The organism is Moraxella sp. CTOTU47618 (genome assembly GCF_032017425.1).
GTDB lineage: Bacteria > Pseudomonadota > Gammaproteobacteria > Pseudomonadales > Moraxellaceae > Faucicola > Faucicola tetraodonis.
This window is the reverse complement of the sequence record NZ_DALZPW010000007.1, coordinates 1-47317: the sequence shown is the minus strand read 5'-3', so window position 1 is coordinate 47317 and position 47317 is coordinate 1. Positions and strand designations below refer to the sequence as shown.

Annotated in this window: 46 protein-coding genes; 23 read left to right on the top strand and 23 right to left on the bottom strand. The window is 43.1% G+C overall.

Features of this window, described 5'->3' with window-relative positions; all coding sequences use genetic code 11:
* Positions 1 to 135: 135 nt before the first annotated feature.
* The 12 genes from RTS09_RS06985 to ychF all read right to left on the bottom strand — a co-directional run bounded on the left by RTS09_RS06985 (position 136) and on the right by ychF (position 11962).
* Positions 136 to 2376, bottom strand: a complete 2241-nt coding sequence (locus tag RTS09_RS06985; protein WP_312535520.1) for a primosomal protein N' — start codon at positions 2374 to 2376, stop codon at positions 136 to 138.
* A 168-nt stretch (positions 2377 to 2544) separates the two neighbouring features.
* Positions 2545 to 2925 carry a Rid family detoxifying hydrolase gene (locus RTS09_RS06980; protein ID WP_312535518.1) on the bottom strand — a complete coding sequence of 127 codons (381 nt, stop codon included), beginning with the start codon at positions 2923 to 2925 and terminating at the stop codon, positions 2545 to 2547.
* Positions 2926 to 2952: 27 nt separating this feature from the next.
* Positions 2953 to 5118, bottom strand: a complete 2166-nt coding sequence (locus tag RTS09_RS06975; RefSeq protein WP_312535690.1) for an HD domain-containing protein — start codon at positions 5116 to 5118, stop codon at positions 2953 to 2955.
* Positions 5119 to 5485: 367 nt separating this feature from the next.
* On the bottom strand, positions 5486 to 5752 hold the full coding sequence (gene rpoZ, locus RTS09_RS06970; RefSeq protein WP_036601878.1) for a DNA-directed RNA polymerase subunit omega: 267 nt from the start codon (positions 5750 to 5752) through the stop codon (positions 5486 to 5488).
* An 81-nt stretch (positions 5753 to 5833) separates the two neighbouring features.
* Entirely contained in the window at positions 5834 to 6268 is a 435-nt protein-coding gene (locus RTS09_RS06965; RefSeq protein ID WP_060994768.1) for a ClpXP protease specificity-enhancing factor, read from the bottom strand.
* A 25-nt stretch (positions 6269 to 6293) separates the two neighbouring features.
* Positions 6294 to 6905 carry a glutathione S-transferase N-terminal domain-containing protein gene (locus tag RTS09_RS06960; protein ID WP_095355707.1) on the bottom strand — a complete coding sequence of 204 codons (612 nt, stop codon included), beginning with the start codon at positions 6903 to 6905 and terminating at the stop codon, positions 6294 to 6296.
* A 148-nt stretch (positions 6906 to 7053) separates the two neighbouring features.
* A complete protein-coding gene (locus tag RTS09_RS06955; protein WP_007116514.1) occupies positions 7054 to 7767 on the bottom strand; it encodes a cytochrome c1 in 714 nt (237 codons plus the stop codon).
* Positions 7767 to 8984, bottom strand: a complete 1218-nt coding sequence (locus RTS09_RS06950) for a cytochrome b (protein WP_309596356.1) — start codon at positions 8982 to 8984, stop codon at positions 7767 to 7769. The genes RTS09_RS06955 and RTS09_RS06950 overlap by 1 nt, the downstream gene beginning before the upstream one ends.
* 19 nt (positions 8985 to 9003) lie before the next feature.
* Positions 9004 to 9588, bottom strand: a complete 585-nt coding sequence (gene petA / locus RTS09_RS06945) for a ubiquinol-cytochrome c reductase iron-sulfur subunit (protein ID WP_007116512.1) — start codon at positions 9586 to 9588, stop codon at positions 9004 to 9006.
* A 250-nt stretch (positions 9589 to 9838) separates the two neighbouring features.
* Positions 9839 to 10225 (bottom strand): 30S ribosomal protein S9, encoded by a 387-nt coding sequence (rpsI, locus tag RTS09_RS06940; protein ID WP_007116510.1) that lies wholly within the window; start codon positions 10223 to 10225, stop codon positions 9839 to 9841.
* Between the two features lie 10 nt (positions 10226 to 10235).
* Entirely contained in the window at positions 10236 to 10664 is a 429-nt protein-coding gene (gene rplM, locus RTS09_RS06935) for a 50S ribosomal protein L13 (protein WP_007116509.1), read from the bottom strand.
* Positions 10665 to 10870: 206 nt separating this feature from the next.
* Positions 10871 to 11962 (bottom strand): redox-regulated ATPase YchF, encoded by a 1092-nt coding sequence (gene ychF / locus RTS09_RS06930; RefSeq protein WP_007116508.1) that lies wholly within the window; start codon positions 11960 to 11962, stop codon positions 10871 to 10873.
* Between the two features lie 352 nt (positions 11963 to 12314).
* Between ychF and rsmA the strand changes: the two genes are divergently transcribed.
* Together rsmA and RTS09_RS06920 are read left to right on the top strand one after the other, a co-directional pair.
* A complete protein-coding gene (rsmA, locus tag RTS09_RS06925; protein ID WP_312535509.1) occupies positions 12315 to 13199 on the top strand; it encodes a 16S rRNA (adenine(1518)-N(6)/adenine(1519)-N(6))-dimethyltransferase RsmA in 885 nt (294 codons plus the stop codon).
* 48 nt (positions 13200 to 13247) lie between these two features.
* Positions 13248 to 14078 carry a symmetrical bis(5'-nucleosyl)-tetraphosphatase gene (locus tag RTS09_RS06920; RefSeq protein WP_219330975.1) on the top strand — a complete coding sequence of 277 codons (831 nt, stop codon included), beginning with the start codon at positions 13248 to 13250 and terminating at the stop codon, positions 14076 to 14078.
* Between the two features lie 27 nt (positions 14079 to 14105).
* On the opposite strand, the gene RTS09_RS06915 is transcribed toward RTS09_RS06920, so the two are convergent.
* From RTS09_RS06915 to RTS09_RS06900, 4 genes are all read right to left on the bottom strand, one after another.
* On the bottom strand, positions 14106 to 14627 hold the full coding sequence (locus RTS09_RS06915) for a thioesterase family protein (RefSeq protein ID WP_312535506.1): 522 nt from the start codon (positions 14625 to 14627) through the stop codon (positions 14106 to 14108).
* Between the two features lie 131 nt (positions 14628 to 14758).
* Positions 14759 to 16225 carry a transglycosylase SLT domain-containing protein gene (locus tag RTS09_RS06910; RefSeq protein ID WP_312535503.1) on the bottom strand — a complete coding sequence of 489 codons (1467 nt, stop codon included), beginning with the start codon at positions 16223 to 16225 and terminating at the stop codon, positions 14759 to 14761.
* A gap of 668 nt (positions 16226 to 16893) precedes the next feature.
* The gene (locus RTS09_RS06905) at positions 16894 to 17670 is read right to left on the bottom strand and encodes a Nif3-like dinuclear metal center hexameric protein (RefSeq protein WP_409418379.1); all 777 of its coding nucleotides are present in this window, start codon (positions 17668 to 17670) and stop codon (positions 16894 to 16896) included.
* A gap of 148 nt (positions 17671 to 17818) precedes the next feature.
* A complete protein-coding gene (locus tag RTS09_RS06900) occupies positions 17819 to 20206 on the bottom strand; it encodes a site-specific recombinase (protein ID WP_312535500.1) in 2388 nt (795 codons plus the stop codon).
* 298 nt (positions 20207 to 20504) lie between these two features.
* On the opposite strand from RTS09_RS06900, the gene RTS09_RS06895 reads away from it, so the two are divergent.
* From RTS09_RS06895 to RTS09_RS06855, 9 genes are all read left to right on the top strand, one after another.
* Positions 20505 to 21668, top strand: coding sequence for a DNA polymerase III subunit (locus RTS09_RS06895; protein WP_312535498.1), 1164 nt, complete (start codon positions 20505 to 20507; stop codon positions 21666 to 21668).
* A gap of 93 nt (positions 21669 to 21761) precedes the next feature.
* Positions 21762 to 22109, top strand: coding sequence for a PilZ domain-containing protein (locus RTS09_RS06890; RefSeq protein WP_188875079.1), 348 nt, complete (start codon positions 21762 to 21764; stop codon positions 22107 to 22109).
* A gap of 284 nt (positions 22110 to 22393) precedes the next feature.
* On the top strand, positions 22394 to 23143 hold the full coding sequence (gene cmk, locus RTS09_RS06885; protein WP_312535494.1) for a (d)CMP kinase: 750 nt from the start codon (positions 22394 to 22396) through the stop codon (positions 23141 to 23143).
* A 137-nt stretch (positions 23144 to 23280) separates the two neighbouring features.
* Positions 23281 to 24951 (top strand): 30S ribosomal protein S1, encoded by a 1671-nt coding sequence (gene rpsA / locus RTS09_RS06880; protein ID WP_186303382.1) that lies wholly within the window; start codon positions 23281 to 23283, stop codon positions 24949 to 24951.
* 270 nt (positions 24952 to 25221) lie between these two features.
* Entirely contained in the window at positions 25222 to 25518 is a 297-nt protein-coding gene (locus RTS09_RS06875) for an integration host factor subunit beta (RefSeq protein WP_036603685.1), read from the top strand.
* A 162-nt stretch (positions 25519 to 25680) separates the two neighbouring features.
* Complete coding sequence (locus RTS09_RS06870; RefSeq protein ID WP_036603687.1) at positions 25681 to 26040, top strand: lipopolysaccharide assembly protein LapA domain-containing protein; 360 nt, start codon at positions 25681 to 25683, stop codon at positions 26038 to 26040.
* 89 nt (positions 26041 to 26129) lie between these two features.
* A complete protein-coding gene (gene pyrF, locus RTS09_RS06865) occupies positions 26130 to 26831 on the top strand; it encodes an orotidine-5'-phosphate decarboxylase (RefSeq protein WP_312535682.1) in 702 nt (233 codons plus the stop codon).
* 17 nt (positions 26832 to 26848) lie between these two features.
* A complete protein-coding gene (locus tag RTS09_RS06860) occupies positions 26849 to 27640 on the top strand; it encodes a metallophosphoesterase (RefSeq protein WP_312535492.1) in 792 nt (263 codons plus the stop codon).
* Positions 27641 to 27754: 114 nt separating this feature from the next.
* Positions 27755 to 28504, top strand: a complete 750-nt coding sequence (locus RTS09_RS06855; protein ID WP_312535490.1) for a histidine phosphatase family protein — start codon at positions 27755 to 27757, stop codon at positions 28502 to 28504.
* 92 nt (positions 28505 to 28596) lie between these two features.
* Here RTS09_RS06855 and RTS09_RS06850 read toward each other — a convergent pair whose 3' ends face one another.
* The 3 genes from RTS09_RS06850 to RTS09_RS06840 form a co-directional block, all read right to left on the bottom strand.
* Positions 28597 to 29763 carry an acyl-CoA desaturase gene (locus tag RTS09_RS06850; protein ID WP_050324109.1) on the bottom strand — a complete coding sequence of 389 codons (1167 nt, stop codon included), beginning with the start codon at positions 29761 to 29763 and terminating at the stop codon, positions 28597 to 28599.
* Between the two features lie 204 nt (positions 29764 to 29967).
* Positions 29968 to 31611, bottom strand: coding sequence for a sensor histidine kinase (locus tag RTS09_RS06845; protein WP_312535488.1), 1644 nt, complete (start codon positions 31609 to 31611; stop codon positions 29968 to 29970).
* Positions 31612 to 31614: 3 nt separating this feature from the next.
* Positions 31615 to 32250 carry a response regulator gene (locus RTS09_RS06840; protein ID WP_036603711.1) on the bottom strand — a complete coding sequence of 212 codons (636 nt, stop codon included), beginning with the start codon at positions 32248 to 32250 and terminating at the stop codon, positions 31615 to 31617.
* Positions 32251 to 32575: 325 nt separating this feature from the next.
* On the opposite strand from RTS09_RS06840, the gene RTS09_RS06835 reads away from it, so the two are divergent.
* The 12 genes from RTS09_RS06835 (at position 32576) to radA (ending at position 43217) form a co-directional block, all read left to right on the top strand.
* Positions 32576 to 33169: a 6-pyruvoyl trahydropterin synthase family protein gene (locus tag RTS09_RS06835; RefSeq protein WP_312535485.1), complete on the top strand. Its 594-nt coding sequence runs from the start codon at positions 32576 to 32578 to the stop codon at positions 33167 to 33169.
* A gap of 78 nt (positions 33170 to 33247) precedes the next feature.
* Positions 33248 to 33685 carry a tRNA (adenosine(37)-N6)-threonylcarbamoyltransferase complex ATPase subunit type 1 TsaE gene (tsaE, locus tag RTS09_RS06830; RefSeq protein ID WP_312535483.1) on the top strand — a complete coding sequence of 146 codons (438 nt, stop codon included), beginning with the start codon at positions 33248 to 33250 and terminating at the stop codon, positions 33683 to 33685.
* Positions 33678 to 35291: a DNA mismatch repair endonuclease MutL gene (mutL, locus tag RTS09_RS06825; protein ID WP_312535480.1), complete on the top strand. Its 1614-nt coding sequence runs from the start codon at positions 33678 to 33680 to the stop codon at positions 35289 to 35291. Before tsaE ends, mutL begins: the two co-directional genes overlap by 8 nt.
* A gap of 3 nt (positions 35292 to 35294) precedes the next feature.
* Positions 35295 to 36347: a tRNA (adenosine(37)-N6)-dimethylallyltransferase MiaA gene (gene miaA, locus RTS09_RS06820; RefSeq protein WP_312535478.1), complete on the top strand. Its 1053-nt coding sequence runs from the start codon at positions 35295 to 35297 to the stop codon at positions 36345 to 36347.
* A gap of 148 nt (positions 36348 to 36495) precedes the next feature.
* Positions 36496 to 37038, top strand: a complete 543-nt coding sequence (hfq, locus tag RTS09_RS06815) for an RNA chaperone Hfq (RefSeq protein WP_284034420.1) — start codon at positions 36496 to 36498, stop codon at positions 37036 to 37038.
* 355 nt (positions 37039 to 37393) lie between these two features.
* Positions 37394 to 38362 carry a KpsF/GutQ family sugar-phosphate isomerase gene (locus RTS09_RS06810; protein ID WP_083106173.1) on the top strand — a complete coding sequence of 323 codons (969 nt, stop codon included), beginning with the start codon at positions 37394 to 37396 and terminating at the stop codon, positions 38360 to 38362.
* Between the two features lie 57 nt (positions 38363 to 38419).
* Positions 38420 to 38944 carry a KdsC family phosphatase gene (locus tag RTS09_RS06805; RefSeq protein ID WP_062334430.1) on the top strand — a complete coding sequence of 175 codons (525 nt, stop codon included), beginning with the start codon at positions 38420 to 38422 and terminating at the stop codon, positions 38942 to 38944.
* A 165-nt stretch (positions 38945 to 39109) separates the two neighbouring features.
* A complete protein-coding gene (gene lptC, locus RTS09_RS06800) occupies positions 39110 to 39682 on the top strand; it encodes an LPS export ABC transporter periplasmic protein LptC (RefSeq protein WP_007116348.1) in 573 nt (190 codons plus the stop codon).
* Positions 39683 to 39865: 183 nt separating this feature from the next.
* The gene (lptA, locus tag RTS09_RS06795; protein WP_219298982.1) at positions 39866 to 40375 is read left to right on the top strand and encodes a lipopolysaccharide transport periplasmic protein LptA; all 510 of its coding nucleotides are present in this window, start codon (positions 39866 to 39868) and stop codon (positions 40373 to 40375) included.
* Positions 40376 to 40432: 57 nt separating this feature from the next.
* Positions 40433 to 41176: an LPS export ABC transporter ATP-binding protein gene (gene lptB / locus RTS09_RS06790; protein ID WP_060994790.1), complete on the top strand. Its 744-nt coding sequence runs from the start codon at positions 40433 to 40435 to the stop codon at positions 41174 to 41176.
* A 24-nt stretch (positions 41177 to 41200) separates the two neighbouring features.
* The gene (locus RTS09_RS06785) at positions 41201 to 41635 is read left to right on the top strand and encodes a PACE efflux transporter (RefSeq protein WP_076774418.1); all 435 of its coding nucleotides are present in this window, start codon (positions 41201 to 41203) and stop codon (positions 41633 to 41635) included.
* A 184-nt stretch (positions 41636 to 41819) separates the two neighbouring features.
* Positions 41820 to 43217: a DNA repair protein RadA gene (radA, locus tag RTS09_RS06780; RefSeq protein WP_309596351.1), complete on the top strand. Its 1398-nt coding sequence runs from the start codon at positions 41820 to 41822 to the stop codon at positions 43215 to 43217.
* A 76-nt stretch (positions 43218 to 43293) separates the two neighbouring features.
* Here radA and RTS09_RS06775 read toward each other — a convergent pair whose 3' ends face one another.
* From RTS09_RS06775 to RTS09_RS06760, 4 genes are all read right to left on the bottom strand, one after another.
* Positions 43294 to 43626 (bottom strand): hypothetical protein, encoded by a 333-nt coding sequence (locus tag RTS09_RS06775; protein WP_096488671.1) that lies wholly within the window; start codon positions 43624 to 43626, stop codon positions 43294 to 43296.
* A gap of 228 nt (positions 43627 to 43854) precedes the next feature.
* Positions 43855 to 44649, bottom strand: coding sequence for an ABC transporter ATP-binding protein (locus RTS09_RS06770; RefSeq protein WP_312535465.1), 795 nt, complete (start codon positions 44647 to 44649; stop codon positions 43855 to 43857).
* A 72-nt stretch (positions 44650 to 44721) separates the two neighbouring features.
* The gene (locus RTS09_RS06765) at positions 44722 to 45627 is read right to left on the bottom strand and encodes an ABC transporter permease (protein ID WP_203171654.1); all 906 of its coding nucleotides are present in this window, start codon (positions 45625 to 45627) and stop codon (positions 44722 to 44724) included.
* Between the two features lie 180 nt (positions 45628 to 45807).
* Positions 45808 to 46800, bottom strand: a complete 993-nt coding sequence (locus RTS09_RS06760) for an ABC transporter substrate-binding protein (RefSeq protein ID WP_409418380.1) — start codon at positions 46798 to 46800, stop codon at positions 45808 to 45810.
* Between the last annotated feature and the right edge of the window lie 517 nt (positions 46801 to 47317).

Genomic DNA, 47317 nt, shown 5'->3' with positions numbered 1-47317 from the left:
GTCATTGTTATTTACTTACCCTAATCAATGGCAAAAATTAGCTAAATTATAGCCCAATCAGCGACTTGAAAAAAGCCCATTTAAACATCCCCTAAAATAAGCGGTCTACCAAAAGCAATGGTTTTACAAGTCAGGTTAAGACCAACTCATCGGATCAATGTCAATCGATAGTCTGGCATACTTTGCCGATGGCAACGCAATCGTCTGTCGCCACCAGTCCGACAATAGCTGCTGGCGAACGTGGCGTGTTTTGGTCAAAATTAATAAATGCGAGTGATAGCGACTGTTCTTCTTTGCCATCGGCGCATCCACCGGGCCATTAATGGCAATACCCAAGGCTGTCATGTGTTGGCGTGATGGCAATAGCGCCATTGCTTGATGCAAAATTTGCTGATTGTTTTCTAACGATTTGCTTTCCACCCGTACCAAACAAGCGTAAGTAAATGGCGGCAATCCCAACATGCGCCGCTCAGCCAATAATTGCTGAGCAAAACTCAGATATCCTTCACGTACCAAAGTCAGTAACGCGGGATTTTCAGGTTGCAGGGTTTGTATCAGTACCAGACCTGCTTTATCGGCACGACCCGCACGACCGGCCACTTGGATAATCAGCTGGGCAGTATGCTCAGGCGAGCGAAAATCTGAGGATAAAAAACCACGGTCAGCATTGGGGATTGCCACCAACGTCACATTGGGGAAATGGTGCCCTTTAGCCACCATTTGCGTGCCCACCAAAATGGCTTTGGGGTTATCAGCAATACGCTGATACACTTGCTCCCAACTGTTTTTTTTACGCGTGGTATCGCGGTCAATTTGAATCACAGGCACATCGGGGAAAAGCTCAGTTAACCCTTCAACCATCCGCGCCGTACCCATGCCCACAGGGTCAAGATTGCTGCTACCGCAGCTAGGGCAATGATTCGGGATGGCTTGCTGCCAATCGCAGTGGTGGCATTTTAGCATTGCCACTGGCTGAAAATGCACTGTCAAATGCGCATCACAGCGCGGGCAGTCTGCTTGCCAACCGCAAGCATCACACAATAAGATGGGCGCGTAGCCACGACGGTTTAAAAATACCAATACTTGCTCATCTTTATCCAACGTTTGCCGAATGGCTTGAATTAAACTTTGCGCCAAACCGTTTTGCCATGCCTGTTGGCGCGCATCAATCAGCTGCATGATGGCAGGTTTGGCATCGCCTGCACGCTGGGTCAAAGTAAGCTCGGTAAGTTTACCTTGTTGTACCAGATACAGGCTTTCAAGTGATGGCGTCGCGGTGCCCAAAATTACCGGACAATTAAGCTGAAACCCCCGATAGAGCGCCACGTCACTGGCGTGATAGCGCAGTGAGTCTTGCTGTTTGTAAGATTGGTCATGCGACTCATCGACAATAATCAGCCCTAAATTGGCAAATGGGTATAACACTGACGAACGCGTACCGATAATAATTTGCGCATAGCCCAGTCGGCATTGTTGCCAGCCATCAAGCCGCACGGTGTCATTAAGTCCTGAATGTAGCATCAATACTTGGGCTTCAAATCGTTCGGCAAATCGCTGTCTGGTCTGTGGGGTCAGCCCAATTTCTGGCACTAAGATAAGCACTTGTTTGCCTTGTGCTAGTACCGTTTGCATCACTTGCAAATACACTTCGGTCTTGCCACTGCCCGTAATGCCATTGAGCAAAAAACCTTCATAGTGTGGCTGCTGGCAGGCGTGGGTGATTTTTTGCACCGCTTGTTGTTGCTGCAAATTTAAGGTGAGCGGCGTGGTGGCAAGCTTAGCAAGCTTGGGTAAAGATGGCATTTGATAAACAGGCGCAATCAGACCTTTTTGCTCAAATTTTTTTAAATAAGCAGGCTCGACACCGTTGTCTAGTAGCGCAAACTCAGTTACAAGTTTTGTGTCATTGCTATGTGAATTACTATGCGAATTGCCATGCGAGTTGATGACCAATTCATATAAAGCAAATTGTTGGCGTTGTTTTTTGGCACTGGCGGAAAAATCCTCGTCAGTGGCATCGCGTAATTGTCGCCAGCATAATTGTCGGTAGTCGAGCGTCATTCCTTGGCGAATTAACGTCGGCAGCATGACATCGAACACATCGCCAAGCGGATAGCAGTAATAAGCAGACAGCCAATAAGCGAGTTTTAGCAAAGCCTCATCGACAATCGGCACTTCATCAAGTATGTCCAATACAGGTTTAATCGCATTTTGCGTAAGCTGACTGTGCTCAATATGCGCCACCACGATGCCGACCAATTTGCGCGCACCAAACGGTACTCGGACGCGGCAGCCAATCGCGGGCAACGCATCGCCCACAACGCGATAATCGAACACCGAATCAATGGGCACAGGTAAGGCAACTTGGATTAGCAAAACACACCTTTAAAAATTGTTGTAGGGTTAAATTATAGCCCAATTCTAGGCGTTAAACTGTGGTCAGATGGGCAAAAATTTGACATAAAAAAAGGCAAGTCTTGTAACTCACCTTCCATTTGAGCGGGTTAACATTCATCTAAAACCAAAATCAATCTAAAACCAAAATCAATCTAAAACCAAAAGCGCTTCAATTTCGACCACCGCACCTTTTGGCAAGGCGGCCACTTGCACCGCGGCACGGGCAGGGTAGGGCGCAGTTAGGCGCGCCGCAAAAATCTCATTTAAGGCAGAAAAATCTGCCAAATCGGTGAGGGAGACGTTAAACTTCACCACATTGGCTAACGAACCACCTGCGGCTTGGCAGATAGCCTCGATGTTTGACATGACTTGGTTGGCCTGATTGACAAAGCCATCGGCTAGGGTCATGGTATTTGGGTCGAGTCCGATTTGACCTGAAATATAGACAGTCTTATCAACCTTCACGGCTTGTGAATAAGTGCCTACCGCAGCAGGGGCATTGTCAGTATGAATGATGTCACGGCTCATATTATTTCCTATTACAGTATGATGGGTTTATAAAATATCTTTATTTTTTGGCGCAGACGTGTTTTGGCTCTGAGAAAGTAGCACTTCGTCATTCCATTGATACAGCCTTACAATATTGGGATAGCCCAAGAAGGTGCGTAGGCGCTGAATTAAGCTTGCAATCTGGGCACGGCTTTGCACCACCACAAACAGCAAGGTATAGCCATTACGCTGTTCAATATACTCAAAACCCGCCTGAGTATCACGTACAATAAAGATTAAATCGCTGATTTGCTCATCGGTCAGGTTTTGATTAATTTTTAGCGCGGCATCAAAATAAATACGCTTGGATATCTCATCCTCACTGTTAGACACTCGCCAATGTAGCGGAATCACTTGGTATTCATTGACACGGCGAATTTCATCAATTGAAAAACATTTATGTCGATGCACCACCAAGCCATTTTTTGAAATATGCCCGACAATCGGGTCGCCATACACAGGATGACAACAGCTGGAAAAATTCATCTCCATATTGGCGGCATCCGCAATCAAGCTTTGCGGTTGGTTAGCGGCATGGGCGCTGGCTTGGTTTTTAGCAAGCTGCTCTTGGGTCAATAAGCGCGAAACGGCAATCTGCGGTAGCAATTTACCTGTGGTAAACTCCGTAAAGAACGCACTTTTATCCTGTAAGCCACGCCAATCAAGTAGCAATTGCCATTGTTCATCGCTCACATCAGCGAGTGAAAGATTTTGCGTTTTAAGCGCGCGCTCAAAGGCGGTTTTGCCTTCGTGCTCTTTTTGCTCAGGATTTAAGCCTTTTAACCATTCAAACAACGCACGCCGCGCTTTATTAGTTGCCACAAAACCCAGCCACTCCGCTTTTGGAATCGCATTGGGGTCGGTATGAATTTTGACCCTATTGCCAGTTTTCAAAATCGTACCCAGTTTGGCTTCTACGCCATTGATTTCAGCGCCCGTTGCACGGTTACCGATATGGGTACTGATAGTATAGGCAAAGTCAAGCGCTGTGGAGCCGCGCGGCAACTCATAGGCATCACCGTTTGGGGTATAGCAAATAATTTTACGTTCGTGAAGATAGTCAATCAGTTTATCAACCACCGTCACCGCATCGGATGGCTGCTCTTCGATATCGCTTTCATTGTCGGCAATCAAGTTTTGCAGATTGCGTAGAGAGGCCTGAATCACTGACTGGCTAAGCGGCGATGCGGCTTCACCCATCAAAATCCCTAAACGGGTGGTTTTGAGCATGGTTTTAGTCAAAATGACCACTTTGATGGTGTCATGGTCGTTTTTATAGGTAATGGTAAACGATTGGTTGCCCCCCGCACGCGGATGGCGGATATTATCTTCGATACACTCAGGCGCAATTTGGTATTTATTGATAAAATACTTGGCGATTTGGTCGCAGTCTTCCACTTTATCCATGACTAGCATAAATTCATAATGCCATAGCAAATCGGTGATTTTGCCGCGGTTTTTAAAGAACTGACGAAACAAAGTCACGCGGTTATCGACATCTTTGACATAACCTTTAACGCCCAGTCGGCTCAAAACAATATTTAAATAATTATGAATAGCTTCTTGTTGAAAGGTGCGCCCCAAACCATGCTGCATAAGTTTATCGGATAACTTGTTATACATGGGTGCATTTAGGCTGCGATAACATAAAATCTCGATATAGTCGGCTAAATCATTCAGCCCAAGCGTACGTGCAAACGGCACATAAAAATCCAACGTTTCTTGTGCGGTTGCCTGTTGTTTTTTCTCAGGCACCGCTTCGATGGTGGTCATATTGTGTAAGCGGTCAGCCAATTTGACAATCAACACGCGCGGGTCTTCTAGCGTTGCGGTAATAATGCGGTAAAAAGTCGCGGCTTTATTGATGTGTTTTTCATTGGAGGATTTTAATTTGGTGACACCATTGACGATTTGGGCAACTGCCTTGCCAAACTCTCGGATCAAATCTTCTTCAGTGGTAGGTGTATCTTCCACAGTATCATGCAAAATCGCCGCCACAATGGTATCGACATCCATGCGAAAACTACCCAAAATTTCCGCTACCGCCATAGGGTGGGTGATATAAGGCTCGCCAGATTTGCGTTTATCTTTGATATGGGCTTGGTCGCCAAAGGCACAGGCTTTGAGAACAATTTGCTGTTCGTCATCATCCAAATAATCCAATACACGCATTAGGTCAAACTGTGCAATATCCACATCAGGATGGCTTAATTTTGGTAAAGTTGATATATTCAAAAATGTGCCCTCAACGTACGATCGATAGGTTTAACCTGCTAAAAAGTCATAGTGTTCTGGTCAGCAGTTAACTCTATCATAAAAAACGGCTGGATAAAAATAGCTGGCATCAAACCAGCTAAACTTAGTAAAAACGTATTATAAAGATATCTTAATTATTCGCAAAATTACCGTGAATTGTCAAGCTAAGTTACATATAATTCCACGTTTCATTCCACGTTTAATTCAACTAAAAAGTCACCTAAAAAAGGTGACTCTTTATAAAATAATAGTCGCTAACTATTAACAGTGGCTTAAGCTACCGTTAGAATCCATGACCACTTGAAATGCTCAAATCGACATGGTGAAATTTGTTAGGCAATTCGCGCTCAGGTTGATTTAAAATCTCTTTAGTCACAAGGCCCTCAGCGATTTCACGAAGGGCAAGTACGGTTGGTTTATCATTTTCACGCTCAACCATAGGTTCCGATACACCGCGTGCGATTTGGCGCGCACGTTTACTGGCAACAAGAATCAAATCAAAACGGTTGTGGATATTTTCTAGACAATCTTCTACAGTGACACGTGCCATGACTATGGTTATCCTATTCAAAACTAAAAAAGTAATTGATTATTTTAACAAAATTAAACCCATATTGCCAGTGACAATGCACTAATCCAAGATTTTTAACCCTGCTTTGTTTTCACGTTTTGGACGTTGTGCATCGGTGGAATCGGCTGGTTGACTGGCGTTGATTTCAGATTGCGGCGCATTATCGTATTCCGTTGGGTCAAAGAACATGCCTTGTGAATTTTCTCTGGCATAAATCCCCATCACCGCTTGCATCGGTACCCATAATTCTTGCGAAACACCGCCAAATCGCGCATGAAAATGAATAAAATCATTATTAATGACCAAATTACCTGTAGCACGGCTGGCGATATTAAGTACGATACGACCATCTTGCACATATTCGACAGGCACGGTGACATTGGGCTGTGTCGTATCGACCATGATATGTGGGGTTAGGTTATTGTCTTCAAGCCATTCAAAAATAGCGCGTACCATATAAGGGCGAGTCGGGGTGAGTTGAAAGTCGTTTTCCATGGTGATTCTCTTATTTTAATGATTACTATTTTAAACTGGTTTTAAAGGTTGGGCGATTAAACATCCGCTCCATATATTGATACAACGGACGGCACAGGTGCAGCGGCAATTCAATACCCATGGGTTTTAAGCGATATAAAATCGATGACAAAATGCAATCACATATACCCATGGTATCTGAAAGAAAAAAGGCCTTATGGGCAAACAGCGGCGCTATGGTAACCAGAGATTCAGTCAGTTGCTTTCTGGCAACCTTTGCTTGGTTGACATCTAAGGTATCCTTATGGGTCAATAGCGTATCTGCCAGTTTAATCCAGTCTTTCTCAATGCGCCACCATAATTGACGGTATTGTGCCTTTTCAATCGGATTTTCAGGTAGCAGTTTGTTCTGATGATAGCGCTCTTCAAGGTATTCAAAAATAATACGATTGTTATATAAAATCAATTCACGATGAATAAATACCGGCAGCGTGTTGTAAGGGTTGATATCAGGTAAATCTTCGGCAAAATCCTCATCATCACGAATGTTCGTCTCGCTAAATTCTATTTTTTTCTCAAGTAAAACCAGTCTTAATTGGTGACTTAGGTAGCCATCATCGGCATAAATCAACGGGGTGTTCGAAGTAGGGGTCAACATAGTTAAAAATAATAAGCTGTATCAGCGTAAAGGATAAGCCTAGCTTAAAATGACTGAATTAGCAATAACTGTGAAAGTTATCATACCAATCAAGCAATAAATGCGCATAAAAAAAGGTAGCCTAAGCTACCTTTTTTTATATCAATCCTTATTTAACGTCTTTCCAAAATTCTTTATTGAGTAAGTACACTGGAATTAATAACGCAAGTAAGAATAAGATGACCCAAAAACCATATACTTTACGTTGGTGCGCTTGCGGCTCTGCCATCCACGCCATAAAGTTGACGATATCACCAATATTACGACGATATTCTTCTTTTGAGGTGTTCATTTGCATATCATGAAGGACGAACGGCATAGCAACATTCGGCAGTACGATATTGTTGGCACCCCAAGGACGACTTGGATCTTCATAGAAGGCTAACAAGTACGTATAAACCCAATCATTACCACGTAGACGGGTTTCAAGTGACAAATCAGGTGGCTGGGCACCAAACCAAGCTTTTTGAAGCTCTGGGTCCACACCTGCATTGATATGGTCACCGACTTGGTCAGTGGTCAGCATCAAGTATTTTTCCACCAACTCTTTTGGAATGTCCAAGTCTTTGTACATTTTTGAGTAGCGAACATATTGCGCTGAGTGACAGCCTGCACAGTAACTCATAAATAATGAGGCACCACGTTGAATGGACGCTTTATTGGTCAAATCCACAGGAGCGGTTTCACAAGCCAAATGTGCTTCTTTACCATCAACTGTTTTATAGGTGCCACAGCCGCCTTCGCTAGCTTGTGCGGCTGTCGCGCCCAAACCTAGTGCAACTGTCAAACCCAATCCAGCAACTAATTTTTTAACCGCTTTCATTAGTGACCTCCAGTTACACGTTCAGGTGGCTGTTTGCAAGTTTCAATCGATGTATAGATTGGCATTAGCAAGAAAAACAAGAAATACAAAATAGTACAAATACGTGCCACAAGCGTTGCGGTATCACTTGATGGAATTACCCCTAAGTAACCTAAAATCAAGAAACTAACAACAAAGATAGCAAGCGCAATTTTTGACAAAATACCCTTATAACGCATTGAACGCACGGGCGATTTGTCTAACCAAGGCAATACAAATAAAATAGCAATTGATGCTGCCATCACAATAACACCCGGCAGGGCTGAACCAAACATAGACGGAGTTGCACGTAACATCGCATAAAAAGGCGTATAGTACCAAACAGGGGCAATGTGAGCAGGTGTCTTAAGTGGGTTTGCTGCTTCAAAGTTTGGTGGCTCAAGGAAGAAACCGCCGCCTTCTGGGAAGAAGAATACCACGGTAAAGAAAATGATAAAGAATACCACGATACCAATCATATCATGCACAGTGTAGTACGGGTGGAAAGCCACACCATCAAGGGGTACACCATTTTTATCTTTAAGTTTTTTGATATCGATACCATCTGGGTTATTAGAACCAACATGGTGCAATGCTACCAAGTGAACAAATACCAGACCCACTAAAATCAAAGGAATCGCAACGACGTGCAACGCGAAGAAACGGTTTAAGGTAATACCCGAGATGATATAGTCACCTTTTACCCATTCTCCCAATGCATCACCAATAAATGGAATCGCTGCTGGTAGGTTTAAAATAACCTGGGCACCCCAGAAAGACATATTACCCCAAGGTAATAAGTAACCGAAGAAACCTTCTGCCATTAAGCACAGATAGATACCCATACCGATGAGCCAAACCAGTTCACGAGGTTTTTGGTATGAACCATACAACAAGCCACGGAACATATGCAGATACACGACCACGAAGAATGCCGAAGCACCGGTTGAGTGCATATAACGGATTAACCAACCACCTTGTACATCACGCATAATGTATTCTACAGAAGCAAATGCGCCTTCTGCACTTGGGTTGAACATCATGGTTAGCCAAATACCCGTCACTAACTGATTGACCAATACCACCATTGATAATACGCCAAAGAAGTACCAAAAGTTGAAATTCTTTGGTGCGTAATACTTTGACATATGGTATTCATAAGTTTCTGTCGCTGGAAAGCGCGCATCCACCCAATGCATAAATTTCTTTGCACTCATATTATGCCCCCACCGTTAAGATAGTACCGCTGATGCTATACTCAGGAACTGGCAAATTACGAGGCGCAGGTTGACCCTTAAAAACACGTCCAGCTAAGTCATACTTTGAACCGTGACAGGGGCATAAAAATCCGCCAACCCAGCTGCTGCCACCCAAATCTGCTGCGCCGACATCAGGACGATAACCTGGTGCACAACCTAAGTGAGTACAAACCCCTTCACACACTAGAACTTCACTATTGTCTTTTGAGCGGCTATTATTTTTGCAGTAGTCAGGTTGTAATGAACCTTCTGATTTTGGATCGGCAAGTGATGATTCTACTTTTGATAAATTATCCATCATCTCTTTGGTACGTTTGACAAGATAAATCGGTTTACCACGATATTTGATAACAATCATTTGTCCTGCTTCGAGTTTGCTTAGGTCTTGGCTAACAGGTGCGCCCGCAGCTTCTGCTTTTGCACTTGGATACCATGAACGCACAAACGGCGTAGCAATAGCAGCGACACCGACTGCGCCCATAGCGGCAGTGGATGCGATTAAAACTCTTCGACGCTTAACGTCGACGCCTTCGGCATGGCTCATTAAGAACTCCTCCAGATTAATGAAGTGGGTAACCATATTCCCACACTGGGTTTGTGGCTATTGTAAATCAGTTGTTACAGAATTGCCACCTTAGCTGTGCCTAAATTACGCTAATTTTGCTATTTTATGCTATTTTTGCAATAAAATAAATTACCTAAGGTAAATAAAAAAGACCCTTGCGGTAAACAAGAGTCTTTTTTGTAAACGCCAAAAAACGCGGTCGATACGAGAATTTCGACCACGAAAAATATTAACGTTTTGAGAATTGGGGACGTTTACGTGCTTTACGTAAGCCCAATTTTTTACGTTCAACTTCACGCGCGTCACGAGTCACAAAGCCCGCTTCTTTAAGCGCTGGTTTTAAAGTTTCGTCTGACTCGATCAATGCACGGGTAATACCGTGGCGAATCGCGCCTGCTTGACCATTGATACCGCCACCTTTTACAGTCACATAGATATCATATTTGCTAGCAGCATCCAGTAATTCTAAAGGTTGACGTACAACCATTACTGATGTTTCACGACCAAAGTATTGATCAAGTGGTTTACCGTTAACGACGATGTTACCTGTACCCGCAGATAAGAACACACGAGCTGTTGAAGTTTTACGACGACCTGTACCGTAATTGCGTTCCATGTGTTACTCCTTAGATATCTAATACTTGAGGTTGTTGAGCAGTATGAGGATGCTCAGTACCTGAGTAAACTTTTAACTTTTTAATCATCGCATAGCCCAATGGACCTTTTGGCAACATACCTTTAACCGCTTTGTTAAGTACGTCAGCGGGTTTGTGTGCGATAAGTTTAGTAAAGTTAGTCTCTCTGATACCACCTGGGTAACCGGTGTGACGGTAATATTTTTTGTCTTGCGCTTTTTTACCAGTCACGGCAACTTTCTCAGCATTAATTACAACGATATAATCACCTGTGTCAACGTGAGGGGTGTAAGAAGGCTTATGCTTGCCACGTAAGCGTGATGCGATTTCGCTCGCCAAGCGACCTAATGTTTTACCTTCAGCGTCGACGATGTACCAATCGTGTGTCACTTCATGTGGTTTAGCACTGATAGTTTTCATGTTTAAAAACCTTTTTGAGTTAATAGTTGAGAGTGAGTGTCTGGGAAACGAGGGCTCTCAAAATTACGAACGCATATTATAAGGATTAAGATAGTGACTTGCAATACAAGTCAAGCGTTTTTAAAAAATAAACTTGCAAAAATAGGCAACTAAAATTGCCTATTTGTATCAATCATATTATGTCAATAAGGCTATGAGTGCATGATTTATACATTAAATCTAAAGTGCATGACATCGCCATCTTGCACGATGTAGGTTTTACCTTCGAGGCGAGATTTACCGGCCGCTGCCGCGCCTTTTTCACCGTTGTATTCAATAAAATCATCGAACGCAATCACTTCAGCGCGGATAAAGCCACGCTCAAAGTCGGTATGAATCACGCCTGCTGCTTCTGGTGCCGTGGCACCGACTTTGACCGTCCAAGCGCGCACTTCTTTGACCCCTGCGGTAAAATACGTTTGCATATTAAGCAGCTCATAACCTGCGCGAATCACACGGTCAAGCCCTGCCTCAGTCATACCCATACTTTCTAAAAACTCTTGTTTTTCATCGTCATCCAGCTGGGCGATTTCAGATTCGATTTGGTTGCATAGCGCGACCACCAACGCATCATCTTTTGCCGCAAATTCCCGTACTTGGTCAAGATAAGGATTGTTGTCAAAGCCATCCTCGCTCACGTTGGCAATATACATGGTCGGTTTTAGGGTGATTAAACCATAACTGCGGATGATTTTTTTCTCATCCTCGTCCAGATTTGCCATGCGCGCAGGCTTACCATCGGCTAAAAATGGCTCAATTTTGTTAAACACATCCAGCATGGCTTTGGCGTCTTTATCACCGCCTTTGGCTTTTTTACCGACATTGATAAGCGCACGGCTCACTGCTTCAAGGTCAGCTAGCGCAAGTTCGGTATTGATGGTTTCGATATCGGATAATGGGTTGACGCGTCCATCGACGTGAATCACGTTGTCATCATCAAAGCAGCGTACCACATGGGCAATCGCATCGGTTTCACGGATATTGGCTAAGAACTGATTACCCATGCCTTCGCCTTTGGATGCGCCTGCCACTAGACCGGCAATATCCACAAATTCCATTGAGGTGGGCACAACGCGCTCAGGTTTGACGATATCGGCAAGTTGTTTGAGACGTGGGTCGGGTACAGGTACAATCCCAGTATTGGGATCTTTGGTACAAAACGGGAAGTTTTCTGCCGCAATTCCAGCTTTGGTCAATGCGTTAAACAGGGTTGATTTACCAACATTTGGCAGTCCGACGATACCACAATTAAAGCCCATACAATGCTCACTAAATAAAGGGTTAGTTAAATTTGTTGCATTATAACAACTTAGTCATCAGAATTCGACAGGCGATTGACGCATCAAAAAATTGAACCATCAAAAATTTAACCCATCAAAAATTTGTAGCATGATATAAACTACAAAAATTTAAATTGAGCGATGGCGCAAATTGCTGTCATACTCTTGCCATGCTATTGCGATAGTCTCCAGTTGTCATGAAATTGTCATAATGGCGCGTCAAGCTATGCTATAATTATCAGCTTGATAGTGATTTGTGTCTGATTACGGTGAGAGTTATCGTGTACTGCGCAACATTGATAATTATTTCATTTTTATAGGAATGTTTTGAGTGACAGTCTCTGCTTTTTTATCGCATCAGCCTAGAAAACGTTTTGGGCAAAATTTCTTACATGATCAGGTGATTATTGGGAGAATTATTGACAGTATTCATGCAGGTCGCGATGATTTGATGGTTGAAATTGGTCCAGGCATGGGCGCGATTACTGAGCCGCTACTCAAGGAAGTCAATCACTTGACCGTTGTCGAGCTTGATACCGATTTGGCAGACAGCCTGCGCATTCGCATTGGCGCCAATAGCAATGAGGGCTTAACCATTGTCAAAGCCAATGCCATGGAAGTGGATTACCGTGCGTTGTTCCAGCAAATCATTGGCGATAACCCTAATGCTACCACCGAAAAAAAAATGCGCATTGTCGGTAACTTGCCATACAATATTTCTACGCCGTTATTGTTTCATTTATTAAGTTTTGCCGATGTCATTGAAGACATGCATTTTATGCTACAAAAAGAAGTGGTGGATCGCATCACCGCAGATGTAGATAGCCGAGAATATGGTCGTTTATCCATCATGATGCAGTATTATTGTGAAACTGATTATTTACTGACGGTGCCAAATGGGGCATTCAACCCCCCACCCAAAGTGACGAGTGCGGTATTTCGACTCAGACCTTATCAACAAAAACCGATTGTGGCTGACGATGAAAAGCTGTTTGCCCTTGTGGTGCGTGAGGCATTTAATCATCGCCGTAAAACACTGCGCGCGATTTTTAAAAAGTCGCCGATTTTGCCTGCGGTCACAGAACCCCAGCTTGTGGCATGGGGGCTTAATCCACTGGCGCGTCCTGAAACGTTATCAGTACAAGATTTTGTGACCTTGTCTAATGGCATCGCGGCTAATGGTATCGCGGCAAACGGCATTGCGGCAAATGGTTAATTTTTTTATAGCTGTTTAAAATTTTACTTTCAAGATGTATGAGGTGTTATGGGTTTTCGACATCAATTTGTCATTGGCGATATTCAAGGCTGTTATGCCGATTTGCAGGCACTGCTCAAGCAAATTGGGTTTGATGAACAGCAAGATAAATTATGGTTTGTTGGCGATATCGTGGCACGCGGTGAAGACTCGCTGAGCGCGCTGCGTCTGGTAAAACGTCTTTGCCAAGCTGGTGCTGCCGAAATGGTATTAGGCAATCATGATATTAACTTAATCGCGGTATGGCGTGGTGTCATAAAGATTAAGAAAAAGGATAGAACACAAGCGATTTTTGACGCCCCAGATTGTGATGAATTACTCAACTGGCTTCGTCGCCAGCCGCTGCTTGTCTATCCCAATGATAAAACCGTGATGGTGCATGCAGGCATCCCGCCAAACTGGAGTATCACCCAAGCAGCCATGCATGCATCAGAATTGCAAACTCAATTACAAAGTAGCTTATGGCAACTCGATAGGCTGCTGCCAAACCTGTATAGCGACACCGCTGTTCCTTGGTCAAATATGCTGACAGGCTACGCGCGTATGCGGGCGATTTGCAATTATTTTACCCGTATGCGCCTTTGTCAAATGGACGGCACGCTAGAGTTTAGCTTTAAATCCAGTTTGGATGATAAAATGCCAGAGGGGTTTCGTCCATGGTTTGAATGGCAAGTGCCGCGCGAACGCAAAATTTTATTTGGTCATTGGGCGGCGCTAAAAGCCAAAGTAGATTTGGCAAATGCCAGAGCCACGGATGCAGGGTGTGTATGGGGCGGCAGTATGATGGCATACCGCCTAGAAGATGAGCAAGTTATCTGTCAAACTTGTAAAGCAAAATGACCTTTGTAAGACAGGACAATCATACATTTACTGAGCGAGCTGCAGCAGCTGTACAAAGGCTTTGGGCAAACGGGTAGGACGAACTTGGGTTTGCCCTTTTTCATCTTTATGAGTAGCCACGCATACAATACTTATCTCGGCTTGGCTTAACAGCTGCTGGTGGTTATCATAAATCCGCTGCTCAAGCTGTAATGACGCAGATTTGCAGTCTGCCGTCTCAATCACAACGGTGACTTCGCTATCAAGCAGAATCGGACGCAAATAGCGGATGTTAGCTTGGCTCACTACAAATTGGATATCAGGTTTGCCACTATCGCTATGGTGAGTAACGTCATGGCTCACAGCCTCGGCTGAATGCGCTTGATAAAAATAACTGGTCATCCCCAATGCACGTAACCAGTCGCGACGACAACGCTCAAACAGCTTTAAATGATTGGCGTGATACACAATCCCGCCTGCATCGGTATCTTCTAAATAAATACGGTATTGGGTGGCATAAACAGGCTGAGTGCTTGATTGAGTGTGGGGCTGATTCTGGAGCTGGGTCACGTGCTATCCTTAGGTTAATAATATTAATAATAAGTCAGTAATTTTTAAAAATGACAAAGTGATAGCATAAAAAAAAGAATGGCGTTAAACCATTCTTTTTTGAAAATGTTTAGTTTTTATACCCACACTCATCAAGTCAATTGAGGATGATTGACTTTGTCTAATTTTAACGCCTCCAAATAACTGCGGATATGGGTCACGTAATCTAAGCACTGTACGTAACGGCTATTGCTTTGACTATTGACTTTTAAATACTGATACACGGCTGCCCAATTGTTGCCATCAATACCACGCTTTTCCAAAATCTGCTGGATATCTTTAATCGCTTGTGGACCCATATTGTATGCCGCTAGGGTAAACCATACTCGATCTGATGCTGGCACTTGGGCAAATTCATGTTGCAGCTGACTGAGATACTTAGCGCCGCCTTGGATACTCTGGGTCGGGTCAGTCCGATTATCAACGCCCATCGCATTGGCAGTGGCATTGGTCAGCATCATGATACCGCGCACACCCGTTGGCGAAGTAGCTTCTGCATCCAGATGCGATTCTTGGTACCCCATTGCCACAAGCAGTTGCCAATCAAGATGGTATTTGTTTGCTGTCTGCTTAAAAGATGGCTCATAGATGGGCAACACGCGTGTCATGGTATCGGCAAAATGTTGTTGATTAAACGGCTCTGCCAATGGTGTTTGACTATAAAACGCCGCTAAATGTTGATTACGGGTGAGCGATTGACCGCCACACAGGAAGTTTTTTACATCATCTTTGAGTTTGATATCATTGGGGTTTAGCTGTATGGCAACATGTTCGTTGAGACCCTGCTGTGATAAATAATCTTTGTCGCAGCTTAGACTGAGCGATGATAACGCAGTGGCGTTTTGGTGATCCGACACATTGGTCAAGGCAATATCGGCTTTGCCCGTTTTGACAGCCGCCATCGCGTCCGCATCAGTGGCAAATACTTGTGTGCTCATGGTGACATCCAATCGCTTCGCATAATGGCGCATGACATCATAGCCAAAGCCGTGCTCAAAGCCATCTCGAGCAAAATAGGTGGTATTACCATTGACGATGGCAATACGCAGCTGCTTTTGAGATAGAATACTATCAAAAGTCGCCATTTTTGGTGCTGCAACCATGCTAGTAGGTGAGGCAAGGGTATTGATAGCATTGCCATTAACGACTTTGTCAGTAACGCCCACCTGAGCTGCAACATAAGCTAAGGGCAAACCAATCCCCATCACAGCTGCCAACTTTTTACTGGCACTCAACCATTTTAGTGGCTTGATAAAGCGATTAATAAGACTAGCAGACGGATTAGCCAGTTGCGCCAAATCTTGCACATGGCTAGGCACCGCTGGCACACGAGACTGGGCAATTTTTGGCGATATCACCACACCCAAACAAGGCTTGTGTTGAATCGGGAAGAATTGCAAGCGTTTAAATTGGGTCGCGTATTTACTAAAGCGTAATAAAGGATGTTGAAACGGGTATAAAGTTAAAGGGCTTAAAAATGCTTTGACCGACGTCGAAATCGACGCAGGATAGGTCAAAGCCAAATCATCACAATACTCAAATGATGAGTTTAGCGGCATGTGTCACTCCACGGTGCACATACGTTAGATACGTTAAATTAATAAAAAACAACTATGCCAAATGAAAACATTTTGTGAAACTAAGAACCGAATCGATAGTTAAACCTAGTACCCGTTAAACCAAGCACCAGTTAACTAAGTACTAATTCACTAAGTACCAGTCAGGCAAGCCACATAAGTAAATGGCTTAATCCAACTATCTAACTCTATCCTAAATCTAGCCAAAAAAGCTTCCATCCAAAATAGGTCGTTATTAACTTAACGCTAAAAAAAGAGCCAAACAGGTTGGCTCCCCTTATACCTAGGACGGTGATAACTCCCTATCCATTGTAGAGAACTATCGAAATAAATAATAATCAAGTACAACCCGTAAAAGGGTTAAAATTTTTGTAAGTACTGGCAAATTAAAAATTGTTTAATAAGCCCAAGCACTTACCTAAAGAATTTAACGTAGGGTAACGTATGGCACGCATAAAATAAATAAACAATAACAATATTTACTGCATGGCAATACAGTTAGTTATATGAAACAATGGGGGTATTGTAGTGAAATTAAAGTTACGCGTCATGTTTTTGAACGTAACGAATGGCAAATTTATGATAAAAAGCGTAAAAAACCCGCTAAAATGCAACTAACGGGTAATAATTAGTCAATAAACTGCCCAATTTTAGGCGGGATTATCGATATCGACAAAATCAACGGTCAAAGCAAGATTTTCTTTGACATAATTCCCCAATGCAAGCACACCACCTCGCTCAGTGGCATGATGTCCACAGGCAAAATAATCAATACCCAGCTCACGGGCTATGTGAGTGGTTCGCTCTGATACTTCACCGGAGATATAGGCTTGACAACCCATTTGTGCCGCTTGCTCAATCATATCCTGTGCGCCACCCGTACACAGACCAATGCGCGAAATTGTTTGATTACCCCCGGATAAATGTAGGGGCGGACGGGTTAACGTAGTCGATAGTTTGTTGGTGAGAGCTGCAATCGACAACGGCGCTGCTAAATCCACGATATTACCAATCGGGTGTTTTTCGTCAGGGTATAGCGGCGACAAATCACTCCAACCCAGCGCTAACGCTAATTGCGCGTTATTGCCCAATTGGGGATGAGCGTCTAACGGTAAATGATAAGCCAGTAAGGAAATGCCGTGTTGCATCAACAAACGAATACGCTTGCCTTTCATGCCAATTAAAGGCGCAGGTTCCCCTTTCCAAAAATAGCCATGATGCACCAAAATCGCTTGGGCATTGTGCGCAATCGCTTGTTCAATCAATGCCTCAGAGGCTGTGACACCGGTGAGGATGTGCTGTATCGGCTGCCCACCATCCACTTGCAGACCATTGGGACAATAATCTTGGAATTCATTAATTTTTAATAGCTCATTTAACCGATGCGCCAATTGAGTCGGACTCATTGATGTCGGGGGTTGGTTCATTGTATTTTTCAAACTTGTATCTTTCAAAATTCTGTCTTCCAAACTTGTATCTCTTAAAAAATGCATCATGTTTTTACAGTGGTGCGTATTTTTACAGTCGTTCTGTGTTTCTAACGTCTGCAGTGTTTAACATACAGTATTTAATCGGTTATTTGGGTAGCTTGCTTGCCGTGTCATTTGGGGTGATATTATCGACCGCCTTTTGCACCACTTTTTCTTTAATTGCCTGTTTTTTCTCTGCAATTTCTTCATCAGTCAATTTTTCCGTATGACTGATATTGTCGATATGGGGCGTAGTAGCATGCGGATGTTCTTCTGGCTGCGATGTCAGGGTGGTTTTATGCCCTTTATTATTTTTACCATCGTTTGCAATCGGTTTATCATCATAGATAATATTACCATCGCTGTCGATGAGCGCATAGTTCATCGGCTGTTTACGCGGGATAAAAAAGTCAGAGGGTTGGGTCATCAAATGCGAGGCGACCAATTCAAATAAGAATTTCCACTCAAAGACTTTCACATCACGCGCGCGTAAGGCGGTCATTAACGCGAGTGAAAAACTCACCAACAAGTTAATCATACCGATGACCATCACCCCAAATAGACTGACCAAAATAATACCGATTTCTGGAAACTCGCCCGTGTTGGCATAAATGTTAAAAATCCCGTGAATAAAGTTGGCAGACGCAAAGGCAATATGGCGAATATCAAGCGGTAAGCCAAAAATATAACCGATGGTCGCCGTACTACCCAAAAAGCAACCGAATAAAAAGTTACTCATAATCGCACCCAGATTGCGCTCGATAAAATCGCTAAAGCGCAACAACGTCACAGGTGTCATCATCCGTTTTAGAGTAGGATGGTTGCGGATACGCTCGCCAATTTTATTGTGTACCGCAAGATTATCGTAATAGCCTGCAATCAATCCTGAAATATAAAGATACACCCCAGCAATCGCGGCATGAAAGATAGCCAGCGAGGTAAACGGGTTGAGATCATGCAGCAAGTGCTCTGCGCTAGCTTCCGATGTTAACGGACGACCCAGTCCATACAGCCACAGGGACGAAATCAGTAGCGCAATCGGCATTGCAATTGAAATATTACCCATAATGGCAATAAACTGGGTGCGCATGATATCAACGACCAATTCTGTCAATTTGGTAAATCGTGCCGCTTTGCGTCCTTTTACCTCTGAGATGGTTGAAGCAATCGCGGCAGCCGTCATGGCAGGCTGTTTGGTCGCCACTGTACCGCCAATGATATGAATCGCCACAAAGCCAAGACCGTAAATCATACTGTTTAAAAAAGCCACGCCAAAAGGTGCCAGCGGTAAGGATTTCCCTAGGATTTTAAGGGTCGCCATACAGCCGATGAGTAGACCACCCAATGCTGCTTTTTTATACATACGGCGATAGCCCGCTTTATCGGTACTGATATAATGCTCGCCGACCTTACTGGCAGTCTCAGTCACACGGCGCGACAAGAGCGCGGTATTGATGCCAAATAAATATCTAAAACTACTGCGGTGGTATGAATCTTCATACAACGTGTTAATGAGCTCTATGACGGTTTTTTTCTTGATATGATCGTTGTCCGATAGCAGTGACACCAACAATTCAAGACGCTGCAAGCTTTGCTCAAGGCGCACCAACATATTGGTGGTACGCACAGTAATACCCGTTCGATGAATACGGCGACGGATGTTTTGCATCATAGTGCGGGCCTGGTCGGTCAACACTAAAATTTGACTGCTATCCACCTCAGGCTGTGGCATCGCTTGGTCATCCCCTGGCTGCATGCTGAGCTGGTATTGACTGACAAATTCAGCGACTTCGCGATTTAGCGCAATGAAAGTATCTTGATTGTCAATCGGATTGGGAAACGCCTTTATTAAATCGGCATTGAGCCCGATGCCGTTGATACGCGCAGTTAAAATAGTAATGGCTTTGAGCACATTGGCTTCAAGCGCTTGCACCAATGCTTCTTTGCCTGCGGGTACTTTAAGAATAAGTATCAGTTCAATCCACCAGCGCTCATGGATTAAGCGCACCCAGTAGCGGGTTTTTGGAGTGGCAAAAAACGCATTAAATAACCCTATCAAATCGCGGTCATCGGGTACAGAGGGTAATAGCTTTTCACCGACCAAATCAAAAAATTGCGAAGTAAAGCCAGCGTCTGACAAGATACCCAAATCCGTGTATAGCGACACCTGACGATAACGACTAATCAAGGTAAGCATAAACACACAAAACCCTTCTGCCCACACACGATTGCCGCGCAATAGTCGAACGAATAGTGCCATCTGTTCATTGGCGGTCGTAGCATCATTTGCACGGTTACGCAAGGTATCTAGCAGTTGTTTAAATAGGGTAACTTGGGGAAAATCACGCAGCGCATTAATTTCGTTTAGAATGGTAGTTAAACGCGCTTCTAAGGTTGGCATCACCTTTAATTGGTCTGCCATATCCGCCGCATCATAACGATGTTGGGCATTGAGTAAAGCATCTTGATTATTAGGTTGCGATAAATTCGTCAAACTAACCTCGAAGTAAACAGAAAATTGAATCGTTTTTTTAAATAGGGTGAATCACAAACATAAGAAAAAAACGAAAATAGATATCTTAAGATGAAAATTTAATCGACTCATCAAAAAAAATCCATCATTTATTTGCAACAAAAATCTTATGGGCCAAGGTTTAAAGACAGTAAGGGATAAAATAACGCGACGTGTTACCGCATTCATGTCTTCGAGAAAACAACCTGACTGATTATCCTAATTGATTATCTAGCTGCAGCGATTATACTATAGTTACTCTGTTGACTGATTTTTTTCTATGGCATCGACTATAACTACCCAAGCAAAAAGCACCAAACAACCCAATATCGAATCAACACACAATGAGGTAACCCAATACTACTATCCAGATCCCGTGAGCCAACAGGTGATACAGCAGTGGCTATTTATGGATTTACTGCCGTGGCAACAGGCAACTTGGCAGTATTTGACCACCCATATAGACGCCTTGCCGCACGCGATGTTGTTTGCAGGCAATGCGGGGACTGGTAAACGTGCTTTTGTGTATCGGTTTGTCGCATGGGCATTGTGTGAGAATCAACGGGACAATGTACAAGGTGTGGCAACTGCCTGTGGGCAATGCCAAAGTTGCCAATGGCTGATTGCCAATACCCACCCCGATCTTTATCAAATTCCCACACCCACCGTGGCGCGTGACGCGTCGCCCAAACCTAAAGTAAACAATGCTCTTGTGGCGCAAGCCCCAACCCATCAGTCAAGTTATAGCATCAAGATTGACGAAATTCGGGAATTACAGCCGTTTGTCACGCAGTCGAGTGGCGGATTAAGAATTGTGGTTATTCACCAAGCGGATGCGATGACTCTAGCAGCCAGTAACGCGCTTCTTAAGACATTAGAAGAACCTGCCGAAAATGTATTAATGCTATTAATTAGCGATAGTCCTTCGCAGCTACTGCCAACGATTCGCTCGCGGCTACAGGCATTTTCAGTGAGCCATGTGACCCCCGCTCAATCAATGCAAGTGATGCAGCAATTAATGCCCAATACCGATGCCGTGACTTTACAACAAGTCAATGGATGGTCTGGTTATGCGCCTTTTTTGGCACTGCAAATGTTAAACAGCGAATGGTATCAACACCGCCAGACTTGGATAAACAGCTTTCAAGCAGTTCGTAGCGGACAACGTACGCCTGTACAAGCCAGCAACTATTGGCAAAAAACGCTGACATTGACGGATTTTTTGTATTTGTCGCAAGCCTTGTTAGTACCATTGGGGCAATTTGCCGTCGGTATCTCAGCGTCCGCCCATGACTTGGATTTTGGCAAGCTGCAGCCACCACCGACATTAAAGCAAATTAGCCAGTTACAGTGGGTTATCGATCAAATCTGGCAAGATAGACAGCAACATATCCAAGATAAGTTATGCTATGATAAAATTTTTAGCACCATGCTTGATTGCTAATCTATTCAATTATCTATATTACCCAATTATCTATATTATTTATCATTCACCATACGTTGGTAACCCCATGCGTTAGTAAAAGGAACAGTGATTATGGCAATGCCATCTCGTGGCGGTATCACCACCATTAACTATGATACGATCGAAAAATTGTATGCTAGCTATCTGCCTTTTATTGAAAACGGTGCGTTATTTATTCCTACTAACCAGCAGCAACAACTAGGCAGTCAAACCTTTGTGGCAATTACTTTGCCAAATTCGAGTGAGAGAATGCCGCTGCATGGTAAAGTGGTGTGGGTCAACCATCGCGCACAAGCACAGCGCCCTGCAGGCTATGCGTTACAGCTTGGCAAAGATGAAGCAGGGTTACGCATCAAAAACGAAGTCGACCGCCTGTTAGCGGGTCATCTCAGCTCAGATAAACCCACCTTTACGCTATAAATTTTGGAAACTGTTGAACCTTTGGCAGTTTTAGTCGGTGATTGTTAAAAGCCAGCGATTGTTAAAGGTGAGCGGATGCTTAATCCTGTAAGTCGCTAGCTTTTTTTTCTATTGCGCAATGGTTAATCATCACTCTGCGTCTTGATGCCTTTCTCATGTTTAGTCCCTTTTTGCATTGGCAAAAAATGAGACGCAATTTAGTCAATCCTTGTGTCAAATTACTTGTATAAAATAGCTTTCAGGCGTAAAATATATGACTATTTTTGCTTTGTTTATAAAATGGCATGTCACAAACGTTAACGCAACCGTCTTTTGATCTAACCGCAAGCTTGCCCGTCATCACCGTTGATGGCTCAAGTGGTGCAGGTAAAGGCACATTGACGGCAAGACTGGCAAAGCTGCTGGATTATCAAATTTTGGATTCAGGGGCGGTGTATCGGATTGTGGGTCTTGCAGCCCACCAAGCGGGTTTGTTAACGGACAACATTGATGAAACTGCGTTAGCTGATTTAACCCAATCGTTGAAAATTGAGTTTGCAGCCGCAAAAGCGGATTCTGAGCATGTGACAGTGCTCGTGAATGCCAACGATGTGAGCGAAGTGATTCGCACCGAAGAAGTGGGGAACTTTGCGTCAAAAGTCGCGGTATTCCCGAAGGTGCGTCAAGCGCTATTAGAGTTACAAAAAAATATGGCAACGTCGCAAGGCAACCCAAAAAAGGGCTTGATTGCAGACGGGCGTGATATGGGAACAGTGGTTTTCCCCGATGCGCCGCTGAAAGTTTATTTGATCGCATCCTCTGAGGCACGAGCCGCGCGCCGTGTCAGTCAGTTGACCAACGCTGGCAAACAGGCAGATTTTGACGAAATTTTGGCACAAATTATTGCGCGTGATGAGCGTGATAGTACACGCAGTGCCTCACCGGCTAAGGCTGCCGATGATGCGATAGTGATTGATAGCTCAGCCATCGATGCTGAGCAAGTGTTTAACCAAGTTTGGCAACTATGTGTTGAGCGCGGTTTGACAATTAACTAACTATTTTTTAACTAACAGTTTTTAAAAGTTTTATCGATTTTTTATAGGCACTAAAACCAGCCTTATGTTTATAAAAAATCTTAATTTGAACCGTACTGTGCTGGACAGGCTACGGCTATACAAAGGTAAATTTTATGATGGAATCATTTGCTGAACTGTTTGAAGCAAGCCAAGTACTTGACGTAGAACGCGGTGCAGTTATCGCAGGTACCGTAGTTGCGATTGATAGCGACTGGATTACCGTAGATACGGGTCTAAAATCAGAAGGTATCGTTGCGCGTTCAGAATTTTTGAATGAACAAGGCGAGCTTGAAGTAGCAGTTGGCGACCAAGTTCAAGTCGTTGTAGATGCGGTTGACAATGGTATGGGTCAAACCCTATTGTCACGTGAAAAAGCAAAACGTGCTGAAACTTGGAACGTACTTGAAAAACTTTATGAGAACAATGAGATCGTAACCGGTCTTATCTCTGGTAAAGTTAAAGGTGGTTTCACGGTTGATATCGGTTCAGTACGTGCGTTCTTACCAGGTTCATTGGTGGACACTCGCCCAGTACGCGACACTGCCCACTTAGAAGGCAAAGAGCTAGAATTTAAAGTCATCAAACTGGATCAAAAACGCAACAACGTCGTTGTTAGCCGCCGCGCTGTGATGGAATCTGAAAACTCAGCAGAGCGCGAAGCGCTACTATCTAACCTTGAAGAAGGTCAAGAAGTGGTCGGCGTGGTGAAAAACTTAACTGATTACGGTGCATTCGTAGACCTAGGTGGTATCGATGGTCTATTACACATCACAGATATGGCATGGCGCCGTATCAAGCACCCATCAGAAGTGGTTGAAGTGGGTCAAGAATTAAAAGTTAAAGTATTAAAATTTGACCGCGAACGTAACCGTGTCAGCTTAGGTCTAAAACAATTAGGCACTGACCCATGGCAAGACGTTCTTAACAACTATCCAAAAGGTACTAACGTTAAAGCACGTGTAACTAACCTGACTGATTATGGTTGTTTTGCTGAAATCGCTGATGGTATCGAAGGCTTAGTACACGTTTCTGAAATGGATCATACCAACAAAAACATCCATCCTTCAAAAGTGGTACAAATCGGTGACGAGATCATGGTTCAAATCCTTGATATTGATGAAGACCGTCGTCGTATCAGCTTAGGTATCAAACAAACCATGCCAAACCCATGGGAAGAGTTTGATAAGAACCACCAAAAAGGTGACAAAGTATCTGGTACTATCAAATCAATCACTGACTTTGGTATCTTTATCGGTTTAGAAGGTGGTATTGATGGTCTAGTTCACTTATCAGACCTTTCTTGGACTGAAAGCGGTGAAGAAGCGATTCGTAACTACAATAAAGGTGATACCGTTGAAGCGGTCATCTTGTCTGTAGATGCAGAAGCTAACCGTATCAGCTTGGGTATCAAACAACTTAACAGCGACCCATTCAACGAATACCTAGTATCAAATGATCGTGGTGCAGTAGTGAAAGGGGTAGTAACTGACGTTGATGCCAAAGGCGCTAAAGTAAAACTAGCTGATGATGTAGAAGGCTACTTACGTGCTTCAGAAATCCAACAAGACAAAGTAGATGATGCGACCACTGTACTGAATGTCGGTGATGAAGTTGAAGCGAAAATTGTTAGCGTGGATCGCAAAACTCGCGGTATCAACCTATCAGTTCGTGCAAAAGACGAAGCAGAGCAACGTGATGCTATCAAAGCATTAAGTTCAAATGCAGCAGCTGATACCCAACCAAAAACGATTGGTGACTTAATCAAAGAGCAACAACAAAACCAATAATCGGTTTTGTGAGTGATAAAAAAAGCGACTAACTTAGTCGCTTTTTTTATTTTTGCCTTTTAGGTAACAAAATGAAAGATTTAGTCTAAAAAAAGACGACGAATTTAAGGTGGTTTTGTTATAATATGCGAAGAAAAGTAATGAAATGTAATTTTTCATTATTAGAATTGTTAATAGATTGCTGGATAAACTTGAACTGTAACGAAGTTTTTAAAACCATCATTCTGTAATTTAGACTATGACAGTTACGTTTAGCGTGTTAGGGGTAGTATGGAAAAAGTGTTAAACAAATCTGATTTGATCACTAGATTATCAAGTGAATGTGAGAATATACCAGAAAAAACCATTGAGGATGCCACCAAGCAAATCATTGATTTGATGGTCGATACCTTATCTCAAAACGGACGTGTCGAAGTACGCGGTTTTGGTAGTTTTAGTTTGCATCATCGTGAGCCACGTGTGGCGCGCAACCCTAAAACAGGCGAGAAAGTTACCGTGAAAGCAACAGCGATACCCCATTTTAAACCTGGCAAAGCATTGCGAGAGGCAGTCAATCATCATCGTTAGTTGCGGTTTTTGAGTCATTTAACGTTATTGAACTAGCGATATGGTTTAACATATGATTGATCAAAAAAGAGTGGACAAAAAATCCACTCTTTTTTTTCAATTATCTGTAATAATAGTGGCATTCAAAAATGTAGATTGATTAAAATAATAAAGGAGAAAAATATGCGTTATCTGTTAGCGATTTTGTTGTTCGTGGTCGTTGGTTATTCATTGATGCTGGTATTGGTGAATAACAACCAAGTCGAAGTAAATTTACTGTTTAGCCAAGTACCACAAATGAGTTTGGGGCTACTGCTGATTATTAGCATTGTTTTAGGGGTCATCGCGGGACTATTGATGGGGTTGATTTTATTTCGCGTGTTACAGATGAAACTGGAAAATCAGCGCTTATCTAAAGAATTAAAGCAAACCCAAGAAAAATTGATGCAAACGCAGCATAATTATGAACAGCATTTAGCGCAAACCAGCAATGCAACGATTGCACCTACCGCAGCCAACCCTAATTTACCACCCGTACGATAAGCAATCCATGCTATCGAATTGAAAAAACGAGTCAGTTTGTTATGAATCAAGTGGCAGTACCGCAAGCAACATCACTCATCGAATCAGCCATCAAGTCACCTATTCAATCACCCATTATTGTGGCATTGGATAACATGGATGACCGTCAAGCACTAAGCTTGTCGGATAAATTGGATCCTACATTGTGCCGGGTGAAAGTTGGCAAAGAGCTATTTACCAAATATGGTAATAGCTTAGTGACATCCTTACATCAGCGTAATTTTGAGGTGTTTTTAGATTTAAAATTTCATGATATCCCCAACACCACTGCGCAGGCGGTATTAGCGGCGGCTGATTTGGGGGTGTGGATGGTCAATGTACATGCCAGTTCGGGGCGCAGCGCCATGCAAACGGTGAAAGCGCGTCTATCAGCGCAAAACTACCAAACCTTAGTGATTGCGGTGACGGTGCTGACCTCTATGTCACAGCAAGATTTGGCTGAAGTGGGCATCACTGACTCGGTGGAACATCATGTCAAGCGACTAGCATTATTGACGCAGCAATCTGGGCTCGATGGGGTGGTTTGCTCTGCACAAGAAGCCACTATGCTTAAACAGCTTTGCGGCAAGGATTTTCTGTTAGTCACGCCAGGTATCAGACTACCAGAAGACGCCAGTAATGACCAAACCCGCATTTGCACGCCCAAAGATGCCATAGCAAATGGGTCTGATTATTTGGTGATTGGGCGGTCAATCACGGCGGCAGCGAATCCCACCGCCAAACTGCACTATATCTTGGATACGTTAAAATAATCCATTTCGAGTCATGTATGCCAGTACGTTTTCAAGTGTTAAGTGATTTACATATTGATAGCTATGCAAGAAGGGATTTGCCGATTGGTGAAATCCCTTATACAAATGCCGATGCTATTTTAGTAGCGGGCGACACGTCCAATGGGCTTTTGGGCATCGAATGGCTAATCGGTGAATCAAAGCGACTTGAGAAACCAATTTTTGTGATTGTGGGCAATCATGAGTATTTTGGTCATAATATTCTTGAGCTAGATGCCCAAATAAAGACATTGACGCAAGATACGCAAGTGCACTTTTTACAATGCGCGAGCTTTGAATTTATGGGTGTTAGAATTATTGGGACAACGCTTTGGACGGATTATCAATATCAACCACAAGATAATACGTTAGAGATTGCTCAGCAGTTTATGCGCGATTATCGCGAGATTTATTATGATAACCGACTGTTAACGCCCCAAGATACCGTATCTATCCATCAGCGGCAGAGGGCATGGTTGCAAAATGCCTTAAAACAAAGCGAAAAAGATGCTATGCCCACCGTGGTCATGACACATCATAGCATCAGCCCATTATCTATCGCGCCAAAATATGCCAATTTTCCCAGTAATGCGGGATTTGTCGTTGATTTGAGCGAATGGTTACAGAGCGATTTTGCGCCTGATATTTGGCTGCATGGACATACCCATGAAGCCTTTGATTATCAGCAAGGTCATACACGGGTTATTGTCAATCCCAGAGCCTACCCCAATGAAATCAGTAGTACGGGGATAGTTTTTGACTGGCATAAAGTCATTGAAGTCATGGTATGATTGGCGCGTTTGCCGCAGTAACATCCCATTTAATCGCTTAAATTTTTGACCTCATCAATTTATAGTATCAATTTATGGTGCAAAGATAAAAAGATATAAGGAATGCGTATTTAAATGTCTAGTTCAATCAACACCATGCCTGCTCATTTACCGCCCAGTATGATTGACTCGGTCAAGCTACTGCCGAAAAATGAGCGATTAATACTATTTACCCGCCATTCATTGCGCGAAATGTCAGATAAAAATGGCTTTGCCAGTTATGCATTACCACTAACACCAAAAGGCAGAGTATTGGCGGAGTCTTGGGGACGTTGGTTGGCTGCCAACTTAGATTACTCGATGGATGTAGATAGCATCAGTAGCCCGATACAACGTTGTATTGATACTGCAATTTTAATGCAAGCAGGGGCTGGCATCTCTAGAAATGTGTCGCACCAATCGCTGTTGGTAGAGCCAGGTAGTTTGGTGGTTGACCATGAAGAAGTGAGTAAGGTATTCAAACAAATTGGTGCGCTCAATTTTATCAATCGTTTTTTGGCGGGCGACATGGCAGGGATTAAAGCACCACATAAAGGCGGTTTGGATTTATTAGCGCTTTTATTTCAGCATCAGCCAAAGCACGGGCATTTATTACTGGCGGTTAGTCATGATACGCTGTTGTCAGCGTTCTTAGCGGTGATGATGGGCGTGGGTGAAATTAGCTGGGATGACTGGCCAAAAATGATGGAAGGGGTATTTTTGTGGTTTGATGATAAACCCTTTAGTGATGCAAAAGTACATTTTATTTGGCGTGGACAGTGCTATGAACGCCGATTGATTGAATTGTTAGACCCATTTTCACCCTCTTATCCGTTACAAGACTAATCGGTACCCAACAAAACCATAAAAATAATAAAGGTAGGACTTTATCCTACCTTTTTTGACACAGTCAACCTTTAAACATTTTCATGTTTTAATCAAACATGTTTGCCTTTTAAATGATTAACCAAATTTTCAATTTGTTGAGCATGATTGCGAAGTTTATCCTCGATGCCACTAAACTGGTCTTTTAGCTTATCATCAACTTCATGAATACGCTGGGCGAACTCATTTTTTTTCATCTCAATGGCTTGCGTTTTTAACGCTTGCCATTCTGCAATCGTTTGTTTAAAGGCTTGTTGTTCACTGTTTAAACGATCTTTTATCACTTGGAAATCGCTGGTTAAATTCCCTGAAAAAGTCGCAACTTTTTTCTCAGCACGTTTGAATGCCATTTCTGTTTGCGCATGCTGAATAGTAACATCTGGGACACGTTTTAAATCCCAAGTCAAACCGATTTTTGACAAGCCATAAATAATCCATTTGCTAGGATCATATTGCCACCATTTTACCCCATTGCGATAGTCGTATTGGAAAAAGTGGTGGTAGTTATGATAGCCTTCGCCCCAAGTGAAAATCGCCAGAATCGGATTATCACGCGCGGTGTTGGTATCGGTATAAGGACGGGTACCAAACATATGGCAAAGCGAATTGATAAAGAAAGTAAAATGATGGCTTAACACCAAGCGCAGTAACCCTGCAAGTACTAAGGTACCTGCAACATCACCCACCATCCAACCAAACAGCGCCGGCAAGCCAATATTGGCCAATAAAATCCACAAGGCATAATATTTATCTTGCGCGACTAACACAGGATCAGCTTTTAAATCTGGGATATTTTTGTAGTCATAGTGGCCGCTTGGGTAGTTTTTGAGCATCCAACCGATATGTGAGAACCAAAAGCCACGCTTGGCAGAGTAGGGGTCTTGATAGATATCATCGACGTGGCGGTGGTGCAAACGGTGTCCTGCACACCAGTCAAATACTGAGCCCTGAACAGCTAAGGTGCCGCCAATCAGAAAGAACCATTTGACAATCGGATGCGCTTGGTAAGTACGATGTGACCATAAACGGTGATAACCAACGGTAATACTTAACCCATTCCAAGCCATAAAGAATGCGAAAATTGCCCAAACTTGCCAACTGACGCTATGTGTCCACAAGTAATAAGGTACAATCAATAAAGCCGCCAAAGGCGTGCTAATTAAGACAAACGCAGGGATCCAATTGATGGGCGCGTTTTCAAAAGATTGAGGTTGTGCCATAGAGATAAATGTCCTGAGGATGATCAAAATACGACATGTATTTTTTTAATCATTTACGCTATATTGTACTGAAAAAATGGAAAAAAGTGAACACATATACACTCAAATTCCCGACAATTTTGCTAAATTGATATCGATAAACTTACTGTAATATGAATGCTTTAGCCAAAAAATTCAATTAAAAATTTTAGCTACAAAGATATTTTAGACAGACGGTAAAGTTTTGGTTTGACAAATCATCCGAAAGCAAGTTTGCCCCTCACTTCGCACATATTCTAGATTGGCATAGTTTGCCTGACAAAAGGCCTGCGACAAATAAAGCCCCAGACCCGTGCCCTGACTATCGGTGGTAAAAAACGGATTAAATAAATACTGAATATTTTCTTTGGCAACGCCGTGACCTGTGTCTATCACATCGATATGGATAGATTTGCCAAACTCATACACTTGAAGGGTGACAAAGCCGTGGGGCTCGGTTTTGCTACTAAAACGCAGCCCGTTATTGATTAGGTTGACCAAAATCTGTGCTAGCTGATAGTTATCAAACATAAAGCCTTTATCAGTATGGCAGTGCAGAAAAATATTCTGCCCGCTAAAATTTTCTTGTATAAAATCGTTTAGCCAAGTTTTGGGTTCAATATAAACAAAATTAGGGCGCTGCTGACGAGATAATTTCAGCACATCTTCGATGATTTTATTGACCCGAATGGTTTGGTGATAAATCATCTCATATAGCAGGATATTGTCACCCGATAAGCCGCTGTCAGCCTCATTAACTTCCTCCATTAATAATTGACTGGCTTGGCTAATGGTTGCCAGCGGGTTACGAATCTCATGGGCAATACTGGCGGATAATTGCCCCAGCGACGCAAGTTTTAACTGCTGCGCGCGGCTAAACTCATCACGTAAATCTTCAATAAAAATAATGGCATATTGCTGTCTTAATTGGGTGATACGAAGTCGCAAGTCATTAAAGCTTTGGTGATTGGGCTCAATGCCAACGGCCAAAGGTGTGCTAGCAGTCGCTGCGCCGAGCCGCACTATTAAAGTTTCTTCAGGCTCTTGGATGATGGGTGCAAGTCTTGCGGCTAATAAGGGGGAAATGTCTAGTAAATTAAAATTATCAAGGGCTTTGGGCAGATGTAGTTGTTCGATTGCGGTATCATTGGCGATAAAAATTTCTAAATCGTGGGATAATACCACCACCCCTTGATCAATGATTTGCACAATTTTATTATTGATGGCATTTAGCGCATTGACTTCATTGACTTGGCGCTCAGAGAGCAGCTCAATTTGTTTAAGCCGTTTGGATAACGTATAACTTAAATAAGCAACCCCGATAAAGCTAATCGCCATCGATGCCACGTTGTTGACCAGCGCGTAGTTCACATCGTTTTTTAGGGTTTGATAAAACTGCTGATAAATAACCAACGTGATGGCAAAAATAGTCAGCAAAATAGCTTGGTTGGAGCGCACCAACATAAAGGCCGCCGCAACTTGCACCAAAAACAGCAAAATCACTTGTAAATCATTACCACCGCTAAAATACAACATGGTAGTGAGTACCAGCGCATCGACAGTTAGCCCGACCATCAACAGCGGATTTTTGGGATAAAAATAATACAAAATAAATAAAGCAATACTAAACAAAAAATAGAAAAAAGTGGGAAAAAGATTAATCAATACCCAATAGTCATGCTGGGCATTTTTTAGTGCCAACATAAAACTAAAGGAAAAAAAGATAGCAATAATAATACGGTAACCATTGTAGACGTTACCGATTTTTTTGGTTCTAGCTTGGGTGCTTGGCTTGTCAAATAGCGATGAAAACGCAGGATTGGTAATCATGGTTTAGGGTTGAATCAAACCGTGACGCATAGCCAAATGGGTAAGTTTGACATCACTGTCGATATTAAGCTTTTCAAAAATACGATAGCGGTAGGTATTGACTGTTTTGACACTCACAAACAACTGATCGGCGATTTGCTGTGGACTTTTGCAATTGACCACCATCATTGCCACCTGCATTTCTCGCTCACTTAGCGCATCAAATGGCGACTCTGAATTGTCAGTGAATAAAATATCAGCAAGCTGCTCGGCAACATCGGCGCTAAAATAACGCCCGCCTTGGTGGACTTTTTTGATGCCTTTAATCATCTCATCAAGCGGTGTCCCTTTGGTGATATAGCCACTCACCCCTGCTTTGATGAGCATGGATGGATAGGGCTGCTGAACCAAAGAGCTGACCGCCAAAATTTTGGTATTTTTATCAGTTTGCAGCAAGCGCTTGGTGACTTCTAACCCGCCAATAGTAGGCATATTGACATCAAGTAACACCACATCGGGTTTTAATTGTTTGGTTTTGATAATCGCGGTTTCACCATCGGCAGCTTCGCCAATCACATCGATGTCAGGGCTATCTGAGAGCATCCGTACGATGCCCATTCGGACTAAATCATGATCGTCAACGACCAATACTCTAATCATCATCTTTTATCTCCACCGCGCTTATCTTTGCTTATCTTTATGCCAACAAAGTTTTGTATCAACAAGACTTTATATAAAAAAAAGTCAGCTAAAAAAACTCATTGTTCAAAAATAACTGTCTATCCCCAAGTTTTTATATTAGCACAGTTAGCGATTTAAGACGTGAGTTACTGTCTTAAATGTGACGAGATTTTTTGTTTGGGTTATGGGTAAATTTAGGTAGACAAATTTGCGCATATGACGAAAATTCGCTTAACTTGCCCAATAGCTTTATAATAGTCAGCATTCAAACCTTTATTACTGCTAAAAAAATGCGAATCCCATTATGAGAATTAGAAAGCTGTTTAAATTTGAAAATGCCCATATCGTGCGCAATTGTAGCTCCGATCGCTGCAAGTACTCGATTCATGGGCATAGTTACCAAATCGAGCTGATTTTAGAAGCGCACCGCCTCGATCACGGGCAAATGGTGTACGATTTTGGGCTGTTAAAATCATCGATCAAAGACATCATCGATAGTTTTGATCATGCTATTTGTTTTTGGGATAAAGATGACCCCGACTATATTGACGCCTGCAAAAAATTTAGCGCGCGCTGGATTAGTTTGCCTGTTTCGCCCTCGGCAGAGCAGTTTAGCCGCGTGGTGTTTTTTTGGGCAAGAGAAATCTTAAAACAAACTCAAATGCAAAATGGCGAAACCGATGTCAAAGTGTATTCCGTCATCGCCCATGAAACAGCGACAGGTTATGCACAGTGTTTTGAAGACGATGTCGATAATGCCCAAATGGGCGCGTTAAAGCTGGGTGATTTTGAATTTAGCGAGCAAGTAAAAGCCGAATGGCATGACCCAAAAATGTATGACAAATTAAAAAAAGGCGAAAAATTTTTCAATCCGACAGTGGTTTTACAAGTTGACTAAGCTGTTGGTATCTGACGGGGTCGTTGTAACGATTTTTGATTTAGGACAAACATTGGGCAAGCTGGGAAATTAATCGACATGAATAAAACTATCCTCCTAAAATCTGAAATCGACACCCAAGCCTTAGCCAAAGAGCTTGCCAAAATGAATTTAACCGGTAGCGTTTGGCTGTCGGGTGATTTGGGTGCGGGTAAGACCACGCTTACCCGCTATTGGCTACAGGCAATGGGGCATACAGGCGCGGTAAAAAGTCCGACTTTTACCCTGGTTGAACCTTATCGTATTACGCAGGACGATGGTACAATTAAGCCGGTTTATCATGCTGATTTATACCGCCTTAATGATCCTGAAGAATTGGAATTTATCGGCTTTTATGAATATCAAGATGAGCCAAATAGTTTGGTCATTATTGAATGGGCGAGTCGTGCAGCAGGCTATTTGACGCCGCCCAATGCCACCCTTGATATCAAACGCCTGGATGATGAACAACGAGAAGTGACGATTAGTTTTGCCTGACAACCGTATTCATAAATTATCCCCACTGCTTATCAACCAAATCGCTGCTGGCGAGGTAGTGACGCGTCCGGCTTCTGTGGTCAAAGAACTGATTGAAAATGCGATCGATGCCAAGGCTACTCATATTCGAATCGATATCAAACAAGGCGGGCTTGGGTTGATTCAAATTAGTGACAACGGCATGGGAATTCATCCTGATGACATGACGCTTGCAGTCACTCGCCATGCCACCAGTAAACTTGCTAATGTCAGCGAGTTGGTTGGTATTCATAGTTTAGGCTTTCGCGGCGAGGCACTAGCGAGCATTGCAGCGATATCGCATTTGACATTAACCAGTAGTCACAATGACAGCGGCATAGGGCAACAGCTGAGCGTGAGCGGTAGTGAGGTAAGCCAAGCTACTATTCGCCCTATCGTAAAACATCGCGGCACGTGTGTCAGCGTTCGCGATTTGTATTTCAATGTGCCAGGCAGACGCTCGCACCTAAAAAGTATTGCCACAGAATTTGCCCATATTGAACAAGTCGTGCAGCGATTAGCGATTAGTTTTGCCGATGTGCAGATTGAATTATATCATCAAGACAAATTGCGTTTTAGCTTAACGCAGTCAGCCAAAGCACCTCACCAAAATTTAGAGGGTGCTGCATTGCCTTTTTTGCCCGCGTTTAGTTTGGCGCGGCTTGAACAAGCGTTAAATTTGCCATTGGCTGAGATTGCACAGCCATTTTATTTATCGCTGCAAGGTTTACAGGCACAGACAGAGGATTTAAATGCCCAAGTCACCGGCTGGTTTTTTATCGCCCATAAAAATAATCTGCCAAAACTGATTTATATCAATCATCGTTTGGTCAGTGATTTAGCGATTAGTCAAGCCATACAAAAAGTGGGTCGCAAACTGGGTATTGGTATCGATAATTCACTACAAATGGGCTATGCGTTGTCTTTTGAGCTGCCTGCCGAGTGGATAAATGTCAATATTCACCCAAGTAAACAACAAGTTAAAATCCAACCATTGACCAATATATTAGCTTGGTTGTCTCAGCATATGCTAGAGCAATTGCAGCCTAAAATGACGGCGTTAAACACCCTGCAACGGCAAACTTGCGTGACAAATACTGATGACAGTAACGTCGATAAATTTCAAAAATTGCCTGCGGGTGAAGCTACGTCCATTCAGTATATAAATCCTAATGACAAACCCACTAATCACACAACTCACATTGCCGAAAATCAGTCGCTTTATCAGCTGGGAACCCAGATGGGAAATCAGCTAGCAACAAAGGGTGCGGTTGATAGGGTAACGGATAGCGACTCGATACAGCTAGTGACCTTATTTGAAAACAAGCATGAATTTGAAAGACAGCATCAATTTGAAAACCAGCATCAAACTTTTGCTTTAATTTTTTGGCAACGATATTTTTATCTGATTGATTTACAATACCATCATATAGACAGTGATGATAAAGCGTATGTTCAATCTTATTTGAATCAAGCTGATTTTACCCAAATTGCCGATAATGCCATTCGAGTCAGTGAAACTGACATGCTACAATGGCTGCTGTCGAATTTACCTAATCCCCAGTCGTCTCCAGAATCCCCAGAATAAGTTATGATAACAGCCGATAAACAAGACGTGATTTGCCTTATAGCACCTACTGCCAGCGGTAAAACAGCGTTGGCGTACGAACTCTACGAAACAGGCAAATATCGTCTTATTTCGGTAGATTCTGCCTTGATTTATCGGGATATGAATATTGGTACTGCCAAACCGACACCTGAAGAATTGGCAAAGTATCCGCATGCGCTCGTTGACATCATCAGTCCTGAGCAAAGCTACAGCGTTGCCCAGTTTGTAGGCGATGTGGACTATCATATCAATCTTGCGCATCAGCAAAATAAAACACCTGTGCTGGTGGGGGGAACGATGATGTACTATATGGCACTGATTCAAGGTATCAATGATATCCCAGCCACCTTGCCAGAGACTCGCCAACAAGTCACCCAACTGATTGCCAAGCAGGGGATTGAACAGCTGCATGCTTATTTAACCCACGTAGATCCTATCCTTGCTAAGCAACTCAAAACCACAGACACCCAAAGAATTGGCAGAGCGGTCGAAATCTATCTACAAACAGGTAAGCCATTAAGCGCTTGGCAGAATCAGCCCGCTAGGACGATAGCCGACAATCCACATCAGCGTTGGCAAATTTTAGCCGTGATGCCAGATCGTGATTGGTTACACAAGCGTATCGCACTTCGGTTAGATATCATGTGGCAACAAGGTTTTTTGCAGGAAGTGATTGCCCTGCGACAACAATATCACCTCAGGGCTGATCTGCCATCCATGCGCTGCGTTGGCTACCGGCAAGCTTGGGATTTTTTAGAAAAAATACAAAATACAACATTGTTTACATATGATAATAATGAAGAAAATTTTCATGATGATGTGGCGCGTTTTTTACTAAACACGCACAGCTCCCCAATTCAAGATTATAGACAAACTATGCAAAATGAGGCATTATATGCTACAAGACAGTTAGCAAAACGCCAATATACATGGATTCGTAAGCTGGTTAGCACACAACAATTGGTTGAGCGTTTTGATATCAGACCCTTGGCAACTATTGATCAAGCAAGAAATTTGCTAATAAAAACAAGTTAACAGCAGTGACATGCTTGGGTGATACTATTTGAGTGCTTATCTAATATGGTGATTCGACAATCCATATTAAGCTAATAAGGTATAATTAAAAATTCGTTTAAAAATATAATAATTTAACCAACTTTCTGTTTATTTCTGGGAGAAACCTATGTCAAAAGGTCAAACACTACAAGACCCTTTCTTAAACTCTTTACGTAAAGACCGTATTCCAGTGTCTATTTTTTTAGTCAATGGCATCAAACTTCAAGGTCAAATCGAATCTTTCGATCAATATGTGGTATTACTCAAAAACACCGTCAGTCAAATGGTCTACAAACACGCCATTTCAACGGTAGTACCTGCCCGTAATCCCCGTTCAGCCACGCCAATGCCAGGGGCAAGTGGATACGGCCAATCTAGCCAACTGGGCTTTGGTCAAACAGGCGGTTTTGAACCACAGGGCTATGGCGCAAATCGCACAGGGTTCGCTAATCGTGCGGGCTTTGGTGACCGCGGCTTTGATGGCGGTTATGACAATGACCCACGTGGCTATTCGCACGAGCGTACAGGGTTTGCCCAAGCACCGTATGATCGCAGTGGTTTTACTGACCGTGGTTTTGATAGCGGCTATGACACTATGAATTTTGAGCCTGCCAAAGATGATACTAATTTTGACGATGATGCCAACGGCAATGGTGAAGACAAGTTTTAATTTTTAAATTCCAAATATGATATTACGTGGCGAACCCTATCAGTGTTCGCCATTTTTTATAGCTTTTATAACTTGTCTTTTATAGTTTACTTGGAACTGATTTAGCAATGCCTAGATTGTTAATATAAACTCGATGAAATGTTGTCAAAATATGTATTTTCGGACTTATCCCGTGAATATTAGCTTAAATTACGCTATGATAATCAGAGTTTAAAAAATTTTAAATTTTTAGCTTTAAAGATTGTTTATGCTAACTATCAAACGCCCAAATAAGCGTATAGCAATAAGCGCATAAAGATAAGTGCCCAAAAAAAGCGCACCAACAGCCATCTTGAAAAATTAGTGAGGAATTATCTTGGATGCATCGGTTGATTATTTAAAGCATGCCAAAGACGCTATCAAAACAGAACAACATGCTTTAGATTTGCTGATTGAACAGCTAGATGAACGATTTGTGACCGCTTGCCATTTGATCGAAAACTGTCAGGGGCGTGTGGTGGTGACAGGCATGGGTAAGTCAGGGCTCATTGGTCGCAAAATTGCAGCGACTTTTGCCTCAACGGGAACGCCATCTTTTTTTATGCATCCTGGTGAAGCAGGTCATGGCGACCTTGGCATGTTGGTCAAAGGCGATGTGTTAATCGCCATCTCAAACTCAGGTGAGTCAGATGAAATCCGCACGTTACTGCCTGTGGTAAAAAAACTGGGCATTCCGCTCATTAGTATCAGCCGCGACAAACGTGGTATTTTGCCAAGATCTGCCGATGTGGCTTTGACTTTAGGGGCGTCTGAAGAAGCTTGTCCCCTTGGATTGGCACCGACATCAAGTACCACAGCTACTTTGGCGCTAGGAGATGCGTTAGCGGTAGCACTAGTGCATAGTAAGCATTTTACCTCAGAAGATTTTGCTTTATCGCACCCTGCGGGGGCATTGGGTCGCAAATTATTAACCCAAGTGAAGGACTTGATGCATGTAAATAACCTGCCAACCATTGATGAGCATTCGACGCTTAACGAAGCCTTGTTTAGTATGACGGGTGGCAGACTGGGGATGACGGTAATTACCAATGCAAACAATCAAGTCGTGGGTGTATTCACCGATGGCGACTTGCGCCGTGGCTTAGCGCGCCAATTGGGGCTTGATACGCCGATTAGTCAGGTGATGTCAACCAATCCAAAGTCCGTCAATCCTGATATGCGTGCGTCTGATGCGCTGACATTAATGAATGAACAAAAGATAAATCAGCTATTAATCATTAATGATGATAAGACTTTAGCGGGTATTTTGACCTTGCATGAGCTACTACATGCGGGTGTGAATTAATAGGCTTAAAATAACTACTTTTAAAGTAACTAGGCTTACAATAATAAGGATAAGGTCATGCAAAGTCTGCTCACTAAAGCAAAAAACGTTAAACTATTGGTCATGGATGTGGATGGTGTACTGTCTGATGGAAAAATTATCTATGATGCCAACAGTGTTGAAACCAAAGGCTTTAATGTTCAAGATGGCTTTGGTATTCAGCGTATTCACCAAGCAGGTATTCAAACTGCCATTATAACGGGTCGCACTAGCGCCATTGTCACGCATCGCGCCAAAGAATTAAAAATTACCCATCTAGTGCAAGGGCGGGAAGACAAATTGACGGCGCTCAATGAATTGTTAGCTAAGATTGGTATCTCGCTAGCAGAATGTGCTTATATCGGTGATGATTGGCCAGATATCAAAGCCTTGCAATCCGTCGGATTTGCTGTAGCCGTGGCAAATGCTAATGGCGAAGTCATCAAACGGGTCGACATGGTTACCACGCGCTCAGGCGGAGAAGGGGCAGTTCGTGAGTTATGTGATTTGATTTTAAAAGCAACGGGTCATTACGATGATATTTTGGCCAGTTATGTGGTTTAGGTCATATAACTTGGTTTAAGGGATTTATGCTAAGGGATTTGTTCTAAGTGATTTTTTTTGAAAGTGGTTTAGTTTAAGTGATTTGTTTTAAGTGATTTGGCGTATGCGGCTTAGTGTGGTAACGTCCATTTTTATCAAATTTTTTGGCAATGTTAGGTGGCAATCGTGTCAACAAAAACGCTATTTATTTTAGGCTTATTATTTATTATCGTATCGGCCTATTTTTATACGCAAAACGATGCTCGCTTGACCCAAGTATCACTCAAACCGACCGATATTGATTACCAAGCAGAGCAAATTAAAGCGCTACAAACGACCGAAACAGGTAGTGTCGGCTATCAGTTAACAGCGGCGCAGGTAACCCATTACCAAAATGCCAATACCGCCGTGATGTCCAAGCCACAGATTGTTATCCGTCCAAAAAATGAGCGTGAAGTAACCTTGGTGGCAGACCAAGCGCAGTTGGATGAAAATAAGCAGATTGCCAAACTGATAGGTAACGTGACCTTAACCAGCGTTCCGTTGCTCACCCAAAATACCAGTATGTCGAATTTGCCCGTTAAAATGATAGGTAAAAACTTTGTGGGTGATTTGGTCAATAATACAGTAATGACTAATGAACCGCTGACCTTTATCCATGGCAATAATCGGTTTGATGCCAAACAATTTAGTGGTGACTTGGCAACGGGTGATTACGGTTTCGGACAAGTGAGTGTGATGATTCAACCTGCACAGTAGCTAACCCTATCTCTATGGAGTAGAGTGTCTACTGTTAAGATAGTAATTCAGTTGTGATGTTGACGGGATTTAAATGACTATCAAAAATCTTTAACTTCGGTGCTAATTTAATCTATATTGTTGATTTTAAAATTTTTACATAAAAGGTTTAACATGATTGTGGTGAAGACTCGACAATTAATAATGGCTGGCGGTGTGTTAGTTGCTGGCATCCTTGCGGCATCGAACGTGGCAAACGCCTTGCCATCAGACGCCAATGAGCCGATTCGGTTATTGGCAGACAAAGCGACGTATAGTGAGCGCTCTGGAGTGACAAGCTATACAGGCAACGTCACCATTACCCAAGGCACGCTCAAAATGGCGGCGGATAATTTAACTGTCAATTTGACGCCAACCCGCGCCATCGAAAGTGCAGTCGCAACAGGGCGTCCTGCCACTATCCAACAAATTGTGACACAAGAGAAGGGCTTGGCGAAAGGTCAGGCGAATCGAATTGATTACAATGTCAAAACAGGGCTTGTCACCCTCACGGGTAATGCGCGTTTGACCCAAAATGGCGGTAGTTTTTCTGGCAATGTCATCCATTACAGTCTAAAAGTGGGTGATATTGAGGCAAAAGCAGGCAATAACCAACGTGTTGAGCTGGTATTTCCGCCACAAGCGAGCAACCGTGTGGGCGTTCGTAATCGCTAGTATTTTTTAACTTGCTTTCGCTTTGTTCATTGCCATTGTTTAGTTCTAGGATTTATTATGTCGCAACCGCAAGCCAACCAGTCTCTAATCATGCAGCACCTTGCCAAACGCTATGGCAAGCGTTGGGTGGTTAAAGACGTGTCTTTTTCGGTAGAACAAGGACAAGTGGTTGGGTTACTCGGTCCAAATGGGGCGGGTAAGACCACCAGCTTTTATATGGTCGTTGGTCTGGTCAATATGGACAAAGGGCAAATACAGCTCGGCAATCAAGATTTGTCGGCATTGTCCATGCACGAGCGCGCCGCAGCAGGCATTGGCTACTTACCACAAGAAGCGTCAATTTTTCGCAAATTAACCGTTGAAGAAAATATTTTATCGATTTTGCAGACTCGCACAGATTTGGATAAAGCGGGGCAGCAGCAGCAACTTGAGCAGCTGATTGGGGAATTTAATTTGGGTCATGTGCGCCACTCATTAGGAATGAGCGTGTCTGGTGGTGAGCGCAGACGCTGTGAGATTGCCCGCAGCCTTGCCTCAAATCCCAAGTTTATTTTGCTTGACGAGCCTTTTGCAGGGGTTGACCCGATTTCGGTAGGCGATATCAAAGAGGTGATTATTAAGCTCAAACAGCGCGGCATCGGCGTGCTCATCACCGATCACAACGTGCGTGAGACTTTGGCTATCTGTGAACATGCTTATATTGTCAGTGAAGGACAAATTATTGCGGCAGGCACGCCAGAGCATATTTTAGACAATGAGTTGGTACGTAAGGTCTACTTGGGTGAAAACTTCATGGTCTAGCAAGATTGTTCAAGGCAAAACGTGATGACCACCAAAGCACGCATCTGGCAAGCGATTTTATTTGAGACAATCGCCATACTGCTATCATTAGGCTGGGTAAAATTACTCAGCTTTTTTGGCTTTACGGGTAGTGAATCGCAGCATAACTCAAGTATATTGGCGCTGCTGATTGGCATTTCGCTTATCGCCATGATTTGGACATTTATTTATAATTTATTGTTTGATAAATTTTTTACCGGTGAAAAACTGGCTCGTCCGCTATGGCTACGGGTACTGCATATAGTGGGGTTTGAAGGTGGCTTGTTGGGCTTTACCTTACCACTGGTCATGTGGGTGATGAATATTGGACTGTGGCAGGCGTTTATGCTCGATATTTCGTTGACCTTACTTATTTTGGTATATGGGTTTATTTTTTACTGGATTTATGACCTAGTCGCCCATAAATATAGTCGCAAATAACAGCAATCTTGCGGGTCAAAATTTGTGTGTCAAACATAGCTCGCTATCCCTAATTTCATTGCATTAATGTCATCGTATTAATTTCATTGCATAGTTTATACCTCTCACCACCACCAATACGCTTTAAGTTTTTTTATTTTAAATTTTTCTTTATTTTTAAATTTTTCATTGCAAATTGGACTCTATGGCAAAATCAAAATCATCCTACGTGTGCCAACAATGTGGCGCAAACTTCGGTAAATGGTCGGGACAGTGTGCCGAATGTGGCGCATGGAATAGCCTTGTCGAAGCGCCGACGGTCAGCATGCCACATCATAAACCTGTCACCAAAAAAGCTAGCAACTACGCAGGCGAACAATCGAGCGTCATGCCACTTAATGCTGTGCCTATGTCACTCGATACTAGGCTACCAACGGGTGTTGGTGAGTTTGATCGGGTGTTAGGCGGCGGCTTGGTGGCAGGTTCTGTGGTGCTGATTGGGGGTGATCCGGGTATTGGCAAATCCACTATCTTGCTTCAGACGGCGATTCACATGGCAGAAAATCAAAGTCTAGCCGGCAGTGCGCTGTACATCACGGGTGAAGAATCGTTGTCACAGGTGGCGATGCGGGCTAGTCGTTTGGGGCTACCCAATAACAACTTAAAAGTATTGGCAGAGACCAATGTTGAAATGATCTGCCAAGCCTTGACCCAAGAGCAACCAGCCGTCGCCATCATTGACTCAATTCAGACTTTGTTTACCGAAGCCATCCAATCCGCGCCAGGTGGGGTCAGTCAAATCCGTGAGTCAGCAGCGATTCTGACGCGCTATGCCAAGCAAACGGGTACAGCGTTATTTTTGGTCGGGCATGTGACCAAAGAAGGGGCGCTGGCAGGCCCTCGCGTGCTAGAACATATGGTAGATGCGGTACTGTATTTTGAAGGACAGTCGGACAGCCGTTTTCGAATGATTCGTGCGGTGAAAAATCGTTTTGGTGCCGTCAACGAGCTGGGCATTTTTGCCATGACAGATGCAGGACTCAAAGAAGTGGCAAATCCATCGGCGATATTTTTAAGTCGCTATGATAAACCGATTGCAGGCTCAGTGGTCATGGTTAGCCGTGAGGGTACCAGACCGCTACTGGTTGAAGTACAAGCGCTGGTGGATGAATCGCAAGGACAACCTAGGCGCATGGCACTAGGTTTAGATTATCAGCGCTTAGCCATGTTGCTGGCAGTCATGCACCGTCATGGCGGTATCCAAACCAATGGGCAAGATGTGTATGTCAATGTGGTAGGCGGGGTCAAGGTGCTTGAAACAGGCTCAGATTTGGCGGTTTTATTGGCCTGTGCGTCTAGTATCAAGGAAAAGCCTTTGCCTTATACCCTGGCAGTATTTGGTGAAGTGGGCTTGTCGGGTGAAATCAGACCTGTGCCCAATGGTCAAGAGCGTCTAAAAGAAGCGGTGAAACATGGCTTTACCCATGCGATTGTACCCAAAGCCAATGCCCCCAAAACGCAATTAGAGCAATATCAAGGTCTCAAAATCATCGCGGTTGAGCGACTAGACGATGCGATTGATAGCGCCTTTAATTATCTATAAATAAAGGAATCATCTATAAATAAAAGACATAAAAAAAGCTGAAAAGTAATGTTTCAGCTTTTTATAATTGACTTTTTTATTCTGCATCAGCGGCAAAATTAAAGTATTTGGATTGACTGCCAATGATTTTTTCAACTGCTTCAATCACTTCATCCACCACATCATCATACACGCCATAGTGAAGCTCATTGCGAAACGAGGTAAACGGGCTTTTACGTAGACCTGAACGCACTTCGGTGATACCATTTTTATGGTAAATAAAATCAACTTTACCATTGGTGTTTAGTACACAGCTTAACCGTCCATCTTTTACCATCATATCCACGCGCTCTGGCATAAAGATGTATTCATTGACATTTAACGTTTTGTCTTCGACAGCTTTCGTAACAAGTGATTTTAAATCAAACATAGTGACCTCAAAGGATATTGTTTTTTATAATTAAAATTTAGGGAAAATAGCAGTATTGTCACTGCTTGCTTATCCAGTGTTATTATGAAGAATTAATTTATCACTGTGTGTAAAAAAATGGATAACTTATGTTATCCATCCTCATCTTGTTAAACGCTAGCGTTTATTTAACTTATTCTATTTAACCCATCGCATTTAACCCACCGTATTTGATTGGGCCCAGTTAAATTAGCTCAAAATTAAGCTATCATCTTCTACCACTTCGCCGCGGGTGCGTTCAAACATATTGAGTAAATCATGAACAGTCATGCCTTTGCGTTCATCGCCTGATACGTCTAGTACCACTTGTCCTTGGTGTAGCATGATGGTGCGTGTGCCGTGATTGAGCGCTTGCTGCATGGAGTGAGTGACCATCATGGTGGTGAGATTGTTTTCTTGGACGATTTTATCGGTCAGTTCCAAGACGAAAGCGGCGGTTTTTGGGTCAAGGGCAGCCGTGTGTTCATCGAGTAGTAAAATTTTCGACGGCTGCAGGGATGCCATTAATAGGCTAACCGCTTGGCGTTGCCCGCCTGATAATAAACCCATACGGTCAGTGAGTCGATTCTCTAACCCTAATTTTAAAATCGCCAGTTTTTCACGGAAAATTTCACGGTTTTTGTGATTCAATGCGCCTTTTAAAAAACGCGATTCGCCACGCTTGTAAGCAAGTGCCATGTTTTCTTCAATGGTTAAGGCTTCACAAGTACCTGCCATTGGGTCTTGGAAAACGCGTGCTACCCAGTGTGCCCGCTGATGCGCGGATTTTTTGGTCACGTCAATATTGTTTAGGGTAATTTTGCCGCTATCGACCCGAATCGTGCCGGCAACGGCATTTAAAAACGTCGATTTACCTGCGCCGTTGGTACCAATGACCGTGACAAATTCACCCGCTTCAATACGCAGGCTGATACCACGTAAGGCAGGGTTTTCAATGGGCGTACCAGGATTGAAGGTCAATCGTAGGTTGTCTGCGTTCATCATAAGGCATTGTCCTTTTACTTTACTTTATAAGTTGTTAAGTGCCAAAGTTAAAATCAACTATTTGATACCAAGTTAAGCGGCATGCTTATGGCGATTGCTCAAAATTTTTGATTTGATTTTTGGTAGGATTAAAGCAATCACCACTAGTAGTGCGGTGACTAAGTTAACATCTTGAGGACCAAAACCAATCGCACGTAAGGTATCATTTGACAACGCAATTTGGATAAAGAATTTATAAAGAATCGCCCCGACAATAGCAGATAGGGTAATCCACAGCATTTTTTTGGCAGGAATGATGGTTTCACCAATGATAACGGCAGCAAGACCAATCACAATGGTGCCAACACCAATAGAAATATCGGCACCGCCTTGGGTTTGCACAAAAATCGCACCAGCAAGCGCAATCAGCCCGTTAGAAATCGCCATACCTAACAAAATACTACGAGAGGTAGCAATCCCTTGAGCTTGTGACATTCTAAGGTTAGAGCCAGTTGCCCGCATTGCCAAGCCCATCTCAGTACTAAAAAACCAGTCTAGGAATAATTTGGCAGCAATCACCACACCACCAATCACCACACAGCGCATCCAATAGCCGTTACTATCAGTCACCAGTTCGCCAAATATTGTTGGCTCACCGAGCAATGCCAAGTTTGGCGCTTGCATAATACGTAGATTGACGGCATACAGCGCGACCATGACTAAAATACTGGAGAGCAACTGTAAAATACCAAGTTTGACATGTAGCCAAGCCGTTACCAAACCTGCAACACCCCCAGCAAGCATACCAAAGATACACGCCAGCCAAGGGTTGACATCCGCGATGATTGCCACACCTGCGACAGCACCGCCTAAGGGAAAACTACCATCCGCGGTCAAATCTGGAAAATCTAACACCCGAAATGAAATGTATACGCCCAAAGCCACTAACGCATAGATTAGACCACTTTCTAGGGCACCAAATAAAGCAAGTAACGACATAACTGTTCACACAAAAAAGTAAAGACCGCTTGTTAATTCAACAAGCAGTCAGGTGTTAAGGTAAACCAAGTGGCATTAAGCGTAATGCGACTAAAGTACAAATACGCGCTTTGAAACTTTAGTTGCCACTGGGAAATTAAATTTACAATCACATTAAAACAGCTAAAACTAACAAAAGATTTATTGTTTAGCTTTTGGTGCAGGCTCTACTTCGGCTGCCTGACTAATTAAATCTTGTGGCAGCGTAATACCGACTTCTTGCGCGTGTTTTGGACTAAGGTATAAGTCAAGCTTATTCATAGTGATAGGCTTGATGGTACCTGGTTTTTCGCCTTTTAGGACGCGTCCAACGATTTTACCTGTTTCGATGCCTAAGTCTTTGTAGTTTATACCCATTGCTGCGACTGCACCACGTGCAACGGAGTCAGTATCGGACGCCACTAGGGGTACTTTGATTTCTTTAGCCGCTTGGTAAAGCGACTCATAAGCGGATACCACGTTGTTGTCAAGTGAGGTATAGATGAGCTGAACTTTACCTTGTAGACCGCGAGTGGCTTGGGGAATATCGGTAGTGCGCTGTGCAGGTGCCGCAACGATGTTGATACCCATCGGTTTAAATTTTGTTTCAAGCGCTTTGAGTACCACCGTTGAGTTGACTTCCCCTGGGCTGTATACATAGCCGACTGATTTGAGATTTGGTACGACTTTTTTCATCAGCTCAATCTGTGGCTCAAGTGGCAACATGTCTGATGCGCCTGTCACGTTGGTGCCAGAGGCTTCCCAAGATTTTATCAGTTTCGCTTCGACAGGGTCGGTAACCGCAGAGAAGATAACAGGAATTGAGTTGGTCGCTGCAATGACGGATTGCGCCGATGGGGTAGCAATAGCAACGATGGCATCGGGTTTATCCGCAGCAAATTGTTTGGCAATTTGACCGGCAGTCGCCGTATTGCCTTGGGCTGATTGGAAATTTACTTTTAGGTTTTGACCTTCTTTAAAGCCTTCGTTGCCAAGCTCTTCAATCACACCTTGACGAACGGCATCTAATGCTGGGTGCTCAACGATTGCCGTGATAGCAACAGATTTGGTATCGCCTGACGCAGCTGTCGTTGCACTTGCTGTGCTTGCAGTACTGGCATCAGCTGTTTTATTGTTAGATTGGCTGCAGCCCATCAGGCTTGCCATACAAATTCCACCTAGCATCATTGCTTTGGTCAAACGAGAAACACCAAATGTAGCGTTCAACATATATCACTCCAAAAATCCATCCATAGGGTAACGATTAAAAAGGTAATAAAAAGGTAAATCTTAAAAAGAAAATCTTACACTTCGATAACAATATCATACAGCATTGTTAAACATTATTTACATTTTATCAGCTAATTTTGCAGCCGCATAGCGTTATATGTATTAGGCAAGTTTGCCAACTATGATTAAAGCTTTGGGTAACTGATTAAAAAGGCATTATCTGATAAATTCCTATAACATAACAATCTGCCTCATTTCGCTAATGTATCATTTTTCAATAATAATTCGCTAAGTCATCAGCTAACTAATAAGTCATAGCGCATTGTTTTTAAGTAGAAAGAAAATTACCACAGCATTGTCATATTAAGTTACATTTTAATTTCATAATATATAGTAAAAGAAATTAAAAACTACCACAAATCCACATAAAGTAGAAGAATAG

Excerpts from the sequence above, each read along its gene's own strand:
- RTS09_RS06760 (WP_409418380.1), bottom strand. The coding sequence starts at position 46,800 with ATGGGCTGCAGCCAATCTAACAATAAAACAGCTGATGCCAGTACTGCA.
- RTS09_RS06770 (WP_312535465.1), bottom strand. The coding sequence starts at position 44,649 with ATGATGAACGCAGACAACCTACGATTGACCTTCAATCCTGGTACGCCC.
- RTS09_RS06950 (WP_309596356.1), bottom strand. The coding sequence starts at position 8,984 with ATGCATTGGGTGGATGCGCGCTTTCCAGCGACAGAAACTTATGAATAC.
- ychF (WP_007116508.1), bottom strand. The coding sequence starts at position 11,962 with ATGGGCTTTAATTGTGGTATCGTCGGACTGCCAAATGTTGGTAAATCA.
- RTS09_RS06955 (WP_007116514.1), bottom strand. The coding sequence starts at position 7,767 with ATGAAAGCGGTTAAAAAATTAGTTGCTGGATTGGGTTTGACAGTTGCA.
- rpoZ (WP_036601878.1), bottom strand. The coding sequence starts at position 5,752 with ATGGCACGTGTCACTGTAGAAGATTGTCTAGAAAATATCCACAACCGT.
- petA (WP_007116512.1), bottom strand. The coding sequence starts at position 9,588 with ATGAGCCATGCCGAAGGCGTCGACGTTAAGCGTCGAAGAGTTTTAATC.
- rplM (WP_007116509.1), bottom strand. The coding sequence starts at position 10,664 with ATGAAAACTATCAGTGCTAAACCACATGAAGTGACACACGATTGGTAC.
- RTS09_RS06920 (WP_219330975.1), top strand. The coding sequence starts at position 13,248 with ATGGGTTTTCGACATCAATTTGTCATTGGCGATATTCAAGGCTGTTAT.
- RTS09_RS06870 (WP_036603687.1), top strand. The coding sequence starts at position 25,681 with ATGCGTTATCTGTTAGCGATTTTGTTGTTCGTGGTCGTTGGTTATTCA.
- RTS09_RS06975 (WP_312535690.1), bottom strand. The coding sequence starts at position 5,118 with ATGCGTGTATTGGATTATTTGGATGATGACGAACAGCAAATTGTTCTC.
- lptB (WP_060994790.1), top strand. The coding sequence starts at position 40,433 with ATGTCGCAACCGCAAGCCAACCAGTCTCTAATCATGCAGCACCTTGCC.
- miaA (WP_312535478.1), top strand. The coding sequence starts at position 35,295 with ATGATAACAGCCGATAAACAAGACGTGATTTGCCTTATAGCACCTACT.
- RTS09_RS06805 (WP_062334430.1), top strand. The coding sequence starts at position 38,420 with ATGCAAAGTCTGCTCACTAAAGCAAAAAACGTTAAACTATTGGTCATG.
- hfq (WP_284034420.1), top strand. The coding sequence starts at position 36,496 with ATGTCAAAAGGTCAAACACTACAAGACCCTTTCTTAAACTCTTTACGT.
- RTS09_RS06785 (WP_076774418.1), top strand. The coding sequence starts at position 41,201 with ATGACCACCAAAGCACGCATCTGGCAAGCGATTTTATTTGAGACAATC.
- RTS09_RS06860 (WP_312535492.1), top strand. The coding sequence starts at position 26,849 with ATGCCAGTACGTTTTCAAGTGTTAAGTGATTTACATATTGATAGCTAT.
- RTS09_RS06855 (WP_312535490.1), top strand. The coding sequence starts at position 27,755 with ATGTCTAGTTCAATCAACACCATGCCTGCTCATTTACCGCCCAGTATG.
- RTS09_RS06980 (WP_312535518.1), bottom strand. The coding sequence starts at position 2,925 with ATGAGCCGTGACATCATTCATACTGACAATGCCCCTGCTGCGGTAGGC.
- rpsA (WP_186303382.1), top strand. The coding sequence starts at position 23,281 with ATGGAATCATTTGCTGAACTGTTTGAAGCAAGCCAAGTACTTGACGTA.
- RTS09_RS06840 (WP_036603711.1), bottom strand. The coding sequence starts at position 32,250 with ATGATTAGAGTATTGGTCGTTGACGATCATGATTTAGTCCGAATGGGC.
- RTS09_RS06890 (WP_188875079.1), top strand. The coding sequence starts at position 21,762 with ATGGCAATGCCATCTCGTGGCGGTATCACCACCATTAACTATGATACG.
- cmk (WP_312535494.1), top strand. The coding sequence starts at position 22,394 with ATGTCACAAACGTTAACGCAACCGTCTTTTGATCTAACCGCAAGCTTG.
- RTS09_RS06850 (WP_050324109.1), bottom strand. The coding sequence starts at position 29,763 with ATGGCACAACCTCAATCTTTTGAAAACGCGCCCATCAATTGGATCCCT.
- radA (WP_309596351.1), top strand. The coding sequence starts at position 41,820 with ATGGCAAAATCAAAATCATCCTACGTGTGCCAACAATGTGGCGCAAAC.
- RTS09_RS06910 (WP_312535503.1), bottom strand. The coding sequence starts at position 16,225 with ATGCCGCTAAACTCATCATTTGAGTATTGTGATGATTTGGCTTTGACC.
- RTS09_RS06875 (WP_036603685.1), top strand. The coding sequence starts at position 25,222 with ATGGAAAAAGTGTTAAACAAATCTGATTTGATCACTAGATTATCAAGT.
- tsaE (WP_312535483.1), top strand. The coding sequence starts at position 33,248 with ATGAATAAAACTATCCTCCTAAAATCTGAAATCGACACCCAAGCCTTA.
- RTS09_RS06835 (WP_312535485.1), top strand. The coding sequence starts at position 32,576 with ATGAGAATTAGAAAGCTGTTTAAATTTGAAAATGCCCATATCGTGCGC.
- RTS09_RS06775 (WP_096488671.1), bottom strand. The coding sequence starts at position 43,626 with ATGTTTGATTTAAAATCACTTGTTACGAAAGCTGTCGAAGACAAAACG.
- RTS09_RS06845 (WP_312535488.1), bottom strand. The coding sequence starts at position 31,611 with ATGATTACCAATCCTGCGTTTTCATCGCTATTTGACAAGCCAAGCACC.
- RTS09_RS06965 (WP_060994768.1), bottom strand. The coding sequence starts at position 6,268 with ATGGAAAACGACTTTCAACTCACCCCGACTCGCCCTTATATGGTACGC.
- rpsI (WP_007116510.1), bottom strand. The coding sequence starts at position 10,225 with ATGGAACGCAATTACGGTACAGGTCGTCGTAAAACTTCAACAGCTCGT.
- RTS09_RS06895 (WP_312535498.1), top strand. The coding sequence starts at position 20,505 with ATGGCATCGACTATAACTACCCAAGCAAAAAGCACCAAACAACCCAAT.
- RTS09_RS06905 (WP_409418379.1), bottom strand. The coding sequence starts at position 17,670 with ATGAACCAACCCCCGACATCAATGAGTCCGACTCAATTGGCGCATCGG.
- RTS09_RS06960 (WP_095355707.1), bottom strand. The coding sequence starts at position 6,905 with ATGTTGACCCCTACTTCGAACACCCCGTTGATTTATGCCGATGATGGC.
- RTS09_RS06765 (WP_203171654.1), bottom strand. The coding sequence starts at position 45,627 with ATGTCGTTACTTGCTTTATTTGGTGCCCTAGAAAGTGGTCTAATCTAT.
- lptA (WP_219298982.1), top strand. The coding sequence starts at position 39,866 with ATGGCTGGCGGTGTGTTAGTTGCTGGCATCCTTGCGGCATCGAACGTG.